Below are 56,581 nucleotides of genomic sequence, written 5' to 3' on the forward strand. Positions count from 1 at the left end.
ACGGCAAGTGCCGCTCCCACCAGCGCCGGTAACGCGATCATCGACCACAGCACGGTCAGCCCTTCAGGTCCGCGGCCGCGTCGACCATATCGACATCACGAGCCCGGAAGATCGCGGTGGTCACGGCGAATCCGGCCGCCATCTCCACCGCCATCGCGGTCACCGCCACCACCACGAGGACCTGTGCGTCCGCCGAGGGCCACACGAAATACCAGAACGCCACCGCCGCCACGATGACCGCGTTGATCATCAGCTCGAGCCCCATCATGACCATCACGATCGACTGCTGCGACAGCACACCGAACAGGCCGACACTGAACAACGCCGCGGCGAGAACGAGGTATTCGGGCAGATTCATCGGCCGACACCCCCCTCGACGGGGTCATCCGGTGTTCGTCGACTCAGGTCGTCGCCGTAACGGTCGTAGCGGCCACGGTGGGTCGCCAGCACGACTGTCGCGACGATGGTGGCGAACAGCACCAGCCCGACGATGATCATCACCAGCATCTTCGGCCCCATGAGGGCTTCACCGAGGGCCCGCGTGGGATCGGCCGACCGGGCGGCAGTGCGCTCGGGCCAATCCACGAAAAAGGCGATACCGGCCAGGGCGGCGAACACCGCCGCCGAGATGCCAAGAGCGGCTTTCTGGTTGTGCACCATCGTCATCGGCATCAGACCGGCCGGATTCATCATGTACATCACCATGAAGACCACCATGATGACCATCTCCATGATCATCATCAGCGCGACCAGCACTCCGAGATAGTCGAGGTCGACGAGGAATACGGTGCCCGCGACGAACAGGAACGACACCAGCAGCGCGAACGTCGCGCGGGCCATCGAATCGACCCGGAACACCGCGATCCCGGAGGCCACGGCGCCCGCCGCGCATATCCAGAACAGCACCTGCTGCCACATTGCCGCACCTCCCTTTCAGCGGATGACCACGATCGAAACCACCAGCGCCTGCAGCAATGTGAGCGGCAACAGGGCCACCCAGGCGACTTCCATGTAGCGCGACATCCGGACCGTCGGCCACCGGTGTCCCAGCCACATCAGCACACCCAGCACCGCCACGGTCTTGATCGACACCCACAGCCACGACGGAAGCAACGGACCCGACCCACCGCCGAGAAACAACGGCACCGCCATCGCCGCGGCAGCCACGAACAACACCCGGCGTCCGGCAACCAGCAGCAGCCGATCGATCCCGGACAACTCAGCCAGCACACCGCCGGAAATATCACGCCCGGTCGCAGCATCGAACGGCCTGCTGAACGACATCGCCGGAACCGACAGCAGATACACGATGAAAGCGACCGGCATGATGACGACGAACCAACGGTCCTGTTGTGCGGCAACAATATCGGTGACCCGCAGCGATCCGGCTCCGATCGCGGCGCACGTCAACGCGAACATATGCGGCAACTCATACGCCAGCCCCTGCGCCACGAAGCGATAGCCCCCGACGAGCGAGAACGCCGAGTTCGCGCCCCAGCCGGCCAGCCACACCGCGGCCCAGGCCACGACCTCCAGCGTGTTGAACCACACCAGCGACACCGAATTGTCCAGCACCACAACATCACCCAGCGGAACCAAGGCCGCCGCAGCCATCCCGGCGATCAGCAGGACGAGGCCGGAGCTGCGCCACAGCAGAGTGTCGGCGCCCACGATGCGCCGACGCTGCTGCACAATCAGCAGCGCGGTCGAGCGCAGCGGGCCCAGGGCTGCGTCGACAGGTGCTCCGGCGGCCCTCGCCCGCCACGCGGCATCCACCATCGCGAAGCCTGTCGCTACCACGGCGACGATCACCGGTAGCAACACCGCCAACCACGAAGGGGCCGACTCAACCATGCACTGCTCCCGTCGAATTCGACGACCAGGCCAGCAACTCCACATCCGGGGCGAGGCTTGCGACGATCAGGCGCGCTTCCGCCAGTTCCGCACCACGCAGCAGATCCGGCAAGCTGTCGACGATCCATCGCGCACACGCGACACGCTCCGCCACGTATTCGCCTGGCTTCAAAGCAGTTTCGCCGTCCGAATCGGCGTCCACGATGTCGTGAATCCACCGCAGCAGCCGAGAATGAGCGTCGCCGGCGATTTCGGTGGGAACCTCCGGCCCCTCGGCGATATGCCCGACCCGACGCAGCGACCACCGAAGCATCGACGATACCGTAACCTGCCGCGCCCAGCGATTCAGCCGGGCCGGAAAATCTTCTGGTGCATCCTCGATCAGCAGCTCGTCACGAAGTCGACAGGCGACAGTGGCTTTATCGTCCCAGCCGGCCACCGCCAGCAGCGCGGCCGCAGCATCCAAACGCCGTGCTGCCGAGTATCTTTCACCATCACCCACGGTCACTGGCTCACCTGCAGATGCGCGCAGCCACGGACGAACCCAAAACGGGTCGGCATGGGCGGGCGGATCGAGCAGCGACACGACCACCTCATCGATGACGTCGCCCTGCATCGTCGTGGTGAGCGCCAATCCGGCCGGCCAGAACACCGAAACCGGCCCCAGTGGCAGCGTCAGCACATCCAGCATCAGCCCGTCACGGTCGGGCGCACGATCGGCCATCACGAGCCCGCCGGGTAGTTCCATCCCCATGTCGTGTCCGTGATGTCCGTGCCCACCGTGACCCCCGTGCCCACCGTTATCCCCGTGCGCACTGTGGTGGTCGTGTCCGCCGTGATGCTCGTGCCCATCGCAGTGCTCGTTGTCACTTCCCCCGTGCTCCATTCCCATATGGCTTGCCGACTCACCACCATGACTCATGCGATCGGCATGGTCAGGGCCGTGGGCATTGTGATGAGGTGCACCGCTCGCGTCCGGATCCTCGTGGCCGGCATCTCCATGGGCAGCCGGGCGCGGCCCGTGATCAGCGCCGGAGTGGCCGTGCACGCGGCCTTCTCCTGCCTGGCCCATGTCGCGATCATGCGATCGGTTGTCGTGCGGGTTGCCGCCAGGATTTACCCAATCGTCATCGCTACTCGCGGCTGCTGAGTCATCCCGCGGCGCTTCAGCTTCGGCGTCCATGGACGACGGTGCAGTATGGTGGTGCTGCTCGGTATGCTGGGAGTGGGTCTCATCACCCAGGCCGGGCACATCAGGTGGCATTCCGTGTTCGTGTGCCATGTGCTCGTGATGGCCAGAGTCGCCGTCATGGCCGGAAGCAGAACTGGTGCCGTAGTAGTGCCCGCCCGCCTCATCCGAATCCTCATGGCCGGCAGGGTGGCGCGCGGACTCGTGATCGCCATGGGCTGGGCTCGCCCCACCGCCGGCGCCCCCGTGTCCGTGGTGGCTCGAAACGTGGAGTTCGGCATCGGCGTTCGCTTGTCCTGAGTCGGTCGACCGCATTCGGCGCACCGCAGCCGTCAGTTTCGCCTCGACGTCATCGCCTTCTGCGATGTCTACCCGCGCGTGCGGTTCGGGCACGGTGGCCATCAGTCGCAGGAGGTAAGCCTCGAAATCCGCTGCGGCCGTTCCCGCGACGATCACCAGGTTGGCCGCCGCGGGGTTTTGCGCTGCGCGCCAGCCGTTCTCGCGGACGACCCGCTCGACGGCGAGCCGAGCTCCGGTCCCGCCCGGCACCGTCACGATCAGCGGCACAATCGCCGCCCGCTTCCGCAGCCACGCACTCAGACCCATCGCAGCGCACCCTCTCGCCACGCGTAGAGGACTCCGATCATGAGCACGGCAAGGAATCCGAACATCTCGATCACCGCGGTGGCGCCGATGTCGGCGACGACGACAGCCCACGGATACATAAATGCCATCTCCATGTCGAAAGCCAGGAAGACCATCGTGATCGCATACCAGCGAACGTGATAGCGCGAGACCGCGTGCTCGACGGGGGCCGCTCCGGAGAGGAACGGCTTGATCTCGGTCGCGATCGGCACGGTCCGGCACACGCGTGCCGCGGCGTGGATAACCGCGATCGAAGCACCCATGACACCCAGCAACACCAGCAGATTCACCACGACGACCACCTCCTCCCTTGCCTCGCGGCGACGATGCTGTCTCGCCACGTCTTTCGGTGGCACAACGCACCATCGGACCATATACGGCTACCCGGTAGTGGTAAATACCAGAGAACCCGCCGCTTGATGACCAGCAAAGCTACCTCTCGGCAATCCAAATTCCGGTCCACTACCCGCCCCGTAAACTACTATGTTGGATAGTAAGAAAGGGTTGCGCCGCGCCGTCGCCCAGCAGCGAGAAGTCGAGGAGTGCCCATGTCCGGTCCGCGTTATCGGCTATTTGCCGCCGCAGCCCTCGCCCTGGTCTCCGCCCTCACTATTTCGGCATGTTCGTCCTCCTCCCAGTCGAGCGGCGGCGGATCGGCGGCCACACCCGCACCCGCAGCCATTTCGATCACCCCCGGCCAGGGCACCCGAGACGTCGATCCCTCGGCTCGGGTCCAGGTGAGCACGAGCGACGGGGTGCTGTCGTCGGTGACCATGACGAACGAGCAGGGCAAGGCCATCGACGGGATCATGACGCCGGACAAGACCGAATGGAAACCGGCCGTTCCGCTCGGCTACGGACGGACCTACACCGTGCGCGCGGAAGGGATCAGTGTCGCCGGACCCACGGGACCGGTCACATCGTCGTTCTCTACGCTCACCCCGCGCAATCAGACGACGGTGTACCTCACCACGACCGGCGGCCAGCCTCTGGCCGACGGCGGGACCTACGGCGTCGGCACCGTGATCGTCGCACACTTCGACGAGGACATTCCCGACCGCGCGGCCGCGGAGAAGCGGCTGACTGTCACCACAGATCCGGCCGTCGACGGCGCCTGGTACTGGGTCGACAACCGCAACGCGCACTGGCGTCCGCGCGAGTACTACCGGCCCGGCACCAAGGTGACCGTCTCGGCGAGGATCTACGGCGCGGAGCTGGGCCAGGGCCTGTTCGGGCAGGAAGACAGCTCCACGACGTTCACCATCGGCCCGTCGCACGTCTCCATCGCCGACGACAACACCAAGCAGGTGCAGGTGTTCGAGAACGGGCAACTGGTGCGCACCATGCCCACCTCCATGGGCATGGGGGGCAGTGAGGTCATCGCCGGCAAGACGATCACGTTCTGGACCCAGCCCGGGGTCTACACCGTGATGGGCAAGGCCAACCCCGTCATCATGGACTCCTCCACCTACGGACTGCCGGTGAATTCGCGACTAGGCTACAAGGAAGCCATCAACTGGGCCACTCAGATCAGCACCGATGGCATCTACCTGCACCAACTCGACTCCACCGTGTGGGCGCAAGGCAATACCGACACCTCACACGGCTGCCTGAATCTGAATCTCGACAACGCGCAGTGGTTCTACAACTTCTCCATACCCGGCGATGTCGTCGAAATCCGCAATACGGGCGGCGCACCCCTCGAGGTCTGGCAGAACGGCGACTGGAGCGTGCCGTGGGATCAGTGGCAACAGGGCAGCGCGCTGCGCTGAAGACTAAGCCCGGCGGCGTCTCACCGCGTCGCAGCCGCCGGAACTCCACACGATCGCTCCCCGCGCAGGCGCCGCACCAACGCCCAGCCGAGCAAGGCCAGCGACCCTACCGCGAGTATCGGCTGCACCGGCGCCCACAACGTCAACGCTCCACTGACGCCGATAATGGCGACCACGAGCTTGTTACATACCGGGCACCCCACGGCAAACGCGGACAACAGATTCGCCCACGCCCCTGCCGTGGGAGCCTTGGCCGACAGCGGACTGCGCACGTACGTCGCCATGATCAGGCCACTGAGGATCGCCGTCGCGAGCCACACCGGGTAGTTCCACCACAGCACCGGCGTCATCCGGGTATAGAACGGCGTCGATATCACCCCGGTCGGAACGCCCACGACCACGGCCGCGAGTACCGCAACCCCGAGCGCTACTACCCAGCGCCGCAACTTCCACTGAGAGATCGTCACAGATCAGCACCCCTTCTCGGACGCTTGCCGAATGTCCTCAGCAAATTACTAACTCGAATAGTAGTTCAGGGCTTGGCGGCCATCGACAAGCCATGTACCTTCTACGTACGTAGGTAGATAGTAGATAGACCGCCCCGCTCGTGGATCGTGTTACGCCACAACACTTGCGCGGCCCGCAACCTGCCGTTCCCGGCAGAAAGGATCGATCCGACCATGACGAAGCGTTCCGCCAACCGCCGCCGTCTCGCCACCGTGCTCGCACTCGCCACCGCGGCCCCGCTGGGCGCCGCCGTACTTTTCGCGGGCACCGCCTCGGCCGCCCCTGCTGCGGGTCCGGGTTCGGCACTGCAAGACATCAAGGGCCACCGCCACGGGCATGGGCATGGACACGGCCATGGCCACGGTCACGGCCGGAATGGACAGGGCTGGAACGGCTTCCGGCTGCCCGGTAGCGGCAGCGCTCTGTAGTTCGCGAAGCAGCCCGACGGTTCGGCCGCGTGGACACGGCCGAGCCGTCAGCCCAAAGCTCAGGCCGTAGTTCCGCAGCTACTCCACCCGCTGAAAGGCAGCGCAATGAATACCGGCGTCTCACAAGAACCTTCGAAGATCCGCCCGAAGCGATCGATCCTCAGACTCGGCGTAGCGGTAGCTGCATCGGCCCTCGCCGTGTCGGTCCCGATGGCGCCCGCACTCGCCGCCCCTGACGCCACACCGCAAGCCGAGCGTGCGAGCTATCCCCTGTCGATGCCGCCGACCCCGTACATCCCACCAGCCCCGCACGCACCGGCTCCGCCGCACCGCGCCATCCCGGGCCCTGGCCGACCGAGTTTTCCGAACTACGACCGGCACCCCAACACGCCCGCGCCCCATCGGAGTCTGCCTCCGACGGGTAGTGCGTGGTGACCCCGGCGTAGGGCCAGGACTGTGGCACATTCGAGCTGCGAACTCGCGCGCCATTCAAGAACACAGGTAGCGAATAGCTACTATGTTGGGCCGTAGATAGCTTGACTAGAGGCCGTAGTCGCACCGACCGACAGTGCACTGTCAGGGGCGCAATGCGACCATGCTCGGCGCACCCGCGCTCGGCAGGCACGGCGCTGCGCTTCAACGGCGTCGCCAGGTATCGCGAGAGATTGGAGCGCAAATCATGAGCGGGGGCTTGGTGGTCGTATCGCCACATTTCGATGATGCGGCGCTCTCGGTCGGCGCGCTCATCGCCCGGTCGGCCGCAGCAGGCGATCCTGTTCGGGTGCTGACGGTCTACACGGAACCACCGTCGCGCGCGGAATTGCCCGGCAGGAGCCGGCTCTTCGGCGACTACGCGACCCGGCAGGCCGAAGACGACCGTGCAATGATCCTCCTCGGCGCGGCGTCGCGTCGGCTTGGTTTGCGCGAGCGACTGTTTCGTCAGCCGCCGTTGAAACGAAGCACCGATCTTTTCCGGACCTCCGGTCGACTTTTGGAGTCGGCCGAACTTTTGACTATCGAGCGATGCATAGTCGAGTTGCTCGAGGACCCCGGTATTCGGATTCTGGCTCCGCTGGGCATCGGCAACCACTACGACCATGTAGAAGTTGCGACCGCGGCGATTCGCGTCGCGGCTGTGCACGCCCCAACGAACCGCATCGAGTTCTACGAAGATTTTCCGGCACTGTCGGAGTTGTGGCGGCGCCGCCATCCGGTCGCGCGCACGTTACCACAGCTGTTGAGGTCAGCCCCCTTATGGGCCAGCCCGGCAGCCGGGATCGTCATGGAAGCGATGTCGGTGCTGTCACGGGGACCCACGTCCCCGGATCTTGCGGGACAGAGCCCGCGCGATGGTGCGCACTGGTCGGCCCGGATCGCTCCAGTAGATGGCTACGAGAAGGTGAAGCTGCGTGCGATTGCCCAGTACCGCACCCAGTTACAAGCATCGGGCGCTGACGAGCATCCGATGGCCAAGCTGATCCGCCGCGCACACCACTGCCGCGGCGGAGAAATCCTGTGGCGGCTCGATCTCGCCCGGACTCCCCCGACGATGCTCCCCTGAAATTGAGCGGACGGTGATGGTCGTCTCGGCGCCTGACGGCTATCTGTCTGGGCGAGTGAATCTACCGTTGACGGGTATCACACGCACGAGCGAAGCGGTGACGCGCCGGAAGTATCGATACGGGCGAGACCGCACCAACATGAGATCCCCAAATCGAGCAAGGAGATCCGGATGCATGCACGATCGCTAGTGTTTCGATGGACGGTGGCCGGACTTGCCGCGGCGAGTGTGGTGGTAGTCGCCGGCTGTAGTGACCGCAGCGGCACCGGCTCCACCACAACAGCCACAACGATGCCGACTACCAGCATGAGCGGCATGGCCCAGTCTTCGTCTCGGCAGGCACCGACTCGTACCGATTTCAACGACGCCGACGTCACCTTCTTGCAGGAAATGTATCCCCATCACGCACAGGCTGTGCAGATGGCCGACCTGGCTCCGGCACGGACGCAGAACCAGCAGATACTCCAACTGGCGACCGAGATCAAGAACGCCCAGCAGCCCGAGATGACTCAGATCCGCTCGCTGCTGCAGCAATTCGGTAAACCGGGCCCGTCGGCCGATACCGGCGGCATGCAGGACATGCCGGGCATGCCGAACATGCCCGGGATGATGTCCACCCAGCAAATGCAGGACCTGCAATCGAAGTCCGGCAGCGACTTCGACCGCACGTTTCTGTCGATGATGATCGAGCATCACACCGGCGCCATCAATATGGCCAAGACTGAGCAGGCCCAGGGCGTCAATCCCGACGCACGCAAACTCGCCGATTCAGTCGTCACCAGCCAGCAGGCAGAAATCGACCGAATGAAGGCCATGTTGGGACAGCGCTGAGCAAGGGTTGGACCGACCGCCTCATGGACTCTTTCTCCTGATCAGCTGCCTGACCCCGGCAACGCCATTTCAGCGGAGATTCAACTCAGGTCTCGGGCCAGTTCCTCGATGGGCCGCATCCCTGTGCCGAACCGCATGATCGCCTCGCGGTGCGCACGAAGTTCGCCATAGGGCAGGTACCGCACTTTCAGGTCGGCAACGCGACTGAAGGCGGGGCGCCTGATCTGCGCTCGAACCTCCTGTTCGCGCGAATCCGGCGCGACGAGGAACAATCCCCGCGCGGCAGCGGGTTCCCCACTGAGCGCGAGATCGAGCATCCGGACGATCCCGGAGTAGATCGAGGTCGTGTGCTCCACCTCGAACGCGGCGGCGACGCTTCCGCGACTGTCGAACCACAGCACATCGATCAATCCGATCGCATCCGCTGCCGGACTCGACGCCAGGGCAACCGGCAGCGCGGCCAGACACCCGTCCCCCAGGCGACCGCCGTCATATTCGCGACCGCGGTCGTTGCTTGCCATCCAGACATCGAATCCGAGGGCACGGCCGAGATCGCGTAGCCAACCCTGAACCTCGGTATGCGACACATCGTCACGCATCGCCCGATCCCGGGCCTTGTCGACAGCGGCGTCCGACCGCACCAGTACCAGATCCGCCTCCCACGCAGCACGGGCATTCGCATCCACACCGGCGCGAGGCGGCGCCACATACCGCCCTTGCCCGAGGTCGAACAACAGTCCGGCGACCGCGCCGAGGTCGTTGGACAACAAATTCCGGTGGGTGGCATTGAGCGCCAACATCCCCTCCCGCATGGCCAGATACTGGTCCCATTTGCCGAGCTTGACCCGTGCGCCGACGAGGGCGTTGTAGCCGTTGACGATCGCGGTATTGAACGGCGCTGCCACTGTGGGATGCAGGAAGTACAGCAGATTCGCGGCGGCGGGCCCGAGCCCTTTGATGTTCTGTCCGGCCAACACCCGGATAGCGGCCAGCACCTGGGCCTCGGTGGTGCAACAGCGGCAGGTTTCCAGCATCCGGGCGAAAGCCAGCTGGTTGTCACGGTTTTCGTAGATATCGGGGATGCGGAGCTTCGGTTTCCACAGAAAGGCATGATCGGCGCCCTTGAACATCTGCCGCTGTTCGGCGATGGACCCGACGACCGTCTCGAGCGACGATCCCTTGTAGGCGACCCCGAACGTGTCGGCCTCGATCTCGCGAACCACCTCCTCGATACCGCGCCGGATGGAACGAAAATTCTTCAGCCTCTCTTCCCAGAGGAACCAGGTGCGATACGTCCCGCCAGGGTCGTCGCGCCACCGCCGAATCAGCGCGGCAACCGCATCGTGGTCGAGATCGAGAACTTTGGACGCCGAAGGCGCCGACGGAGTAAGAGCCACGACATCACATCGCCATCTGCCGGGCATTTGTTAGATGGATGTCGGACAGATCGGGAAGACCACTACCAACGCTGTCCCTCAACGGGTTTCAGCCACTGAGAAATCCCGTGGCTTCGTTCCCCAGATGCCGGCTCATCAAGCTCCCGTAGTGCCCGCGCCGACGCCGGACCAGCAACGTGACGTCCGGTACCAGTGCGGCTGTGCGAGCCGCAATGTCCGACGACAGGAATGGATCTCGTTCGCCTTCAATCAGTAGCAGAGGTGATCCGATGTCCTGCAACCGATTCCGGCAATCGAACGCGACCGGCGCCTCGGCCGTGACGATCCCGTCGGCCAGGCCCTCGCCACGATCGTCCAAGTCCCGTGCCCACATCACGGCGCGCGTGAGGGGAACCGGTGACCGCTGCGCGGTAATCAGCACAATCTACGTAGACAAATAGTAGTTTCGCGGCGCGATGGTTATAGTCGTGGTGTGATCGCCGCCGGGATTCGCGCATGGACTGTTCGAGCAGTCTTTGCCGTTCTCGTTACCCTCGGCTTGCTCGGCTTGGGATCGAGCCATTGCCAGCTGATCAATGCCGCCCGAACCGAATCGACACACACGGATTCGGTTTCTGCGGTCAATGTTCCGGGCAACCGGATTACGGCTTCGCCGGTCAAGATCGGCTACGCCCATGCTACGCATGAACATTCCGACGGCGATAACAAGTTTGCGCCCGGACACTCGACGGTCAAGTCGGTAGCGCCCCGCCCGGAAAGCGCGACCGCCGCGTTGCCCGTGTCGAGCATCACGCCCGCCGATATCGCGCCGCCTCGAACTGCCAGCATGCGCGCTCCACCACGCACCGAGTCGACCAGCTCCCAGGGCCGCGCAATTCTCACTCGATTCTGTATCTCCCGACGCTGACTGACGGGTCAGCGCCAGACCGAGAATCTCGGTCGGTGGCTGCTGCCCTCATCCGTCCCGCTGCCGTGCCCGGCTGCGGCTCACAGAATCGAACCCACATGAATAGGCCTTCCCTCGGCAACCCCCAGCACGTCACCTCCACCATCGGTCGCCCGCAACGCCAGTTTTCCCGAGACTCTCAGGAGTGCCCCACAGTGAGCCAAAATGGCCGTCCTGTTGTTCTGATCGCCGACAAGCTCGCCCAGTCGACCGTCGATGCGCTCGGTGACGGTGTCGAGGTTCGCTGGGTCGACGGCCCCAATCGACCCGAGCTGCTGGCCGCCGTGCCCGAGGCCGACGCGCTGCTGGTCCGTTCGGCCACCACCGTCGACGCCGAGGTGCTCGAGGCCGGTAAGAACCTCAAGATCGTCGCCCGCGCCGGCGTCGGCCTCGACAATGTCGACGTGCCCGCGGCCACCGAGCGCGGTGTCATGGTCGTCAACGCGCCGACCTCCAACATCCACACCGCGGCCGAGCATGCCGTCACCCTGCTGCTGGCCGCCGCCCGCCAGATCCCGGCCGCCGACGCCACCCTGCGCGAGCACACGTGGCAGCGCAGCAAGTTCAATGGTGTCGAGATCTTCGGCAAGACCGTCGGCGTCATCGGCCTGGGCCGTATCGGCCAGCTGTTCGCGCAGCGCCTCGCCGCCTTCGAGACCAAGGTCATCGCCTACGACCCGTACACCTCCCCGGCCCGCGCCGCCCAGCTGGGCATCGAGCTGCTGAGCCTGGACGAGGTGCTCGAGCGCGCCGACTTCATCTCCATTCACCTGCCCAAGACTCCCGAGACCAAGGGCATGCTGAACAAGGAGACCCTGGCCAAGACCAAGAAGGGCGTCATCATCGTCAACGCCGCCCGCGGCGGTCTGATCGACGAGCAGGCCCTGGCCGATGCCATCACCTCCGGCCACGTGCGCGCCGCCGGCATCGACGTGTTCGAGACCGAGCCGTCGACCGACAGCCCGCTGTTCGAGCTGCCGCAGGTCGTTGTGACCCCGCACCTGGGCGCATCCACCGCCGAGGCCCAGGACCGCGCCGGAACCGATGTCGCCAAGTCGGTGCAGCTCGCCCTCGCGGGTGAGTTCGTGCCCGGTGCGGTGAACGTCGCCGGTGGCGCGGTCAGCGAGATCGTCGCGCCCTGGCTGGACATCGTGCGCAAGCAGGGTGTGTTGCTGGGCGCCCTCGCCGACGAGCTGCCGGTCTCCCTCGAACTCCAGGTGCGCGGCGAGCTGTCCTCGGAAGAGGTTGCGGTGCTGGAACTCTCGGCGCTGCGTGGCGTGTTCTCCGCGCACGTCGAGGACGCGGTCACCTTCGTCAACGCCCCGTCGCTGGCCGAGGAGCGGGGTCTCGAGGCCTCCGTCACCACCCACAGCGAGAGCCCGACCCACCGCAGCCTGGTCGACCTGCGCGCCGTATTCGGCGACGGCCGCACCCTGAACGTCGCCGGCACCCTGACCGAGCCCGCTCAGGTCGAGAAGATCGTCAACATCAACGGCCGCAACTACGACATGCGCGCCGAGGGCCTCAACCTGGCGATCCTCAACTACGACGACCGCCCGGGTGCCCTGGGCAAGATCGGCACCAAGCTGGGCGAGGCGGCCATCGACATCAAGGCCGCGCAGCTGAGCCAGGACATCGACAAGGAAGGCGCGACCGTCATCCTGCGCGTCAACGAATCCGTCCCGGCCGATGTGCAGTCCGCGATCGCCGAGGCCGTCGGCGCCGCGAAGGTGGCCCAGGTCGACCTGAGCTGAGCGCGGGGTGGTATTCGGTCAAATATCCTCCGCGCCCGAAAACCCCTGTGCGAGTAGCGAAATCGATACAGCGGGAACGCAGGTATTCCCAGCGCGGACAATCGAATACTCTGTGCAGTACGCACGCAGCGCCCAGCTGATTCGGTCCCCGTCACGAGGGGCCCCGCTCATCACACTGAACATCCCAGTCGATTTCCAGGGAAAGGTGACCACGTGAGCAGTGCAGTTTGCCTGCTGCTCTACGGATTCGTCGTCGCGGTCCTCGCGCCTTCGGTACTGCGTCGCTACACGCGCGACGGCATCGCACCGCGGCTGGGTTTGACCGCCTGGCTGTGCGCGATCGTCTCGGTCGCAGTCTCGTGGGCTGCCGCGATTGTGGTGGTCGTCGTCGATATCGCGCACGACATGTCTCACCCCGGCGAGACCAGCATTCTGGACAGCTGCCTGCTCCAGCTGCACGACGCGGCGACCGGGCAATACGGGGCAGTTATCCAGGTAGCCCTGCTGTCGCTGGCCGCTATGGCCGCCGTCGCGGGCGGATTTCTGCTCGCCCGGTTGACAGCCGGCCTGCTGCGAGCGCGATCGGTGACACATGATCACGCCCGCATGGCGCGGGTCATCGGTCGGCACAATTCCCGGTTGGACGTTTTCGTCATCGATCTCGATGAACCGATGGCCTATTGCGTCGCCGGCAAACCCGACACCGTGGTGGTCACCCAGGGCGTGGTCGAAGCCTTGGACGATGCCCATCTGCAAGCCGTACTGGCGCACGAACGCGCACATCTCGCCGGTCGCCACCACGTGCTCCTGGCCCTGACTCGCGGACTGGCCGGCCTGTTTCCACGAGTCCAGCTTTTCCGGGCCGGGGCCGTCGAAGTGGCCCAGCTCGCGGAGATGTGTGCCGACGACGTGGCCGCCAGATCCCACGGAAACCGGACCGTCACCTCGGCTCTTCTCGTGCTGTCCGGTGCCGGAGAGCGAGCAGGTGCGCTCGGCGCCGCCGGGACCAGTGTCGCCGCCCGGGTGGAACGCCTCACCATCAACGTCCGCCCGCAACGACGGTGGGCAACGCGGCTGAAACTCAGCGCCGCCACCGCATTCGCCACGGTGGGCCCTTTGGTGGCGATGGTCATGTCGGCGGTGGGCCTGGCAGTGTGCACCGCAGACGACGATCAAGCCACGGCACTGGGTTCGCACATCATCGCGGTCGCGTTGCACCAACTCGGCTGCGACGACCACCATCCCCACGCGCAACCGCACACCTATTCGGCAATCGCGCGCACTGTTTCTCGACCCTCACATTGATCGCCCGGTCACCCACAACCTGCGCGCGGCGTCGCTTGGGCCCGACAAAGGAGCGGTCGGGGTCGACAAGCCTATGAGGGAACGACTTGTCGACCCCGATCGCAGACGCCGCTGCTGAATTCGGCGCCCTCGCGGTGCGGTAACGCACCGCAAGCCTTCCCACGAATACTATCTACGTACGTAAATAGTATCCACTCCGCGGTTGGATTGTGACTTAGGTAACATCCACGGGGCTGGAGGTAGGCGATCAGCACCCCATACGTCGGCGTAGCGCGGCCAGGAGTCCTTCAGACTCCTCGGCGCTCATGCCGTTGATGAAATGCGTCAGGACAACCTCGAATCGGCCACCCACCCCCAGCGCCTCTCGCATCAGACGCGCGCAGTACTCCTCCCGCGTCACCGTCGGCCAGTAATGAAAGGCCTTGCCCTCGCGCGCCCGGTCCAGCCACCCCTTGCGGCGTAAGTTGTCCATAGTCGACAACACCGTGGTGTAGGCGATCTCACGCTCCCCCGACATTTCGTCGTATATCTCCCGGACCGTGACCGAATCCGTGCGGCCCCACACCCGATCCATCACCACCGATTCCAAGTCTCCGAATCCTCGCGAGCTCACCCCTCGATCTCCTCACCTTGCGAACTCGGTCGCGCCGCCGACAGTCGAAGACGACGACTTTCCTACTATGCGAGACCGTAGGAAATGATCGTACGGCGGGGTATCACCAGGCTCAACCTGGTTAACGAAACGGAAACTCGAGGCCAGTCACCGGCCCGATCGGAAGTTCACTGCGAGAATTCGACCGAGCGGGCCGGCGTCGTCGGGCCTACATGGATCCCATCATGCGGCACATCATCGCGCAGATCGCCTGGAGCGGGTTCATCGATTCACCTCCCTTCGATCCTCCGGACCACGCCGACATCGCACCGGCCTGGACCAGTGCCGTACTATATACGTACGTAATTAGTATTAAGGGTGGGCCTCCACCCTCGCGACTCGCATACATCGGAGGCTCTGCAATGTCACCAACTCTGTCCACAGTCGCCCTGCTGGCCTGCCCGGTCGGGATGGGTTTGATGATGCTGCTCATGATGCGCGGCGGCGGCAAACACGCGCCCGACTCCGGGTCGGCAGGCGACGCCCACGAAATCGCCGCGCTGCGGTCCGAGATCGCCAAACTCAAAGGCGTCGGCGCCCCGGCGAACGCGGGGCGACCGGAATGACCGGGCCTGCCGGGCAGCTTGCGGACGACGCGGACCCGCAAGCCCCGGACCACCTGCGTTCTACGTACGTGGATAGTATGCGAGCAGCAGACGAGGGGTTCGGTACCCAGGGCGCTAGCCGCGGCGATCACGCGCACCGGATGCCCACGACGACGAGGAGACAACCGATGGCACATCGTTTCGGTGAGCTGGAAACGGTCATCATGGACCGGGTGTGGTCGGCGCAGAACACCATCACCGTCCGCGAGGTGTTCGAAGACCTCGCCCGCGATCGCGAGATCGCCTACACCACCGTGATGTCGACGATGGACAACCTCCACCGCAAAGGCTGGCTCGAACGCGACAAGCACGGCAAGGCCTACCACTACCGGCCCCGCCTGAGCCGCGAGGAATACAGCGCCCAGCTCATGCGCGCTGCCCTCGACAGCGCACCATCGGATCTGGTACTGGCCCATTTCGTCGAGCAGATCTCCGAGGACGAATCGGTGACCCTGCGAAAGATGTTGCGGCGCTTGACATCGAAGAAGGACCGCGGGTGAGCCTCGCGGTCTGTGTGCTGCTCTACACCGGCATGGTTTGCGCGGTGGCACCACGCGTGCTGGCTCGGCTGACCGAGCGAGGCAATGCTCCCGCTGTCGGCGTGGCGGTGTGGCTCGTGGTACTCGCCAGCGTGCTCGCGGGCTGGGTCGCCGCAGCGGTCGCGCTGACTGCACAGGCGGTGCACGTATGGAGTCAACCGGGCCGCTCGGCACTGGGCGACTGCTTCACCGCCCTGCATTCCGTCGCGGTCGGCGGCCACGGCCGGCCCGCACAGGTGGTGGCGTTGACCGCGGCCGCGGGCCTGACGGCATTCGTCGCACTGTTGGGTGCGCGCACGGCGCGAGCACTCACTCGTGCGCGCACGACCAGCCGCGATCACGCCGAGTCGGCGCTGATCATCGGCCGACGGGTCGATGGGGTGGACGGCGTGGTCATCGATGCCCCGCAGAAGGCGGCCTATTGCGTTGCCGGGCCGACCTCCACCGTGGTGATCACCAGTGCCGCGCTCGCGGCACTGGACAAAACACACCTGGACGCCGTCCTGGCGCACGAGCGCGCACACCTCTCCGGGAAACACCATCTCCTTCTCGCGACCACACGATCGCTGGCGAAGTCGTTGTCGCGCATCAGGTTGTTCACCGTCGCCGAGATCCAGATCGCACGCCTGCTCGAGATGTGCGCCGACGACACAGCGGCCCATCACCACGGCCGCGACGCCGTCCTCGGCGCACTGTTGTCGCTGTCCAGCAATGCGGCGGTCCCCGCCAATGCGATGGGCGCCAGCAGCGTCGGGGTCGCGGCGCGGGTGGCGCGGCTCGCCCTACCCGAGAGCGCATCCGATCGGAACCGCAACCGCACCGGACTGATCTTGTTCGCCGCCGCAGTACTCATCGCGCCGGTGTTCGCCCAAGTTCTCACCGGCTACGGAGTCATCAACTGTATGCCCTTCATACTTTGACCGTTCCGCAATTACTCATCTCAGCATCGTCAAGGCTCACGCGACGCAGCACGACCACACCCACATTAGGGAGATGCCATGTCGAGCAGGAACTTCCCGCAGCCGCCCATGACGCGGCGCGGATTCCTCGCCCTGGGAACCGGTATCGCCACGGCCGCCGCCCTGGCCGCCTGTTCGAACAACTCCTCCAGCAGCCCAACCCTCGTCCAGCCCGACTCCGAGGCGGTCGAAGCAGCCGAAAACGCACGCCGCGCCGCCGACGCCCAAGTCCATCAGGTCGCCTTGCGGGCGGCGCCGACGACGATCGACCTCGGCGGAGTGCAGGTCCAAACCTGGTCCTACGACGGGAATCTTCCTGGGCGCGAGATCCGGCTCACGCGCGGGCAGGTCCTGCGCGCCGACCTGACGAACACGCTGCCCGCGCCGACGACGATCCACTGGCACGGGATCGCGTTGCGCAACAACATGGACGGAATGGTCGACCTCACTCAGGCGCCCATCGCACCCAACGGGGGAACATTCCGCTATGAATTCACCGTGCCCGACGCCGGCACCTACTTCTTCCACCCCCACGTCGGCGTGCAACTCGACCGCGGCCTGTACGCCCCGCTGATCATCGAAGATCCTTCCGACGGCAAGGATTACGACCTCGAGGCCGTTGTCGTTCTCGACGATTGGCTCGACGGCGTGAACGGTCGCAACCCCGATCAGGAGCTGAAGCAACTGCAGGACAAGGGGATGGCGGGCATGGGGGGCATGAGTTCCAGCGGCATGGATCACGGCACTATGCCGGGGATGAGCCTGGGCAACTCCACGCCCACCGACCCGAACGCGCCGCTGGGCTCCGACACCGGCGATGTCAAGGACTATCCGTACTACTTGATCAACGGCCGCATCGGTGCCGACCCGGTGACCTTCAGCGGAAAACCGCGCCAGCGGATGCGGTTGCGCATCATCAACGCTGGCGGGGACACCGCATTCCGCCTCGCGGTCGGTGGGCATCAGATGCGCGTCACACACAGCGACGGCTACCCGGTGCAGCCGGTGACGACGTCGAGCCTGCTGCTGGGAATGGGCGAACGCTACGACGTCGTTGTCGACCTGGCCGATGGCGTCTTTCCCCTGGTGGCGTCTGCGGAAGGTAAAGCGGGACAAGGATTTGCGCTGATCCGCACCGGCGGCGGCAATCCCCCTCCGGCAGATGTGCGGCCGGCGGAGCTGTCCGCGCCGCCGTTGACCGCCGACCGGCTCGTCGCGGTCGATGCCGTGCGGCTACCGAAGCGCGCACCGGACAAGACCCTGGACGTGTTTCTCGGCCAAGATATGAACAAGTATGTGTGGACGATCAACGGCAAGGCCTACCCCGACCACACACCGCTGGATATCACTCAGGGACAACGTGTTCGGCTGCGATTCGTGAACCAGACGATGATGTGGCACCCGATGCATTTGCACGGCCACACCTTTCAGGTCGTCAACGCCACAGGTACCGGCCCGCGCAAGGACACCTCGATCGTGCTGCCGATGCAGACTGTCGAAGTCGACGTTCAGGCCGACAATCCCGGTCAGTGGATGTTGCACTGCCACAACGTTTATCACGGCGAGGCCGGAATGATGACGGTGCTGTCCTACGTGCAATGAGCTGAACGGGCACCGGCGGCACGGGTGCGCCGTCCGGCAAGGCGCAGCTAGCGGAGGGTGTGCGTTACCTCATCGCGCCATCTCTACTCCGCCGGCCCACGGCAGAGGAAGTTCGAACTCAGTCGAGAGCCGAGATCAGCCCGAGGCAGGCGACGGCGAGACGGCGACATGCCTCGCCACACCTGGGGCCGACAATGCAGATATCACCGAGCTCGTCGCACTCGTCGCCGCATTCCACCGAGACGTTCACCGCCGAATCCAGCATCGGGCCGATATCTTCGATCAACCGGTCGCTGTTCGACAATGCGCAGGCGAGATCATCACAGACACCGGCACACAGGCGAGACGAACCAATGACGGATCGGTATTCCGCCGACCCCTGAGCGCGGCAGCACTCATCGGCCAGCTGCCTGCACAGCTGCGCGCATTCGCGACATCGCTGGAGGCATCGACACATCGCGTGACGACGCCGTCCAGCGGCGATATCGAGACGATCCGAGCGATCCATCCACGCCTGCTGCGCACCGAGCACCGCAGTCGACCAGAGCGCAGCACTGGGCGGGGATGAAACCCGGCCCTGAACTCCGCTCAACATACTATGCAGCTTAGTAGTTTGTGCGGGAAACTGAAGCCCTCAGCCCACCTGGCAGGCTCATCCGCTCCACGGTCCGGTGAGCAGGTTCGCATGCATCTGCTGGTTTACCTCCAATGCCAGCAGTGACACGATCACTGCAACCGCGACGATCCGCCGCGACGCCGAGAAGGAGAACCAGCGCCCTCTCACCAGGCCGACGAGGGCCCGCAGGACAACTGCCCCTACCACCGCCACAACTATCGGGACCGCGGGGTTGAATTCGACCGACCGCGCCAACTCGCCATGCAGGAGGAGATACACCGATCGCGTGCCGCCCCAGGCCGGGTCCATGATCCCCCACCTATGCAACGGGCCGTGCAAGTCCGCGGCGGGGACTCCGGCCACGGCGAGCACGGCAGCCGAGAGCGCGAACACGCAGGCACCCACGGTCAGCCACGGAGCAGTATCTCGATCGACCCACCGGATCCGATCGCGTAGTGGCCGGTGCCGCACAGGTACTTCTCGCTCGCGCATGCGATATTCCTCGATCACCCGACGCAGGCGTGTCAGTTCAATCCAGCATAGGAGTGCAGGCCCGAGACCACGATGTTGATGACGAACAGGTTGAACAGCATCGCGACCAGACCGGCGACGTTGATCCACGCGGCCCGGTCACTGCGCCACCCACTGGTGGCGCGTGCATGCAGGTAAGCCGCGTACAGCACCCAGGCGATGAACGAGGTCGTCTCCTTGGGGTCCCAGCCCCAGAATCGTCCCCATGCGGCCTCGGCCCAGATCGCGCCGAGTATAACCCCGGCACTGAACAGCGGGAACGCGAAAACGGTGGTCCGGTACGCGACCCGGTCGAGGATTGCCATATCGGGTAGCCGTTGGGCGAATCGCCCCAGGAGCCCGGTCGACTCGCCGAAGCGGCGACGCACCAGGAACAGCGCGCTGGCCATTCCCGAGATCAGGAAGACCCCGCTGCCGGTCGAGACGATCGATACGTGGATCGCGAGCCAATACGACTGCAGCGCCGGCACTACCGGAGCGGCCGTCGCGTAGAGCAGGTCCCCGGCGATGAACATCAGGATCAGCACCGCGAAGAGGGCGAAAACCCACAGTCGTCGCAGCATCGGACCGCGCAGAGCCACCACACCGGCCAAAACACCTGCGGCGCAAGCAATCGAGATGAACTCGTACATATTGCCCCACGGCGCACGATGAGTGGCCACGCCGCGCAACACGATCGAGGTCACGTGCAGCCCGAACCCGACCAGGACGACAGCGAAACCCATCCTCCCGAGTCGATCGTCGAACGACCGAGCGCCGGGTTGGGCAATCCGTCCAGGAAGTCCGGAGGCGCCCGACGATGCAGCCGGCCCACCACCTACAGGTACCGGAGCCCGCGCCGGTGACACCTCGGCCGGCACGCGCGAGCGCGCGAGTTCGGCCGCAAACAGCACAGCGGCAATCAAATACACGACGAATGCCGATCGGAACGCCAGATCGCTGTAGTAGGACAGGCTGGGGTCAATCGGCATCTCACACACCCAATCACTCGTGAATCAAGGCGCTGGACCGACGACGGTGGGGTCGCGGCGCAGCGGCAACGCGGAGTTGTTCGCGCCTCGGCGGTGCTCGACTTCGCACCCTCAGGATGCGAACGCCTACCGCAATATACTATGCCATCTAGTACGAGATGAAGTAGTAGATAGGCATCGAATATGTGCCTGTCATGCGACAACGCCCGGGAAAGACTATGTCCAGACGACTGCGAATCCTCGCTTCGGCCGCCCTCACCGCAGCGGCGCTGATCGTTGCGGGCTGCGGAACGACCGGCAAGATCGCCGCGACCAAGACCACCGAGGTGCCCCACGGCACCTTCGACTTCGTCTCGAGTAGCGGCAACCCCGCGCACTACTACGACCCACCGAGCGCCCGCGGCACCATCGGCGATCTCACCGGCCCGGACGTCGTCCGCGACACCACGATTCACGTATCGGACTTCCCCGGCAAGGTCGTCGTGGTGAACATGTGGGGCTCGTGGTGCGCCCCGTGCCGCGCGGAAATCCCCGGCCTACAGCAGGCCTTCGCGCAGACCCAGACGGCCGGCGTGCAGTTCCTCGGTGTCGACGTGCGCGACCTCCGCAGCACCGCAACAGCTTTCATATCGGACCGGGCGGTGACCTACCCGTCGATCTTCGATCCGGATATGACGACCCTCGGCGCGCTGGGCGCACACTATCCCACCAGCGTGGTCCCGACGACGGTGGTTCTGGATCGCCGCCATCGCGTCGCCGCGGTATTCATCGAACCTTTGCGGCCGGATGTACTGGTACCGACTGTGCAACGCCTCGCCGCGGAACCGTGATCGACCACGGTTGGTCCGACCGCGCAAACCCGAACACCCGAACGAAAGGCCCAGCCATGCCGAAACCCGTCCGCCTGCCTGAATCCATTGCGGGATCATTGTGATACTCGCGGGGCTGGGTTCGGGTTTCCAGACCGCAGCCGCTACCGGCCCGCTGCTGATGGGCCTCGGCGCGGCGGCCCTCGCAGGCATGGTGTCGTTCGCCTCGCCGTGCTGCATCCCCCTGGTACCCGGGTATCTGTCCTACCTCGCCGGGATTTCCGGCGCCGATATGCCCGCGGTCACCGCATCGGAGGTGAACTCACCGCCGCGCGGACGCTGGCGGGCCACCGGTGCGGCACTGTTGTTCGTCGCGGGATTCACCGTCGTATTCGTTCTGGCCTCCGCCTCCGTCTTCGGCATGCTCGGATTGCTGCAGGTCAATACCGATCTGCTGCAGCGCATCGGCGGCATCGTCACCATCCTCATGGGCATGACTTTCCTCGGCTGGATACCAGCGCTGCAGCGCGACACCAGATTTCAGCCCCGCCGCATCGCATCCTGGGCAGGAGCGCCGCTGCTGGGAGCAGTTTTCGGACTCGGCTGGACCCCGTGCCTGGGCCCGACCCTGGCCGGAGTCATGTCGGTTGCCGCAGGCACTCAGGGCACGACCGCAGCACGCGGCGTGGCACTGATCGTCGCGTACTGCCTCGGACTGGGCCTGCCGTTCATCGCCCTCGCCTTCGGCTCGTCCCACGCGGTACGCACCGTCACGTGGCTGCGTCGCCATACCCGCACGATCCAGATCCTCGGCGGACTCATGCTGCTCGCCGTCGGTGCCGCCCTGGTCACCGGCACGTGGGCAGTGTTCGTCGGCTGGATTCGCGACGCGTTCGTCAGTAACACCGTGCTGCCGATCTGATCCGAGAGCCGGACCGGGTTTCGCGCTGCGTTGCGGACGCGGTCGATCGGTAGAAGGTGTACAACATACTAACCTGGATAGTAGTTACCGGCAGTGGCAACTGCCCCGCATCCGAGGAATGGGGACCATGGACATCCGTGAATGGCGAGCCGCACGGGCCCGCGACCGGTCAATGTACACCGACGCCTACCGCCGCGAACGGCGGCGACGCACCCTCGGATGGCTGCTCGCGGTGATCGGTCTGGTCGTCGGCCTCACCCACATGCTCACCCACCTCGGCGACTGGCATTTCTTGTGGAGTTCTGGATGGCAAGACTTGCTGGTCGGCTATCCCACTGCCGCGGTTATCGCCTTCGCCGGTCTGCTACTGATCACCGCCCCGACCCGGCAACGGCCCAACCACTGAGGCCAAGGCCCATCCTCCGAGGAAGCCCCGCCGCGGGCGCCAACCGTTCACGGCCGCCTACTCCGACGGCCGACCCTGAGGATCCCTCGTCGGGACCCCGCGTTCACGAAGCCGATTCAAAACGGCCATACCATCAACACCCAGACGTTGGCCGACTCTCGAAAGAGCCCATACAGATGGGCGGCCTCATCAACCTGCTCAGACGTCAGACCACGCCGACGCATCCGCACCTGGTGCCGATGAAGAATCGCGCTGACCGTCCGCCGCTCGACACCGAACCGAACCCCCAACTGATACACCGTCGCCCCACCCTCATAGCCAGCAATCAACTCCCGAACCTGAACAGCGTCGAGTTGACGGGCCCGTCCAGGTTTCGTCCGTTCGGCAGTCTGCAGCATCGACACGCCCGGATCCGGAAGCTTCCGAACCTTAATCACTGCCGACATGCCGTGTATCCGACGTTCTCCTCCTCCACCCTGATCTGGACCCATCACCGAACTGACCGGAATCGCTGCCGGCAACCTCGGCTACGCGCCCAGCCGGATCCAGCTCGCGACTGTGCCAAGACGATGGAATTGTCAATCCTGCACCGATGTCCGATGCGCCCCGACACAAGCACCGTATCCGTATAACCATTTCCGAACGCACGAGCCTGTTAACAGCGGTCCGCGATTCGCGCGGTAACCCGCCAAGTGGCGTCCACCAATCGCCGAGCGTCGGCCACCACCAAGTCTCATGCTCTTCGTGCACGGGTTGGCCTCAGGCGGTTCCGAGCTAACTCGCTTCCACCACATGTGCACCCGAGATCTGCTACTGTCCACCTAGTTGAGTCGTCCTCCATAGATGTGCTCAACCACGTGTTTGGGTCGCCCGTGACACATTTCCGGGTTCAAGTCCCCCCTCGCGCACAGATTCCTGCACGGTCAGCGAGGTACTCAGCTGAGCGTCAAACTGTGAGCCGATCAACCGGCCCAGTTGTTCGCCGATCACGGGTGCGAGTTCGCCAGATGGCCCAAGCGCGGGTTGGATTGCGGCACCGAACATCTCCCCCAGGCGGCTGCCCGCGGCGGTCGCTGCACCGGTGATTCCGGAGCCCAGCGCCGCGGCGAGGGAACCCAGCTCACCGGCCGCGCCTGTCGGCGAATTCGGTTGTGCGGTACCGAGCAACCCAAGCGTGGCGGAGGGGGGCCTGAATCGAGGCCGTCATCGGAACGGCCGAGCCTGTGCCGGTCAGACCCGCATCGTTGCGAACCGACGCCGATGCCGCAGATCCAGGACGGGCCGCGAACAGCCGCCCGGGCCGAACATGGGCGCCAGGGCGGAGCCCAATGCGGCACCGGCCCAGGAAGCCGCGTCCACTGCCGCATTTCCAAAGCCGCCTAACGTGTCCGCGATTATGCCGTCCTCGAACACATAACCCAGCGCCTTGAACGCGGGATCGTTAATCCCGGCCGCACCGGTCGGCAGCGCGGTAGCCAGCGGAGCCACCAGAGCACCGCCGGGAACAGCGATGTTCGGGGTGCCGGCGCCAATGTACTTGCTGGAAGGCAGGGCCATTTTAGTTATCTCCCTTGGGATTTGCGCAGGCCCTAGAGATTGGATATTCAGTTGTAACTGCCACGAACACGCAGTCAGGCGAGAACAGTGCCCCGCACAATCAAATCGGTGACGATCGTGTACCGCGGAGCGGCAGTCACCGGATCGGTATCGTTCTCTTCGCCGGCATCCTCGACGTGGTCGCACCAGACGGTGCCGATGTCGCCAGGCGCCGCAGCATTCACGATGTCGTGCACCTTGGCCGCTAGTTCCGCGGCACCACCGGCATCATCGGTACATTCGAACACCACCCGAGGCCGATCCAGAATCAGGTAAGCACCACGGCGCCCCTCCCGATCCTCCATACCCAACCGCGCCTTACGATCATTGCGGGCAACCCGCACCATCCGCGCGGGCCGCGGATCAGGGACTCTGACCATCACCTGGGCGGCATCAGAAACCGCCTGTAGTCTCAGTTTCAGAAAAACCGGTCAGAGCCGTCTCGATATCAGCAAAGGCTACCCGTTCAGGCATCAGTAAAACACCTTTCTCCTAGTCCTATCACTCCGGCGCTCGATCCTCCCTGAACAGAACTCCAGTAATCGAACTCGCATATTCTTCTCGACAAGTCCTCGGCAGAGGAACCTCTGTGAGTTTTCCGTCGTAAATCATCCAGACACCGAAGCAGTCATCGCCCTCATCATGAATGAGCACCTGAACCGTTTCTGGACGCGGCCACGGCAACGATTCAAGATACGCCAGCAGCCCGCCCCAATTATTTCTATAGAACTGATTTATCCACATGTAGCATTCATCAGATCCGAACTCAAATCCCGCACCTGAGAATATCGCATCGTCGATCTCGATAAAAGGTTGCGGCCATCCACGGGAAGGATCGGAGGTCGTAAGCGGAGCCATCACATCCTCAGCTCGCCGTGCCAGTACGATAACTTCAGCAAACCTACTCATCACCAATTCCAATCAGTCGTCTCCGCACCGCGCTCGGCATACAGCCGACGGCTCGACTTCGGCGGGGTCCAGTGTCCGCAGTTCGGCGGAGTAGGCCCGATCCGGCTCGGAAATCCTTCGAGGAGAGTCGACGACAACCATTACGGCAGCTACCTTTCGTTCATTTCCCCGGCATGAGCTTCTCGAACCTTCCGAGGTTCTTCGTGTCCGGAGCTATATTCGTCCCACAAGAGACGCCTCACCATGCACTAACCACGATCCCCCCAGGATTCCAGAGCGACACCAGCAGACACCTCCGCAGCAGCAATCATTCTTCCCACCTCAGGCGAGTTTTCTTCAGGATTGGTATTTGGTACTGGAGACGCAGCAGTCGTCGCACCAGAAACAGTAGAGTGTGCCGTCAAACGCCAGGTTGCCGAAGGGCGTGAGGTTGCCCCCGATCGAGGCGAGAAAAGGCATGTAGTTGCCGCATTCGGGGCAGCGTGGATGCCGGTCGACAGTGATCCAGTTGGGGAGCCCGCCGACTTGATGTTGATTGCTTTCGTCGGTCGACTCGTCGCTGATACCGGTCTGGTTGGGGTGGTGTTCCAACACGAGTGAGCGTTCCCCGCCGGGCACCATGGCGGTGCTGTCAGTGGCGGGCGTGGACGGACCGTAATAGACGTGCGTGCCTTCAGGTGTGATGCGCAGGGTTGTCGATTCCAATGAGTAGCAGCCGCAGGTGTACCAAAAGAAGGAGGGGTCGTTTTTCAATGCGAAAGGGAGTGAGTCTGCGGCGAGTTTGAGTACCTGCTCGGCCGGTGTCCCACATGCGAGACACACCGGTACCTCGCCGTGGAACAGGCCGCCGACGGTGTGCGGGCTTTGCTGTCGGGCGGCGATGAAACCCATGCAGACGGGCCAGAATCCGGAAGGCTGACCGGTGTCCGGCAGTGTGCCGGCCAGCTGCATCAATAGGGTCCAGTCACTGGGGTCGTCGACGGTGTCGCGGGCGCTTCGCACGAGTTCGCGAGCGTAGTCCGTGCGGATCAATGCGAGAGCTTCCAACTTCGGGAGGGCATGGGTCTGTTCCCAGAGTGCGAGGAAGGCATCGGCCAATTCATCCGGCCCGCCGGACAACAGGGCACGGACCATCAGTGGCTCGAGTCGATTCCCATAGGGACGCAGGAGCTGTGGATGGAACAGCCCGATGCAGTAGACGACACTGCGAGCTGGTGATTCGCTGGGTTCGGAGGCCGTCAGATAGTCGGTGATGAAGGCGTCGAGGAGGTCATCCGGGAGCCAGGGAACGAGCCACGACGCGGCCCCAGTCAGGGCCTGCGAACGTCGCAGGCGCTCAGCGGCGCGGGTCTTCTCGGCCGTCATTCCGGGGATCAGGGCGAGGTACTGGGCCACATAGTCGGCTCCGGCCTCGTTCTCGGTTTCGGCGAGGTAGCGTGCCGCGACCTCCGCCCCGAGGTGCGGCCGTACATTCAGCAGGTCGAAGATACGTTGACGCTTGACACGGCCGGGTAGAGAATCCTCCTCGAGTACGGATTCAATGGCACTCATCTCACTCATTCCGGTTCCCAACCTGCTCTATTCCACGCATTGAAAAACATGGGTCTCGCCCCCGTAGAGATGGCGCAGCACATGGCCACCCAGGTTCTTGTCTATCGGCTGCTGCTCATCGAGTGGAACGGGAGATCTGCTCACCAGACTCAGCCTTCCTCATCACAATGCATGCACTCGATCTGGGTTCTTAGTCAAAGCAATGCTCGCCGCCATCGGCCGAGGTGGGTTCTGTATCGAACAGCCTCGGAAAGGTCAGACGTACAGCGCATCCGTCGCCGGTTCAGCGGCCCGAACCCGCTGGGCGAAGCCGTCATAGAAGAACGGGATGTTGTCCCCCGGATCGCCCTCGATCCGCCCGCGGACCCGGCCCCACGTGATCATGGCGATGCGGAAATCCGGCCCTTCGACGACCAAGATCGGCTCCTCGCGCTGGTCGAACCATTGGTATCGCCCGCCGTGAGCCCGTCGGCCGACCTCGAGGACGTAACACCCGAAGCACTCGACGAGGGTCTGCACCTCCGTATCGGTCATATCCGCTGCATACGAAGAAATTTCGGCAAGCAGATCCTCCACGATCGCGAGGCTGGCTTCCGAGTAGTCGAGTACCTGCCCATCACGAGCCTTACTCAGGGCCACCGCCCGCTCAGCAGCGCTCACGATATCCGTGTTCACATCAACCATCCCACCCGCCTCCGAACGCGCCCGACAGACAGCGCAACCGGCTAACACTAGTACCTTGCTGGTTCGCAGGTGGCGGGAGCGGAGCTCCACATCCGCCGCACGATCGTCGGATACACAGTGGGCGAACCGAGATAGACCTGGTACATGCCCTGCATCCGGCATGGGCGGACGTTCGAAAGAGCCTCGGCGTCAGGCGCACACCACATCAGCCTCGTTGACGCCATCTGAGGATGCGACAACACCGCCATCTACCGCTGCGAGTCACAGGAAAGCCTGGTCGTATGGCGCTTCGTTGGCCATGACCCGATCATGAACGGCATCGGGTCAAGCAGGTTCATGACGCCCCATGCCCCGATCGACTAGCGCGCCTAGCGGCAGATTAGTGCGTTTTCAGGACGCTCGTGGTGAGATCGGGTCGCGAGAAAGGCAAGCATGTCAACTGATCCGTCGTCGTCGAATGTCTCTGTCAGGCAACAGGAGTTGGTGCACCAGATCGTCGAGAACGTCCGCAGCAAGATGGTCGTGAACACTGTTCCGCTGGAGTGGACTCTGATCGACCTGACTTGGACCTTGATAGGCGACGATGGCGACCTGGAGATCGGTGTCGAGACCGCCGATGGCCCGTTCCCCGGATGGCTGGATCAGCGGATCGGCTTCCCGCCCGAGTTGATACAGCTGCGCGATCTCACGCACGCCCACGAAGAAGGGACATGGTTCACGCTGCACCTGACCATCCCTTCCGAAGGCGAGGTCACAACGCATTTCGGTTACGTTCGGCCACAGGAAGATTCGGATGTCGAACCCGCGGCGCTGTCGCGAAACCGGCAGCCAGAACCCAGCGAAGCCGATCACCGGAGTGCTGTTGCGAAATATCAACAGGAGCGCATCCAGAGGATCGCTGATGCGGTGGTCTACGTCCTCGACGCGAATCGCGAGCGTCTGGACTGGACGCAGATCGAGCTGACCTGGACCGTGCAGGATGGCCGGGCACTCGAGGTCGAGATCGGCATCACCACCACCGACGGTCCGTTTCTGAGCTGGCTGGACCTGGCGGTCGGTGTCCCGCACGCGCTTCGGGACCTCTGGCATGACGCATCGGTATCCGATCGCGGGGCTTGGTCTACTCTGCGCCTGGTGATCCAGGCCGGGGGCGAGGTCACCACGCACTTCGGGTACGAACCGGTGGAGTCGAGCCGATATCTCTACACTGCCGCGGACCCGAAACCACACACGTACCCCCGCGAGACCCGTACGAAGCGGATACAAGACCTGCTACCGGAAAACGCGGAACGCTATCGCCCCCTCGACTGGGGCCCGTTCGCTTCCGGGTGGAGTAGCGCAGCAGAAGATTTCACTCCGGACGAACCCGGCATGCGGTACTTCAAGGTCACCAACCCGGGCGCTGCGGGCGACGAAGGGTATGAGATCTTCAGTGAGGTAGACGACGAAGGTTTCGAGTGTCGGAAAGTCCAGAAGTTCAGAGACGGCCGCACAGAATGTGTCGGTGGGTTCGTTCAGACCGATCGCACGTGGCTCGATGATGACCTCGTCGATCTCGCAACGCTGTCGGCGAATCCGAATGTCAGTGCAGCCCAGATCACTGCGTCGCAGTTCCAGAGAGAGTGGCTGGCCGGCGGCGGCTGATAATCAGCTACTCGGCTCATTCGTGAGTCTGAATCCGACATTCGGCAGGACGGCGCGTTGGGTCGACGCGGGCGGCCCCGTCGTGACGGGCGCCAAGGATTCTCTCTATTCCGCCTCCTGAACGCACTCATCTGCCGCGAGCCGCGCGGTTCGAAGCAGCCAATCGGTCGGCCCTGAAGATCGCTGGGGCCGACCGGTTTTGATCTCGAGCACACCGCCCTCAGAATGTCGGTGGCTTTTGCTGTGGTGCACAGTCCTAATTGACGCTTACACGCACCCAGTCGATTACAGGTCCATCGGCATCGCCAGTGGGCGACAAGATGATTGTCCGTACCCCTGCCGTTCGAGGAGTCCAGGAGACCTTCGTGCCCATGGCGTTGTCGACCAGGTGGACCAGCTTGTCGACCGTGTCGTGGGGGTTGGCTTCCTTTTCCACGACACCCACCGACTGATACCCGCGGAGGTCCCCCAGGTAGATGGTGTAGGTGGAACCCACCCGCAGATCCTCACCGCACACCGTCATCAGTCCATATTTGGACGTGACATCGGCCGCAGCTGTTGGCGCAGCCATACCCGCAGCGCACAGACAGGCGAGAGTCGCACCGAGGATAGCGATCGTCTTCATGTATTGCCTTCTCAGTTGTAATGCGTTCGCAGAGAACAGGTCCAAGGGATACCACAGAGCAGGAACGGGTCGTCCGACAGCCGCTCGCTTCGCGCGACTACACCTCAAAGCTCAATGCCTTTCATGCGCTGGTGCCAGATAGTCACGGGGAGGTACGGCCGACTCGAAGACTGCCGACATTTTGCAGGCGCAGACCCATTAAATCGTCGAGATGCGCTCGCTCTCTGGGCCTTCGAAGAACCCCTCCCGCCGTGCCTTTGGTGGCGATGCCAGATGTGTTCTGGGATGGGCGCTCACGCCAAAGGATCTACACGGCGGCTCGGGTGACGATTTGAAGGTGCGCGTGCTGGGCTGGCCGGTCTGCACGCTGCGACGAGCAAGCTGCCCGCGCCCAGCAGCAGCTGCTCTTGCGGGTCGGGACAGCAGCCCCCGGCGCTGTAGTGTTCGCTACTGAGAGAACCAGCGCGTAGAGCGGCTGGGACGGGAAAGATGGGGAGTCCCAGTGGACTTGAGCAAGAACCACGACGCGAGCAACAGCGCTGGCTACGAGGCGTATCCCACCGAGTCCGACAGCTCGCCGGCAGCGCTCCCGGCCGACGTAACGCCGTCACACGACCATCAGCCGGACGGTGGGGTCCTGGCGCATCCCACCAGGATGCCCGGACCGGTGAGAGGGGCGCAGATCATCTCCTGGCTGTTCGGCGGTCTCGGCGTCGCGCTGTCGGTGCTCGCAGGCACCATGGATAAACCCGAGTTGTGCGGCGCGCTGATCGCGGGCTACCTTCCTGCCTTCTTCCTGGCCATCTTCGCCTTCGGCTTCACCGTGAACGGGAACGGCCTGCGCGTGGCGGCGATTGTTGTCGCGAGCTTCGGAATCCTGTGGGGCCTCGGCAGCACGCCACAGGGACATCCGCCGGGCCCCCTCGGCTTCGGTGCGAGCCTGGCAATCGTCATCCTCTTGTCTCGGCCCAGTGCCGAAGCCTGGTTCAAACGGCCGCATTAAGCCGCACACCCGTGCCACTCGACATCCGAAAATCGGCAATACAGCGTGTTTGGCAATCACGCCGAACGAGTGGGACATGCCAGTTGGCGGCGTTCAGTTCCGTCGATGGACCCGGATCCACTGCGCCGCATGATGTCCAGGGTTGGTACGTCGATGGTTGACTGCGGATTTGACCAGCACGGCCACGACGAACCTGTCCTGTCGCGCACCTCGGCGCGCGGCAGGACAGCGCAATTCAAGACCGTCTGTTCATGTTGGCGAACAGTTCCCGGTTCGCGGCGCGGGGCCGCGTCGAGTTCTTGTTCGCGTTCGGTGAGTTGGCGAGGCCGGTCGTGACCGCCGCCGCGCCGCCCTCGGCGGCGGGGGCCGCGATTGGGTCGACTTGGGCGATGTGGATTTTGGCGAGCAGGTCGTAATAGCGATAGACGAACGAGCGGTCGACGCCCGCAGCGCAGGCGATTATCGGTTCGGCAACCAAGCCGGACAAACTTACCCGCAAGTTTCTTCAAAGGATATTAGAAAAGCAATGAAGGGGCGTTGAGTGAACAACCCAAGATTCGATACTGATGCAGCCTCGGATGCGCTGTCGGCCATGGCCGAAGCGATCGTTCAAGGCTGTGTCGATGAAGAGCTGGAATGGGATGCACTGACCGTCGTAGTCAATCTCCATCGCCAGCAGTCGATGTTCGGATACCGTTATGCTGATGACGGAAACTGGAGTCCTGATGTGCGTCTCAGTATGCAGGTGCTCGATCGCGCGATTGATCTGCGAACGACCATGACAACTCCGGACGGCAAGGGTTGGAAAGTGTGCCTGATTCAAATCAGGCGATCGGACATGAGTGTTCAAGTCGAATTTGAGTACAAAAACGCTAAACGTTGGCGTGTAACTCCGGTCAACTTAGAGTCGATGGTAGAGGAATTGCGACCTTGCTAGTGTTCTGCGCCTGAAATCCGTTGTAGATATCGTGCGAGGGAGTCGAGGATCTCGTCGGCCGTTTTGCGCCAGACGAACGGGCGTGGATTGGTGTTCCATTGGTCGACCCAGTAGCGGACGTCTTTCTCCAGTGCCGCAACGCTTTTGTGGACGCCGCGCCGCAGGAGTTGCTGGGTGAGGAAGGCGAACCAGCGCTCGACCTGATTGAGCCACGACGATCCGGTCGGGGTGAAGTGCACGTGGAACCGTGGATGCGCGGCGAGCCATTGCTGGACCAGCGGGGTCTTGTGGGTGGCGTAGTTGTCGCAGACCACGTGCACGTCCAATTCCGCGGGCACGGCCTTGTCGATGCTGGTCAGGAACTTGCGGAACTCTGTCGCGCGGTGGCGGCGGTGCAGTTCACCGATCACGGTACCGTCGGCGATGTTGAACGCGGCGAACAGGCTGGTCGTGCCGTGGCGGGCGTAGTCGTGGGTGCGGCGCTCGGGCATACCCGGCATCATCGGCAGCACCGGCTGCGACCGGTCCAGGGCCTGGATCTGTGACTTCTCGTCCACACACAGCACGACCGCCCGTTCGGGCGGATTATGGTACAGGCCAACAACATCCACGACCTTCTCCACGAACAATGGATCGGTGGAGATCTTGAAGCCGTCACTGAGATGTGGTTTCAGTTCGAACCGCCGCCAGATGCGCCCGACCGTCGATTTCGACAGCCCGGTCCGTTCGGCCATCGACGACCGCGACCAGTGCGTGGCATCCGACGGCACTTGTTCGAGAGTCAACTCGACCACCTGCTGAACCCGATCCAGCAGGATCGACGGCGGCCGGCCCGGCCGCGGCTCATCGGCCAAGCCTGCCAGCCCGTACTCGATGAAACGGCCTCGCCACTTACGCACCGTCATCGCCGACACACCCACCTGCGCCGCAACATGGGTGTTGAACGCACCCGGCTCGACGCAAGCCAGCACGATCCGGCACCGCAACGCATACGCCTGCGTCGACGTCGCCGCCCGCGCACCCCGCACCAACTCCCGACGCTGAGCAGCGGTCACAACCAAATCCGGCCCCGACCTCGGCCGCCCCGTCCTTGCCACCGACGAATCCTACAATTACACAACGGATTTCAGGCGCAGAACACTAGGGAGTGTTTCGAAGTGGTGAGGGCGGGCTGGTTGGGCCGCCCTCACTGGTGTTTGAGCCATTGATTGATCGCAGCGATCCGGACCGTGGCCCGGTAGCGGGCGGCGAATTTGTCGTAGCGAGTGGCTGCTGGCCTATGCACTCGGTCATCGAAACGAACATCCTGCCGGGTTCGAGTAACTGGGTTCCATCGGTCAGTGTCGTCGGTTTCGAAGTACATACTCATTGCGGCTCCGATCTGCCCCCCGACGTGGATCACTCCGCTGATCATTCTGCTGGCCGGTTCTCACTTGCGGCCAACAGGCTCACGGCAAGCGCGTTCGATCATCATCCAGGCAAGGCGCTGCAATCGGCATGATGGTGCGTTCGGCCGACTGCCGCCTGTCGGTCCGAACAGCCTTGTAAGCGGCAGCAGCGTGCCTTCACCAGGGCGCCAGCATCAGCAGACGCTCCAGAGTCGACGGCAATCTTCTTCCCGCTAGCCGTGGCAGTACACCCGCACGAGCACCGAGTCGTCGGGAACCGTCAGCAAATAGCGTCCGATCCCACATGAGTCGACAGGGCATAGAGCGTCATGTTCACATGGCTCCTCGTGGTCACAACCCGCATACCTGGCAATGCCATCAGGTTCGACCCACCACCCATCGAGGGTCAAGACATCGGCCCAACCGGCAGGATTAACAGCCATATTCAGCAAAGACTTTGGACCGCCAGCACATTCGCCACGCCTGCTGGGATGTACAAAGCCGTCGTAGCGAGGCGAATCGTGAATCAACCGCGGATCGTTCTCATGGCCTGGCAGCACATGGAACCCTCTGCCCTCACCGCCACCCCGGATTCGCCACGAGTCCCACATCTCGCGGTACCCGTAACCGCGGTACATCTCGAACGGAGCCAGCGCCCTCCCAAGCGACCCGAAAACGTCGTCTGTGGCTTCGGGCGGCAGGCAAACCGTGACCCATATGTGCGCCAAGAAACTCCTCTCCGCGACGCAAGGGTATCGGCCAGGAATGACGATGCAACAACATTTTTCGTGTCGGCTCGCCGAACCACGCTGGCCCGACAGGGCTACCGAGCCGTCCCTGCATGTGCGTGCAGACGCCGGCCGAGCCCGCTGCCTGGCTCCGAACGCCCGGGTCGCGGCAGTAGCGGACACTCGGCGGACTACCAGCCTCCGACGCTCAGCCACTCCGTTTGGAACTCGACAGGTGTGATCTCCTCCGTCGACAAGTGCGGCAGGTCGGAGATCTCCCTCGCCGAAGGCATACGGCCGGACAACCGAGTGAACTCAGTGTGACCACCAGAGACCGCCGCCAGGCCGGAACCGCCGTCGCGGAACAGCTCGACCCGACGCCACTCGTGGCCCGTGCTCAGGATCTCGCTGAACGACACGGCGATATGGTCGAACTCGGAGTGTCGATCGCCTGGGCCCGATCGATACAGTCACAGTCGTCGTTGCTGTTGCAGCAAGCCGACCGCACCGGCTCGGCCGCGATTCCAGCGATCGGCAGTCGATCGCCGAGTTCTGCGCGCATCCACTCGGATATCGAATCCCGTGGATACCGAGCAACCTGATCGAAGCGCACAATCCACACGACTCATCGAACCGTCCTCCACCCCCATCGCCTGCACAACGATCCTCATCACCGTAATGGACCGATACGGCGATGGTCGCCGCTGATAATCCTGTAATCGGCGTGAGCGGACGTTCTGCACCGCACCAGGTTCCGGCCGCCGGCGCCCCGCGCTGGCCGGCTCGGTATGCGGCATAGAGTGAATCCTCGCGAGGCTCCGCGCCGGACCGGGTGCCACAATCGGGCAGGTGGAAGAGATCGAAAGGATCGCCGAGTCGATCGCCGCCAGTCCTGGCCAGGTGGTCGCGGTGGAAGTCGGTGATCGCGATCAGGTGGCGGACCTGGTTGCTCGTCTCCAACCGATCTACGACGACGGGTACGACGCCGATGACGGCGCCGACGTTCGGTTGGCGCTCGGGTCTGCCTGCTCGACGCTGGAGCGTGCGCTCGAGCACTTCGCCGCCGCACTGCAGCTTCCCTACGGTGCCGCGCGAACCCTGTGGGAGTTCTTCGAAGCGGTGAGCGAACGCCCTTCCGCGTACCGGAGCTGCCTTGTCGTCGCGGATGCGGCCGAACTGCTCGCCGACGAGGACGAGCTCATCTGGCGCGCACTGGCCGACGAGCTGGTCGGCGGTCCCCGCTGCATGGGAGGTGGTTGGGACACACTCGTTCTGGTCGATGACCATACTGCTTGGGCACGTTCACGATTCGGATCGGCAGCCGATGCAGAGCTGGCTGCGAAGGCCCGGCTTTCCCCTGACGAGTACGCAGCGTTGCAGCGCGGACTGGAATTGCGATACCGAGCCGACTGAGTCGTCAGGAACAGGCGCACACCGACCTCCCATCCGGTAATCGGCAATAGCGGATGCTCTGCGCCGCAAGGGGTCCCGGCCACCGGCCGCTCCGCGCTGGCCGGTTCGGTCAGCGCGGGCTGCGGCAAAATAGCGCGGTGGTATTGCGGTTTGGGGAGGCCGACGTGGTGCTTATGCTCGCAGGATGTCCGCGACGGCTACTGCTCAGGTGATCCACGGTCTTACTGGACTGGCAGCAGAGGACATACTTTTCGAACGCTGTTGGCCGTTGATCGCGCAAGTCTTACTGCATCAGGGCTTCTCGTGGTCTGCCCTGAACGACCTCGCGGCGATGGAATCCCGCGACGACAGCGTGATCGAGACCAAGCTCGGCAAGCTGCACGGCCAGATCGACCGCCATCTCGGAGGTGCGCCACGCCTCGATCCCTGGGATGTGGTCGCCGGGACCTACGGTCGTGCCCGGCGGATGGACCTGATCGACCCGATCTCCGCCATGTGGAGGATCGATAACCTTTGGTGGCGGATCCGCAAGCTGGACAGGAAGGACCGCGGCGGACTTCTTGTCATTTGGGCGGGAATGGGAGTCAAGGAACAAGACGACGGAACTTCTCCGTGGCACGCTATTGACGACCTCGCAGTTGACGTGCTCAGCGAGGCAGACTTGCTGCTCCGGCCTGGCGCGGTGGACTACGAGCTCTGCAAAGCCGTGCGGGAAGCCTTGGATGCCAACGGGTACTGACCGCTGCAAGCACGCCCTCGATGGCACGGTCATCGGCATGAGGGTGTTCGCCGACGGAGCCCGCGGCGGCTCCAGGACGCCCGGGTCGCAGCAGAAGAGTGCATTGGTGAGGTCTCTGATCGACCCCACACTTCCGAAATGGCAACGACGGCCGTTTCACTGCGATGCCGAACGTCCCTTGAAAGCCGTGCCCGCCTAGCCTGGTACTCGTGTACGAGATTGCAAGCACTGCGGGCTTCTTTGGGGCGCACGGGATTTGGAGCGTGTCCGACTCGGGAGGATTGACTCCTCTGCTCGGATATATCGAGGCGAACGGCGACCAGGGTCACGAGCGGTTCATCTCCGATGACGCCGCCCAGGACGCAGGCGTCGGGGCCGAGAGGCTGCTGGCGGGTCGGCCGAACTGGGTGCGCGCGGCGCTGGTCGTCGACGCCTTCCTCCACCTGTCCACCGGACGGATCGACGCTTTGATCATCCACGCTGTCCAGTACAGGCCGGATCGACGATCGATACAGATGGCCGTCCCTTACCGACCACACACATCGGAACAAGGCTTCGGCGTCTACCGGCCCAAATTCCTTGAGACCAACGGCTTCACCGACCCCGACTACGGCGTAATGGGCGAAGCCTTCTTCGCCGGTGTCGATGCTCATGAGCAGGCGGTTGCCGTGTGGAACGCTCATCTCATCGACGAGTCTGTCTGAACCGGAAGCGACTCAAAGGCTGCGGAGCGCCACTGAGCGCACGCTCATCGGCATTACCGTGCGTGTGGTTACCGAAGCCTTGGGGTGATCTTCCGACGCACCGCCTCGAGCGCGGCTGCGAGCCCCGATTGTCGGGGCTCCCACTGCCCTCCGAGTCCGATCCAGGCCTTTCGGAACTGCTCGAGGGTGAGGAGGATCTCTGCAGAATCGGGCGCATCCAAGAGCTGGTCCAGGGCTGGGATGCGTGTCTGGCTGACGCTGATAGACGAGTCGATCAACACGATTCGGCCATCAACGTAGATCTCCGCGCGCCGACGCTCGTATCCGTTCGTGAGGCCTTGGTAGTAATCGGTGAGGGCTTGGCAGTACACGGTACGGAGGCCGTCGTGTCGGCGGGGATCGAGCTCAACCTTGAAGCACCACCAGTCATCGTCACGAGGTTCGGATGTGGCGCCCGCGACCGCGCTGGCAAGAGCGGCCTTGGCCTTGGTTCGGCCGAGCAGCTCCTTATCCGATCGTGCCGCCGCTGGCGATGGCAGCAACAGAAACTGGCCCGATCCGGTCGAGTTTGATTCGGGATCCTGTATCGAGCGCTCAGTAATCCACTGCGGCACGCTCTCGCGCGGATAAAGTCGCAGATCATCCTCGAGGTCGGCACGACTGAACGGAAAGCACTCGGGCTCTTCGTATCCGTACTCCGTGAACGAGTCACCGTTACTGTTGATGACCAGGTGCTGGGTGAACCACGTGCCCTGGCCGGGCTTGTACATCAACGCTCTTTGTTGTTGCGGGATGTCTGCGAAGCCCAGCGGTCGGTCGAGCACTTCTTCCTTACCCTGCAGATGGACCTCCGTCCTCATCTTCACCGACGAACCTGCGGCGACATAGGTGACGTTCATGTCGTACCAGTATTCGGTGGGCGCGTTCGAGCACACCTCGTCTACCAGTCGTTCGAACAGCCACTGCTGACGGACATCGGCCGACATCTCTGACGCCCTCGATCTACCCATATTTGAATTGCCGCCATCAGCTCAATCACCAAGTTCCGCACGGGCAATCAAGCCCGCCACAGAGGACCAGCGTAGACAGAGCGGTGCAACACAGGCCGCCTAACCCGGCCACCCAGATCACACAGAACTCGGCATGTCAGTCCGTTCGGCCGGCGTCGGATGGCCGCGGCCCGTTGGTCGTCGGTTGCTCCGCACCGGCCGGTCCGGTCAGCGCGGTATGCGGCACGACAGTATGTTGCTGCACTGTATGACGCTCGGCTTGCCAGAAGGTAACCGGGCAGCCATAGTCGTTTTCGTCGGTCTCTACGCCCTGCGTTCGCTCTGCCCGGTCCGCTTCGTCGGCCGCGCCTGGATCCACCAGACGCGCCGACGACCTCCCGACAGGCGGACTCTTCGGTGCGCACCGTGCGCCCCGGTGACCCGCTGTCGTAGCGGCGTGTAGATCAGCGGTGTGACGAGTTCGCAGCAGAGCATGATGATGCAGAACCGGTGCGGCCTACCGCCGTAAGCCACACTCATACACAGGAGAGGGACAGGACCATTGAGAATCGCCGGTCGATCACCCGAGATACCTTGCAGACCAACATATCCCGGGATGTCGAATATCGATTGAGCAATAAATATCCGGCTCGATAGAGTGACGATCATGGAACGTCCGGACCCGAATTCTCCGACCTTCGACGAAGCGCTGCGAATTGCGCGGGATCTGGCGCAGGATGCCGGCACGCTCGTCCACTATCCCCACCTGAGACTCGAGAATGCCCGATACGGGCGAGGTTTCGCCTTCTTGGAGACGATCAGGACCGACAGCGGCGATACGGATGCCTATGTCCTGGTGACCACGACCCGACGCGGCGGCGGGGTGCTGTCGAAGGCCGGACGCACTATCGACCAGGTGATCGCCGAATATCTGGCCCAGACAGAACATGAGAACCGGGATATCCCGGACAGCGAACTCTCGGTGGCGCACCGGGTGGCACTGGAGGCATACGATGCTGGGCTCACGCGCATCGAGGAGGTGCCCAGCCATCGGGCGCTCGGCGCGCAGCGGGCCGACTACGCCACGTTCATTCTGCTGGTTCTGCGGCGCAACCACAACCAGGGGAACTCCGGGCGTAAGATCCTCGCCCACAACGATTTCCTGCTGGAAGGTCCGACACCCGGACGCCGATACACCCAGCCATGCCCCCACTGTGGACAGCCGACGTTCTACGAGGAACGCTACCCTCGCGCGGTCTGCGATCAGTGTGGCGGCCGCACTACCGACCGATCCGGGCGCCGCGTTGCCGGGTTCAACATCGATATGAGCGGCGGAATGATCGCCTACTACGCCGACACGGTCGAGGTATCGGACGGCTCCGGATACGAAGAATGCGTCGAGGTCAGTCGGACCGGTGCGTGCTTCATCGACGGGCGCCCAGCGACCATGCAGGAGGCTCGTTTCGGCGGGATCGTCGTCCAATTGGACTCCGCCGATCAGCCGGGTCAGGGCTCACCTCGGCAGGCTGGACAGCACGGTGACGGCTGCCTACGTCGCGCTTTCCGCCGGATGCGACGCCATTAGAACATCACGGGCCGGCCGCCTCGGTACTGTGACTTCGTTTGGCCGAAACCGAGATCACCGCGGACCTGGTCCGCGACCTGCTTCAAGAGCAACATTCAGACCTTGCAGGGCTGAGGATCCGCGAGGTTGGCCACTATGAAGAGCCTGTTCCTGATACTCATGGGGCACAACGGAGATCGAGGCCTTCCCGGCGGCAAGCCGCACTGGGGGCCTGTTGGTCGGGCGGCGCTCGATCGTGTTCTGAACGGTGTTTGATGCGCACGCATATCGGCACAGACTTGCGGCCGGTGTGTTGGCCCGGCGCTGCTCATCGCCCTGGGGAGGAGTGGGTTTCGTAGGCACGAATCGGGCGGCCGATAGTTGCACAGTGACCTACGGCGTGGAACACAACCGCCCCGTACCTCGGGAAGGGGGATGGGCGCTTCGGACCGCGCGGGTCACGGGTCGCGGCATGAGCGGATGTCACTCGGTCGGTTGCTGCCCCTGACGAAAGAAGGTCGTCGACACAACGGGCAGATCAAGCTCACGACGCATTGCGGCGAGGAACTGCTCGAACGCCTGACGAGCGGGACCTCGCATCTGCTTCCATTCCTGCTCGGATACGGTTCGCTCCTGAGCCTGTTCAAACAATCTCGACATAGTGTGTTCGACGGTAGTGGCAGCCTCGACGACTGCTGCCGAACCGTGAATCCAGACGGCGATGAACGCGCTGTCCGAGGCTTTGAAGCCATCGGTCCGCGCCCGACGTACGAGTTCCGTGAAGGCGTCGTCCGCGTGGTCTGCGAGTGCAATGGTGCGAACCAGCTCGAAGCCGACCTGAAACTCTTCCGCGTAGCGCTGATAGCTGGCGGTCTTCTGGTCCCTGCGCCACTTCGACGACTCGGCCCGAACGTCCCAGAACCGACCGAGCACGATGCCTATTATCGCTGACGCGGCGGCCAATATTGCTGGAGTCACGGAATTTTCGCCCCTCCCAACCGGCGTCGAGCAGCCGACAGCATGACTCTAGCTTGTGATCTATCGCGTTGCGCCTGTGTGGAGATGCTGGGCGTCATCGAACGACACGGCTCGGGCAGCTGCAGCACTCGACTTACTCGCACATGGCAAGGCGGGAATGTTCTGCACCGCAACCGTTCTCGCTGTGCGGAGCGGCCGCGCAGCGGCATGTCAGTGGATTCCACACTTCAGACGGATGAGGTGTCCGACTCGTAGGAGAAACGGCCCACCATGTTCCACCTTCCGTCCGGGTTCTTGACGAATCGATAATTCGCCCCGCACAGGCCGGACCCGAAGCGTTCGTGCAAGTCGACCAGATCGCAGATTGCCTGAACGAGATCGTCGTCGGGGATGTTCGCTGACTGAAGCTCGGAGACGAGGGAGTACTGAATCATTCTGTCTTGCACCGTGATCGACAGTTCTGCGTGGGTCTCGCCTCCGTAGAGATGGCGCAGCACGTGGCCACCCAGGTTCTTGTCGATCGGCTGCTGCTCATCGAGTGGAACGGGAGATCTGCTCACCAGGCTCAGCCTTCCTCATCACAATGCATGCAACAACTCCAGGAGCATGCTCATGCTCTGCATTCGGCATGAGGGCGCACTTGAGCCCGCTAGAGCCAGTCGCCAGGAGCGGGCGCCTTCGGAATGCAGCTTGGTGGCGATGTGTCGGGCCGACCACTTGCGCCGGCGCCGCAACTGCTCGATGCGGGCGACAACTTCGGCCGCTGTCGCTGTCGGCGACCGGTGCGGCACCGAGGAACGGTCGAGCAGGCCCAGCTCACCGAACCGGCGAAATCTGTTGAACCACTTGCTCGCACACTGCCCTGTCCGGCCCATCTCGGCGGCAATGTGCGCGCTCGGCCGCACCTGGCAGCGTTGCACGAGCCGGTAGCAGCCTAGGCCGATCGTGATTTCACCGGTGATCCCGCCCCAAGGCGCGCGACAAGAACAAGTCCTCATAGTCCCGAGCTTCACGGACCGTCGCTCCGCGCTCGGCCCGGGGAAGCCGAGCTCGTTCCGCTGCGAGATAACGTGAGTAGTCGTAAAGAGCTCTGTCACAACATGTTCGGGGTGTTAGACCGGTGATACGAAGGCGGTTCGGTTCTACCCCTCAGCTAGGTGGGTCGGTGGGGGGCTGGGGGGTGGTGAGCAGCAGGTGGTCGAATGCGGTCAGGTGTCGTGCGGGCAACTCGGGCAGGGTGTGCAGGCCCTCGACCAGCATGGCGGCCAGGTCGCGGAGCTTGGTGTTGGTTTCTTGTGATCGCCATGCGAGCACCTTGAATGCCTGCTCGGCGGTGATGCTGTAGACGAGCATGAGCACGCCCTTGGCTTGTTCGATCACGGCGCGGTGCTCGATCAGCTCCGGCAGGGTTTCGTCGAGGAGCCGGCGGGCTTGCTGGTCGCTGTCGGGGGTGAGGTCGATGTAGTAACCGCGGGTGCCGACCACATTCTGCTGGGGGTCGAGGATCGGTTCGGAGACAACGATGACCTCGCGGGTGGTGCCATGGGTGTCGATGATGCGGTGCCTGCTGGAGAAAGGGGCGTGGTCGTGCACGGACGTGACGATCGCAGCCTCGACCTGGTCTCGATCGTCGGGATGCTTGTGCGACAACAGCAGTTCGGTGGTGGGCTCGACTTCATCGGGACCGTATCCGTGCAAGCGCGCGACCTCGTCGGACCACTCCCAGCGCTGATCGTCGAACCAGAAACGGAACCAGCCGATGCCCTGCGTATGCCCGGCAGCGAGTACCTGCTCGATCTCGCCGATGCCATTGTCGCCGCCCATGGCCCCGGACCCTACGCCTCAGGTGAACGGCCGTCAGGTGATCGCGGCACGGAATCCGACGGCCGCGGGCGAGTGAGAGCCGCGGCCGGTGCGCGATTCCGAGAGGATGATCAGTCCCGTACCGGGCGGCGGTCGGGCCCAGGAACGCACCACTGGTGATCGGACCTCCGAAAGTCCTGACCACCCCAACTTCGGTCTATCGAAGTATTCGCAGCACATGTTTATCAGGAAACTGGTGGCGGCCGCCATATTCACCATCGCCGCTACGGCGATTGCCACTGTCACAGCGAACGGGCAGGCAGGTTACAGATGTCAACCTGCATGGGGTCGACGGCGCCGTCGCCTACACTACGAACCTCGCTGCCGACCACTCACGCGCTACGGTCGATCTGGCCTCTGGGAAGTTCAGCCTGGCGCCGGATGCCATCACCGTGACCGCGCCCAACGGTTCGGTGGTCGGCACGATACCGACGACACTGCGCATGCAGACCGGTGAAACGTTCACCGTCGCACCCAGCCTGAACAGCACGGGCACAGTAGATGCATACAATCGTGCCGGGTGGTTCATCGAACCACCCGGCACGACAGTGCTCCCACACTTCAGACCTTTTGCACTCGGCTGAGAATTCCTGACGCCCTGGGGAAAGCGGCAAGCGGCTACTGCGGTCCGGCCAAACTCGCCGCTACCGCCTTCGCCGCGCCTTCACCCGACGCGGCGGCGTCGGCGAGCGACGGCAGATCGAGTTGATAGTCGCCGGCGAGGTAGATGTTGCCGAGCGGCTCGCGCAATGTCGGGAGGGTGGTGCGGCGGCCGGGCGCCCAGAACGGCACGACCCGGCGGTGGCGGCGCAGAATGCCCTGTCCCAGTTTGCCTTTCAGCTCGGGCAACACGGTGAGCAGGTCGTCGGTGAATCGCGAGACGATCTCCTCGTCGGGCAGGTCGAGCAATGCGTCGGCCTTGCCGCCGCCCGCGAAACATGCCAGCGCGCCGCCCGGCTTGCGATCGCCGCCGGTGCGCAGCGCCGCGGCATGGTTGAACACCGCCTGGAACGACAGCTGTGGCGTGGAGATGCCGAAGTACTTGTCCCAGCGCTGCGGTCCGGCCTCGTCGGTGAAGAAGCCGACGACGACGTATCGGCCGTAGGTGATGTCGTCGAAGGCGTTTCGGTACCGCTGCGGCAGTTGCGGGATGATTCGCTCGGCGATGTCGGCGGGCGCGGTCACGATCGCACGCCGGGCTCGCAACCGGGCCGGGCGATCGCCGTCGAGATAGTCGACGACGACGCCGTCACCGTCGTTGCGCACGGATCGCACCACCGAGTTCAGCCTGATCCGGGCACCGAGATCTTCGGTCAGCACATCGGTCAGTGTCTGGTTGCCACCGGCGGGCAGCGAGAAGTTCGGAATCTTCTCGGGATCGGCCAGTGCCATGCCGACCGAGGTGACGAATTGAGTGGCGGCGGTCTCGTGCAGGTCGCATCCCATCCACTGCGCCGACCACGACCGGACGATGGTGTGCGCCAGCTCCGAGCGCACACCTTTCAGCAGATACGACGCGAGCTTGGTATCGAGCCGCGCCCGGACACGTTGCGCGACAGTGCTTTCCGATTCGAGGAACGGGGTGACCGCCAGGATGCGCGAACCGACGACGGCCAGGCCCAACCGGTCCAGCATGGTCATCTTGGTGCGGAACATCAGCGCGAAGGGATTCGAGGTGTCGACCGTCCCGCCGTTGAGGTGCAGCGCGATGCTCTTACCCGCGAGCGAGCCCATCTCGATACCGTGCCGGTCGAGGGCATCGATCAATGTGCCTGTGCCCTCGGTGAATTGGGTGCCGACGTTGATCCAGTAGTCGCCCTGCCGGACGGTGTCGACTCGCCCGCCGGTGCGGTCGGTCGACTCGAGGACAATCAGGTCGGTGTGCCGTCCGAGCGTGGTCGCCGCCGTCAATCCCGCCATCCCGGCGCCGATGACGACGACGTCCGTGGTCTCTTCCACGACATTGTGGGTCTTCATGATGACTCCTTGTTCCGAGCTTTCGAGGGGAAGATCCGATGAACCACCGACGGCTGGGCATAGACGTGTGGCGATTCGAATTCGGTCACGATCGAGCGGTGACCGAAGCGCCGACGGCCGGGGCGTCGATACGCTTGTTGTGGGCGTCGAAGGCTCGGTAGGCGCGGTAGTAGGTGAACATCTGCAGGCCCCATGTGGACAGCGCGAAGATGTAGAAGATGGTGTGTTCGGAGTCGTCGCCGGGGATGTGGACGAAGTCGTAGATCGCGGCGATGACGAAGGCGAAGGCGGTGGCGAGGGCGGCCCACGCGGCGTGCCCGCGTTCGCCGATGTTCCACAGGCGCGTGACGAAGTAGATCAGGAACATCGTGGTGAGCACGTTGACCACGATGTAGAAGACCTTGCCCGGCGTGCCGATCTGCTCGGCGAAGGTGCTGAGGACGAAGCCCACCACGGCCGCGAGCGCGAAGGCGCCGATGTCCACCGCCACGGCCGGCTTGTACCGGTGGGTGACCTTCATCAATCCGAGGACCAGGATCAGCGTGATGCCGACGGACCGGGAGAAGGCGTCGAGGAAGTAGGCGAAGTGGTACATCGGGCTGTCGTGACCGGCCTTGATGAGACCGTAGATCAGGAAGTTCGTCCCCGATGTGGCGACGATGATCCACTCGATACCGAGCAGATAGTTCTTGTAATTCCGGATGAACTTGATCCCGTAGGTGTATCCGACAGCGATCATCCAGATGTCCGCCACCGCGAAGAGCAGTTCTTTGATGGACATGATTTTCTCCTAGCAAGCTGGCATCAACCGACCGGCGGCGATGGCCGTTTCATTTCGATTCGTCCACCGGGATGACCGCGGTGCCGCGAGCGCGCACCGCGACCAGGGGTGGGTCGAGCACCTCGGCGCGGCCGGTGTCATCGCAGCCACGGCAGATCACTCGCAGCTCGAAATCGACTGTGCGGCTGCGGTTTCCCTTTCTCACCAAGGTTGCCTCGGCCTCGACGACGTCGCCGCCCCGGACCGGGGCGAGGAACTCGACGGACGAGTAGCCGGCGAACAAGCCTTCGTGGCCGTCCAGCTCGATCGACAGATTCGTGCCGACGTCGCCGAACAACTTCAAGGCGTAGGCGCCGTCCACGAGGTTGCCGGCGTAGTGCGCGTCGGAGAAGGCGACGTAGCGCCGGTGGATCGCGCTGCTCATGCGATCTTCTGGTGGATCGGGCCGATGGTGCGGGAGGGCGTTTCACCGTCGATCTCGACGCCGGGGTAACCGCGCTTGGCGATCTCGGTACACATCCGGCGGTACTTGCCCACCCCGCCCACGTAGCCCATGAAGGTGTTGGGCTTGCCCTCGATGTTGGATCCGCGATACCAGGAGTCCGTGGTGGCGTACAGCGTCTGGGCGACGGTCCACTCGGTGATCTCCACCCATTCGCGCTCGGCCTCGACGGTGGCTTCGATCGTCGTGGCCTTGGTGTCGCGGGCGTGCTCGAGGAGGTCGGCGATCCAGTCGACGGCTTGCTCGATGCTCACCACCACGTTGCTCGCGAGGGCGGGGCTCAGCGGGCCGGCGACCATGAAGAAATTCGGGAAATCGGCGGCCATGATCCCGAGATAGGAACGAATACCGTCGCGCCAGACCTCTTGCAGCTTCCGGCCGGAGGCTCCGGTGAGGTTGAGCCCGTACAGCGGTCCGGTGAAGGCGTCGAATCCGATGGCCAGCACGATGGCGTCCACGTCGTAGCTGCCGGCCGAGGTGACGATCGCGTTCTCGGTCATCGTCTCGATCGGCTCGTCGCGCAGTGACACCAACGACACGTTCGGCCGGTTGTAGGTCTCGTAGTAGTCGGTACCGAAAACGCTGCGCTTGGCGCCCAGCGGGTGATATTTCGGTACCAGCAGCTCGGCCGTGGCCGGATCCTTCACGATCTCGCGGATCTTGTCGTGGATGAACTCGGACGCGGTCCGGTTGGCCTCGGCGTCGGTGAGCAGGTCGACGAATTCGGCGCCGACGCCCAGGAAGCCACTGCGCTCATAAGCCTGCTCGTAGCGTCGTCGGCGTTCCTCGTCCGAGACATCGAAGGCCCGGTCGGTGACGGGGCGATCGGGGATGCCGCCCGGCGAATGCCGGCACTCCTCACGGATCGCGGCGTAGTCCTGCTTGACGGCGGCGACCTGCTCGGGGGTCAGCTCGGCGTTGCGGGCGGGCATCACATAGTTCGGGGTGCGCTGGAACACCGTGAGGTGCTCGGCGACCTCCGCGATCAGTGGAATCGCCTGCACACCGGACGATCCGGTGCCGATCACCGCGACGCGCTTGCCGGCGAGGTCGTCGAGCGAGATATTCCATCGGCTGGTCGACACCCGCAGGCCGGTGAAGTTCTCCAGCCCCGGCACATCGAACTCCTTCGGAGTGGACAGGCCGCCCGCACCCGAGATCAGGTATCGGCAGCGCCGTGTCTCACCGTTGTCCAGCCGCACCTCCCACAGCCGGTCGCCCTCGTTCCACGTCGCGCCGAGCACGCGCGTGTTGAAGGTGAAGTGCTTGCGCAGGTCGAAACGGTCGGCGACATGCTCCAGGTAGCCGAGGATCTCCGCCTGCGGCGCGAACCGCTGGCTCCACGTCCATTCCTGCTGGAGCGCCTCGTCGAACGAGTACGAGTAGTAGATGCTCTCGACGTCGCAGCGAGCACCGGGATAGGTGTTCCAGAACCAGGTGCCGCCGACGCTGGGACCGGCCTCGAAGCCCGCGAAGGTCCACCCGGCGCTGGCGAGCCGGTACGAGAGGTAGAGGCCGGTGAAGCCGGCACCGACGCCGATGACGTCGACGACCCCGGCATCCGAGGTGGTGGAGTTCATGGAAATTGCCGCTTTCGTCCGTAATAGTCGAATGACTCGATCAGATGACTCAGTAGCTGTCAGTAGACCAGTGGCCCCAGTCACAGTCAAGAGGCGGGCCGAAAGTAACCGCATTCGCCGCACCGGCAGTTCCGCTGGTCGAGCCACCGATCGCCGCTGTTGACCTGCGATACTCCGTTCTCTACCCTGAAATCACTCGACCCAGTCATATGACTGAGATGTGGCCGGTTCGAGGCGAGCGCCGGCCGACCGACGCAAGCTTCCGAGGTATCCGAACGCCGGCCGCCACGATCACCCGAACAGGGCAGAGGTGTGCCGCCCGAGACAAGGTGAACGCTCATGCATTCTGCGGCCCCTCCGCAGCGCGACGGCGACGTGCAGCTTCGAATCTGGTTGGGCGGTATGGCTTTCGACTTTCGCGCCGCCCCCGCAGCAGCTGTCGCCTTCTTCACGGAATGGCACCGGAAGCGTTGCGAGGCAATCGAGATGGTCACCACGGCACGCTGTGATGTCAGTCTTCTGCCACGCCTTCCCTGCGAGCAGTTGTTCCACGATCCCGCGGCATGAGAGGTTTCGCGATGGACAATCACCGTCGGTTGGAACAACGGTCAGCACACTCGGTTCTTGCGGACTTCCGTGTGGATGGTCAGGTCCCGCCGAAGTAATGAAGATGACCGGACACTGCCGCTAGCGGAATTCCTCCCGATCCCTTGACACCGAATGTTACGGCCGTCACACTTCATTCACCTTAACGAATGATCGTTAAGGTTCCGCAGGATTCATCGCATTCGTCAGCCCCTTCCTGCGGCTCCTCCTTCGACAGGCATCCCGTCATCGCGGGACATCGATCCGTCGTCGAAGCCATTCTCGGAGAAAGCGAAATCGCATGAAGTACACACGAATTGCCGCGTCGATCGCGAGCGGGACGGCAGTTGTCGGACTCGCGTGCGGAACAGCCCACGCCAGTTCCGAGCAGCCCGGCACCGTGCAGCCGGCCGAGCCCGGCACGTCGCTGCACACCAGCCTCGCACCGGGTGTCGACTACAGCGGGAACGCCGGCGACAGTTCGGTTTTCGTCTCTACGCCCTTCGGATCACTGACCACCAGGGGCACCGAATTTCAGGTACTCGACCAGCAGGGCGACGTCGTCGCCGGTCAGCCACTGACCCAGGGGACAGATCCGGCGCAGTGGCCGACGGCGGCCCGGCCGCAACAGAGCGAGACGGCGAGTTACCCTGCGCCGCAACACAACACCGACACCGATCCGGGTATCGCGCCCGCGACGGTGACCTCCGCGCCGAATCGGCAGATCGACGCGGGCGCCGACTTCAACGCGGCGTTGGGTCAGGCCGCGGTCCAATTCGGTCTCGCCACCGGTGTCGGAACGCTGGCAGGCGGTGTGGTCGGCATGGGCCTCGGATGCGTGGGCGGCGCGCTGACCGGCGGCTTCCTCGCCATTCCGACGGGGCCGATCGCTGCCCCGGCAGCGGCGCTCGGCTGCGTGATGGGCGCCTCCCTGGGCGCCGGCATCGGCGGGGTGACGGGCGCCGCGCTGCTGGGAATTCCGGTCGGCGTCGCCAGCGCGGTCCAGATGTACAACTCGCTGCACGCAGCCGGTGATATCTGACGCGGACGTCGGCCACGAGCCCAGGGATACAGGGGCACTGTCCCAGGGCTCGTCTCCTATCGTCAGCCGATTCGCAGCATCCCGCGGACCAGATGCCAGTAGTGCTCGGCGACGTCGTGCACGGTCAGCGCGCCGTCGGGCCGGTACCAGTTCAGCACGCCGTCACAGAGCGTTGTCACCGCGAAAGTGGTTGTGGTCAGGGCGGTTTCGCTGTCGATTCCGCTCACCGCGGCGATGCGGCCTCGCACCAGCTCGTAGTACGCCCGCCGGGCATCGTGCAGCAGCCGACGCTCTGCTTCGGGGAGGAATCGTTCGGTTGCCCGCGAGTTCAGCAACAGGTCGTGGGCACGCGCCAGTTGAGCATGTTCGAGCTGGTAGGCGACGTGACGGCCGATGGTCTCGCCGAGGCGGGCTTCGGCGTCGCCCGCCTGCCCGGCAGCCGACATCCGAGCGAGGAAGCCGTGCAGTGCGCGCAGCATCGCCTCGGAGAGAATGGCCTCTTTCGACCGGAAATGGCTGTAGATTCCCGGCGGTTTGATCCCGACCGCGTCCGCGAGATCGCGCACCGTGCAGGCCTCGAAGCCGCGCTGCGCGAACAGCTCCATCGCCACCTCGAGGATGCGTTCGCGGGTGTCGGATCGGCCGAGCGATGGGGTCGCGTCCGCGATACGGCGATCCATCTGTTCGACCAACGCCCCGATGCGGGCCAGGGCAGCGGCGTCCTCCGCCTCGATGGCGGCCACTGTGCTTGCTGCCGTGGCCAATCCGGGACCCCTTCGAGCGAACGATCATTCGTTCGCTCGACTCTACCGTGCTCGGATCAGAGCGGAAGATCCGGTGAATCGACGCCGACCACCCGGTCACCGCAGAAGACCCGCACCGACTCCGCGGGGCCGTGACCACCGATGCCCGCCGACTCCCAGAAGCTCTGTGCGGAGTCGTCGCCGAGGTCGGCGACCTTGGCGCCGTTGACCCGCACCTCGCCGGACAGAATGCGCGCGCCGACGTCGATGGCCCGATCGGTGTCGGCACCGAAGACGTAGGCGTCCAGTCCGGACGGATTCGCGTTCGCCACGCGCAACGCCTCGTCGTCGGAATCGACGGCGTGTACCGACACCACGGGGCCGAACAGTTCCGCGGTGGCCTCCGATCCGTCGATACCGGTGGCGACGGTCGGAGAAAGGAAGAACCCGCCGAGTTCGGGCAGCCGAGCCGGCTGGTGAATATGTGCGCCCTTGGTCCGGAGTTCTTCGATCCGCTGCTGCAGGGTCGCCAAGTGCGGCGCATTCGAGATCGGGCCCAGTTCGACGCCGTCGTCCAGCGAATGACCGACCGCGATCTTCGCGATCCGCTCGGTCAATGCTTCGACGAGGGGTCGAACCAGGCTGCGATGCGCCAGCACCTTGCCCGGTCCTTCACACCACTGCCCGTTCAGCTTGGTCATCCCCTCGAAGATGCCGTCGGCCGCGACGTCGATATCGGCGTCGTCGAGGACCAGCGCCGGGTTGTTGCCGCCGAGCTCCAACTGGAGAACTTTGAAATCCTCGGCAGCAGCGCGCGCGATCGCCCGGCCGGCGACCGGACCGCCGGTGAAGGAGACGATCTTGACCCGCCGATCGCCGGTGATCGCGGCACCGACATCGCCCCGGCCGTGCACGAGTTGCACTGCCCCGCTGGGTAGTCCGGCTTCGACGAAGCACTCGACGATGAGCTGCGCACTGCTCGGCGCGTGTTCCGACGGCTTCAGGATCACGGGGCATCCGGCCGCCACCGCACTCACCACCTTGGCCGCGGGGATGAAACTGGGGCCGTTCCACGGCGTGAGGATCGCCGCGGGTCCCCACGGGATCTTGTACAGGCGGACGTCGCGGCCGCCCGCAGCGAGGGCCCGCACCCGCGGGATGGTCCGCAGATCCGAAGCTGTCGCCCTGATCCGGGCGGGCAGGAAAGCCGCCGACTTCCGGGTGTCGCGGATCGGGACTCCGCTGGTCACGGCATCGGTGCGCGCGATGTCCTCGACCCGCCCCTCGATGAGATCGGCTACGCGCTCCAGGATTTCCGCGCGCTCCTGCCAGGCGGCATCGTCCCAGCGTCCGATGCTGTAGGAACGCTCGGCATGTGCGAGGGCCCGTTCGACATCACGGTCGCCGGTCGTGACGGCCCGGTGCAGCCGCTCACGCGTGTTGGGGTCGACGTTCCATTCGCCCGCGATCGGGTCGCATTCGACCCAGCTGTCGGCGATGTAGTTGACCGGCTCGGGGATCGCGATGGTCGGATTCGTCATTCGATAACACCTCTATATTCGGAATTCGGCCTGGCGCAACGGCATCCAGGTCGTCACTGCTCCAGATCGATCACGACGCGAGTCACGTCGCCGGACCGCATCGCCTCGAAACCCTTGTTGATCTCCGCGAAAGGGATCACCTGCGTCACCATCTCGTCGAGGAGCAATCGCCCCTGCAGATACAGCTGCGCGAGCTGCGTGATGTCGTGACGCACCTGTCCGGAGCCCATATACGACCCGATCAGACGCTTCTCGCCGAAGAAGAAGTCCGAGGCGGGCAGGCTCAGCTCGGTGCCGTCCGGTGCGATGCCCACCAGGCATGCGGTACCGGTCGGCCGGAGCACCGCCAGCGCCGTAGCGGCGGTGCGGGCCGACCCGACGGCCTCGAAGGAGTAGTCGACACCGTCGCCCAGCACCTTCCGGATCTCGGCCGCCACATCGTCGACGCCGCCGTTGACCACATGCGTCGCGCCGTAACCGCGCGCTGCCGCGAGCCGCGCCTCGTCGAGATCGATGGCGACGACGGCGGACGCGCCGGCGAGCCGGGCGCCCTGGATGATGGCCGATCCGACTCCGCCGCATCCGATCACCCCGACCGTGCTGCCCGGCCGCACCTGCGCCCCGCGGAACACCGCCCCGACACCGGTGATGACGCAGCACGACAGCAGGCATCCCACCTGCAGCGACACCTCGTCGGGCAGCTTCACCAGCGCGTTCTCCCGCATCAGAATGTGCCGCGAGAATGCGCCGATATCCCCGAGCCGCGCGACCGGCTGTCCGTCGGACAGCCGGTAGGCGGGCCGGGGCCGGCGACGGATCTCGTCGACCCGCTGACACTGTGTCGACCGGCCGGCTTCGCAATTGACGCAGCGACCGCACGACGGCGTGAGGGCGCCCACGACCCGGTCCCCCGGCCCCAGTCCGGTCACCGCGGAACCGACGGCCTCGACCACGCCCGCCACCTCATGGCCCACGACCACGGGGAGATCGGTGGGCACCGTTCCGGTCATGTAATGCAGATCGCTATGACACAAACCGACATTCGAGACCGCGACCCGGACCTCGTTCGGCTCCGGATCGTCCACCTGAATCGTGGTGATCTCGAGCGGTTCCTCGATCGCGGTGAGCACCGCGGCTTCCGTGTTGATCATGGTCTGTCCAATCCGTTGTGCATGGGTGAAGCAGGGTGTGCGTCGGCGCCGGATCGATTCCCCCGCGCCGCCCAGAAGTCGGCGACACCCGAGCTGAAAACGCCGTTCTCCCAAGCGTTGTGCGCAGCCGCATCCTCGCGCGCGAAGGCCGCCTCGAGATCCTCGAGCGCCGGTCGCAGTAGGGCGAGATGCAGTGCGGTCGTGTTGTTCTCCGGGGTCCATTCCACGACCAGATCGATCGCCCGCTCGAGCAGCAGGTCGGGCGCGACGATCTCGTCGAGAAGCCCGATCCGCAGCGCCTCGTCGGCGCCGATCCGCGGCGATCCGAGAACCATGCGCATCGCGTGGTTGCGCACCAGGCGGGTGAGCAGCAGGCTCGAGGCGTTCGAAATGGTGATCCCCCGACCGTTCTCCGGCTGGAAGTACTCGGTCGCGGGGGTCCCGATCCGGGCATCGCAGCACAGGGTGATCTCGGAAGCGCCGCCGACCGCGATTCCGTTCACCGCCGCGATCACGGGAACTCGGGTTTCCACGATCGCGCGGGTGATGTCGTGGAACGTCTCGAAGGCCGCTCGGAACTCCGCGTACGACGCGGGGGGTGTCCCCAGATCTTCCCCGGCGGAGAACGCACGCCCCTGTCCCGTCAGGACGATTCCGCGCACGCGGTCGCCGGTCCCGAATTCCCGGATCGCGCTCGCCAGCCGCAGCCGGGTGGCGACGTTCATCGCGTTCAGCTTCTCCGGGCGGCGCAGGGTCAGGACCGCGACATTCCGTTCGATCCGGGTGTCGAGGTGCTGGCTCGCGGAGGCGCTCATCCGTGCTGCCCGTTCTCGCGCAGGTCGTAGGTGATGCCGGGGTGGTCGGCGGCGCGGGCGGCCAGCGCCGGCTTCGACACTCGCTCGGACGGCGTTCGCGGAAAGTCGTCGACGAATTCGACGTAGCGCGGAACTTTGAAGCGCGCCAGCTCATTACGCGCTCGCGCGATGATCCGCTCGGCGGTCGCACGCTCGGCCGGGACACCGGCGGTGAGCCGAATGTAAGCCTTGACCTCTTCACCGAATGTCTCGTCGGGTACGCCGAGGACCGCCGCGGACACCACCGAGGCGTCCTTTTCCAGGACGGCCTCGACTTCGGCGCTCGCGATGTTCTCCCCGCCCCGCCGAACCATGTCCTTGATCCGCCCGACGAGGTGACAGCGGCCATCGGGCCGACGCACGACCACATCGCCGGTGTGCAACCAGCCGTCGCGCAGCGTGCGTCCGGCGGCCTCGGCGCGGTTCCAGTAGCCCAGCATCATCGGCTTGCCCGACAGGATCAGCTCGCCGGGTTCGCCGTCCGGAACGTCGATGCCGTCCGCGTTCACCACCCGGGCCCGCTTCGTCGGTACCGGCCGTCCGAGGCTTCCGCTCCCCACATCGCCGAGGTCTTCCGGATAGCTCACCAGGTCGGCGCCGGACTCGGTCATCCCGTAGATCTCCCGCCACGGTGCGCCCCAACGCTTTTCCAGCTGCCGATGCAGTCCCGCCGGAATTCCCGAGCACATGATCAGCCGCAGGTCGTTGTCGAGGTCGTCGGGGCCGGGCGGCTGTTTGAACAGCAGGGTGGGCATGGCGCCGAGGACATAGGTGAAGGTGGCCCGATGCCGCCGCACGTCGGCGAAGAACCCCGATGCGGAAAAGCGCGGCAACACGACCAGCGGCGCACCGATCGTCAACGCCACAGCGGTGTTCCACTGCGGATCGATGTAGGAGAACGGCTGCGCGGTGAGCAGCACGTCGTCGGCGTGCAGTCCGGCGGCCGCCGCGCAGATCCAGCCCAGCCGGACCCAGTAGTCGTGGGTCAGCATGCACGCCTTGGGAAAGCCGGTGGTTCCGGAGGTGTATTGCAGGTTCGCGAGGGTGTCGCCGGCAAGCCGGACATCGGGCGCACGGTCGGGAAAATCCTCGGAGCCGTCCGCGGCGATATCGACGATGCGGACACCGGACAGATCGTCCTCGTCCTGCGTCACTTCGCCGAGCAGGCCCAGCTTCGCCCCTTCCGAGAACACGACGCGGGCACCCGAATCACGGAGAACGAAGGCCAGATCCGCCCTGCGATACGAGGAGTTCACCGGGACCGCCACCGCGCCCGCCTTCAGTGTCGCCAGCCAGACCACCGGCCAGTGCACGACATTGGGCAGCATGATCGCGACTCGATCACCGGGCGCGATGCCGTCGACCTCGATGAGCCGATGCGCCAGACGTGACGTCCACGCGTCGATCCGGCCGAACGTCCACGACTCGTCCCCGAAGCGGAGGAATTCTCGATCCGGCGATGTCCGAGCGCACGTCGACAAGAGGTCGATCAACGTCGCCGACGCCGGATCGTCCCCTATGTGGTCGCGTGCGACCGCCGGCCGACGGACCACATCCCGGGTCGATTCGATTGCGTTCACGGTTTCTCCTTGCGATGTGATGCCGGCCATAACGTTAACGCCGTCATAGTCATTTGATCAAGCCAATTGACTAACTTCCTCATCCGCCGCTCCCGCGCGGGGACCGAAAGGCGATCATGAACGGTGATATCGTCGAGTTAGACTTGATCAACCGCCCAACTAATCCAGGAGGCATGCAGTGGCACGGATCCCGGCGGCTGAACGACGCAACGACCTGGTCAACGCGGCCATCCAGGTGATCGCGACCCACGGCGTCGACGGCGCGACGACCCGCCGCATCGCCGAACAGGCCGATGCTCCGCTGGCGACACTGCACTACTGCTTCGCCTCGAAAGAGCTCCTGTTCGCAGCGGTTTTCGAACGGGTGGCCGCCCAGTACCAAGAGGTGATCATCCGCAGTGACGTGCACGGCGACGTGGCGACCACGGCCAGAGAACTCCTGCGCGGGGTCATGCTCTGGTACCTGGAATCGAAGGCATTCGGTGCCGCGACCATCGAACTCGTCAGCTGGGCCCAACGCCAGGAGGGAAACCCGGCGGCGATCGTCTACAACCAGGCGTTCGCCGTCCTGCGCTCCATCCTCGGGAAGGCGAACGGGGACGGCGCGCTGCCCCCGGAAACGATCGAGGAAATCAGCTACATCGTCGCATCACTGGCCGACGGCTTCGCGCTGAACTGGCTCACCTTCGGCGATCGGGCGGAGGCCGCCAGACAGGTTGACCTGAGCATCTCCGTGCTCGATGCGTGGCTGGCCACGAAACTCGGCTCCCGGGCCCCGGCTGTGCAGTGGACGCCCACCCCGGCCGTCCAGCCGAGGACCGGAATGAGCTCGCTCGTCTCCTGGGTGGATGTCGACTGAACGGACCGAGGTCCTTCGCGCTGCCACCGCCGCACCTGCCTCGAGTCCGGCAGGTACCGGGCCGGCACCCAGGCCGGCCCGGAAACATCCTGCGGCAGAACGGCTCTCGCTCACCCCAGTGGTCCCTCGGCGGATGGTTTCCCTATCGGGCCCGACCGACGCACAGCCGCTCGGCCGCTTCGTCGACGACCCAACTCAGTGCCCGGTCGTCGCGCTCCATCCACTCCGGGTGCCACTGGACACCCAGGACAGCGGCACCCGGAAGCTCGATGACCTCGACGACGCCATCCGCGGTCCGGCCCGTGACGACCAGGCCGTCGCCGCACACGTCGACGGCCTGGTGGTGCCACGAGTTGGTGACCGCGCGGTCCCCGAACAGCGTCTGCGCGATCGATCCGGGCGCGAACGACACGACATGATCGGGTGCGCCGTCGGTGAGCGCCGCCCGCTCCGACAGATGCCGCACCGGGCCCGCCGGGAGGTCCGCGATCAGCGTGCCGCCCCGCGCGACGTTCAGAACCTGCAGACCGCGGCACACTCCGAGCACCGGGGTATCGCTGTCGATCGCCGCGCGCACGAGCGCGATCTCGTACGCGTCCCGCTTCGGATCGTGCACCATCGGATCCGATCGCGCACCGACCGCACGGACCACCGCCGGATCACCACCCCAGCACGCCGGATGAACATCCTGACCGCCGGTGACGACCACCCCGCTCAGCCATTGGCAGACCGCGGCCGGATCGGCATCGTAGGGCAGCATGACCGGAACCCCACCGGCCCGCGCGATACGATCCGAGAAGTCGGACATGAAGGCGTCGGTGAACCGGTCCGCGTATCGGGGGTCCAGCCCGTTCACCAGCCCCAGCCGGAACCGTCTGCCGGTGATGCCGATGAGGGGCCGCACGGCATTCACGGTCTCGCGCACCGCGGTCACGGGAACTCGAAGTAGCGCGCGGACTCCCATTCCGAGAGTTCGGCGAACGGGTCACCGCCGCCGGTGTGGAACTGCATCCACTCCCACCGGCGAGTGCCGATCCAATAGTCGACGAACTCGTCGCCCAGCAGCTCGCGCAGCAGGGGGTCCGCATCGAGCGCTTCGGCCGCCTTGGTGATGGTGTCCGGCAGTCGCTTGATACCGGGCGGCATACACCAGGCCATATCCGACACCGGATCCGGCGGCTCGATGTCGCGCTCGATACCGGCGATCACACCGGCCAGCACGCCCGCGGTAGCGAGATAGAGGTTCGCGTCCGCACCCGGGAGGCGGTAC

Annotated in this window: 60 protein-coding genes and 1 pseudogene (1 of these 61 running past the window's edge); 24 read left to right on the forward strand and 37 right to left on the reverse strand. The window is 64.6% G+C overall.

Translation table 11 applies throughout. The features are described 5' to 3' along the window. Positions 1-55 precede the first annotated feature (55 nt). From nuoK to NA3_RS23335, 5 genes are read right to left on the reverse strand one after another with little or no spacing between them, the layout of a single operon-like run. Positions 56-358: an NADH-quinone oxidoreductase subunit NuoK gene (gene nuoK, locus NA3_RS23305; RefSeq protein ID WP_062965792.1), complete on the reverse strand. Its 303-nt coding sequence runs from the start codon at positions 356-358 to the stop codon at positions 56-58. Next, the gene (locus NA3_RS23310) at positions 355-918 is read right to left on the reverse strand and encodes an NADH-quinone oxidoreductase subunit J (RefSeq protein ID WP_062965793.1); all 564 of its coding nucleotides are present in this window, start codon (positions 916-918) and stop codon (positions 355-357) included. Before NA3_RS23310 ends, nuoK begins: the two co-directional genes overlap by 4 nt. A gap of 15 nt (positions 919-933) precedes the next feature. Beyond that, positions 934-1,854, reverse strand: coding sequence for an NADH-quinone oxidoreductase subunit H (locus NA3_RS23315; RefSeq protein WP_062965794.1), 921 nt, complete (start codon positions 1,852-1,854; stop codon positions 934-936). Further along, entirely contained in the window at positions 1,847-3,649 is a 1,803-nt protein-coding gene (locus NA3_RS37105) for a hypothetical protein (RefSeq protein ID WP_156769646.1), read from the reverse strand. Before NA3_RS37105 ends, NA3_RS23315 begins: the two co-directional genes overlap by 8 nt. Next, positions 3,640-4,044, reverse strand: a complete 405-nt coding sequence (locus tag NA3_RS23335) for an NADH-quinone oxidoreductase subunit A (RefSeq protein ID WP_227995531.1) — start codon at positions 4,042-4,044, stop codon at positions 3,640-3,642. The genes NA3_RS37105 and NA3_RS23335 overlap by 10 nt, the downstream gene beginning before the upstream one ends. A gap of 192 nt (positions 4,045-4,236) precedes the next feature. Here NA3_RS23335 and NA3_RS23340 point away from each other — a divergent pair, with 192 nt between their 5' ends. Further along, positions 4,237-5,460 (forward strand): L,D-transpeptidase, encoded by a 1,224-nt coding sequence (locus tag NA3_RS23340; protein ID WP_062965798.1) that lies wholly within the window; start codon positions 4,237-4,239, stop codon positions 5,458-5,460. A 20-nt stretch (positions 5,461-5,480) separates the two neighbouring features. Here NA3_RS23340 and NA3_RS23345 read toward each other — a convergent pair whose 3' ends face one another. Further along, a complete protein-coding gene (locus NA3_RS23345; RefSeq protein ID WP_062965799.1) occupies positions 5,481-5,927 on the reverse strand; it encodes a hypothetical protein in 447 nt (148 codons plus the stop codon). Between the two features lie 213 nt (positions 5,928-6,140). Here NA3_RS23345 and NA3_RS23350 point away from each other — a divergent pair, with 213 nt between their 5' ends. The 3 genes from NA3_RS23350 to NA3_RS23360 all read left to right on the forward strand — a co-directional run bounded on the left by NA3_RS23350 (position 6,141) and on the right by NA3_RS23360 (position 8,787). Beyond that, the gene (locus NA3_RS23350; protein ID WP_062965800.1) at positions 6,141-6,395 is read left to right on the forward strand and encodes a hypothetical protein; all 255 of its coding nucleotides are present in this window, start codon (positions 6,141-6,143) and stop codon (positions 6,393-6,395) included. Between the two features lie 679 nt (positions 6,396-7,074). Beyond that, complete coding sequence (locus tag NA3_RS23355; protein WP_167355035.1) at positions 7,075-7,956, forward strand: PIG-L deacetylase family protein; 882 nt, start codon at positions 7,075-7,077, stop codon at positions 7,954-7,956. Positions 7,957-8,127: 171 nt separating this feature from the next. Next, complete coding sequence (locus tag NA3_RS23360; protein ID WP_082976691.1) at positions 8,128-8,787, forward strand: DUF305 domain-containing protein; 660 nt, start codon at positions 8,128-8,130, stop codon at positions 8,785-8,787. An 80-nt stretch (positions 8,788-8,867) separates the two neighbouring features. On the opposite strand, the gene NA3_RS23365 is transcribed toward NA3_RS23360, so the two are convergent. Beyond that, positions 8,868-10,184 (reverse strand): type II restriction enzyme NmeDI-related protein, encoded by a 1,317-nt coding sequence (locus NA3_RS23365; RefSeq protein ID WP_062966024.1) that lies wholly within the window; start codon positions 10,182-10,184, stop codon positions 8,868-8,870. A 472-nt stretch (positions 10,185-10,656) separates the two neighbouring features. Between NA3_RS23365 and lpqS the strand changes: the two genes are divergently transcribed. The 3 genes from lpqS (at position 10,657) to NA3_RS23380 (ending at position 14,189) form a co-directional block, all read left to right on the forward strand. Next, complete coding sequence (gene lpqS, locus NA3_RS37110; protein ID WP_156769647.1) at positions 10,657-11,091, forward strand: putative copper homeostasis (lipo)protein LpqS; 435 nt, start codon at positions 10,657-10,659, stop codon at positions 11,089-11,091. Positions 11,092-11,285: 194 nt separating this feature from the next. Continuing rightward, the gene (gene serA, locus NA3_RS23375) at positions 11,286-12,884 is read left to right on the forward strand and encodes a phosphoglycerate dehydrogenase (protein WP_062965804.1); all 1,599 of its coding nucleotides are present in this window, start codon (positions 11,286-11,288) and stop codon (positions 12,882-12,884) included. A 213-nt stretch (positions 12,885-13,097) separates the two neighbouring features. Continuing rightward, complete coding sequence (locus NA3_RS23380) at positions 13,098-14,189, forward strand: M56 family metallopeptidase (RefSeq protein WP_062965805.1); 1,092 nt, start codon at positions 13,098-13,100, stop codon at positions 14,187-14,189. Between the two features lie 247 nt (positions 14,190-14,436). On the opposite strand, the gene NA3_RS23385 is transcribed toward NA3_RS23380, so the two are convergent. Continuing rightward, positions 14,437-14,802 (reverse strand): BlaI/MecI/CopY family transcriptional regulator, encoded by a 366-nt coding sequence (locus tag NA3_RS23385; RefSeq protein ID WP_062965806.1) that lies wholly within the window; start codon positions 14,800-14,802, stop codon positions 14,437-14,439. Between the two features lie 401 nt (positions 14,803-15,203). On the opposite strand from NA3_RS23385, the gene NA3_RS23390 reads away from it, so the two are divergent. From NA3_RS23390 to NA3_RS23405, 4 genes are all read left to right on the forward strand, one after another. Then, positions 15,204-15,407, forward strand: a complete 204-nt coding sequence (locus NA3_RS23390; RefSeq protein ID WP_062965807.1) for a hypothetical protein — start codon at positions 15,204-15,206, stop codon at positions 15,405-15,407. A gap of 167 nt (positions 15,408-15,574) precedes the next feature. After that, positions 15,575-15,946, forward strand: a complete 372-nt coding sequence (locus NA3_RS23395; RefSeq protein WP_062965808.1) for a BlaI/MecI/CopY family transcriptional regulator — start codon at positions 15,575-15,577, stop codon at positions 15,944-15,946. After that, complete coding sequence (locus NA3_RS23400; RefSeq protein ID WP_062965809.1) at positions 15,943-16,905, forward strand: M56 family metallopeptidase; 963 nt, start codon at positions 15,943-15,945, stop codon at positions 16,903-16,905. Before NA3_RS23395 ends, NA3_RS23400 begins: the two co-directional genes overlap by 4 nt. Before the next feature lie 78 nt (positions 16,906-16,983). Next, a complete protein-coding gene (locus NA3_RS23405; RefSeq protein WP_062965810.1) occupies positions 16,984-18,546 on the forward strand; it encodes a multicopper oxidase family protein in 1,563 nt (520 codons plus the stop codon). Positions 18,547-18,664: 118 nt separating this feature from the next. On the opposite strand, the gene NA3_RS37115 is transcribed toward NA3_RS23405, so the two are convergent. The 3 genes from NA3_RS37115 to ccsB form a co-directional block, all read right to left on the reverse strand. Then, positions 18,665-19,054 carry a four-helix bundle copper-binding protein gene (locus tag NA3_RS37115; RefSeq protein WP_156769567.1) on the reverse strand — a complete coding sequence of 130 codons (390 nt, stop codon included), beginning with the start codon at positions 19,052-19,054 and terminating at the stop codon, positions 18,665-18,667. A 144-nt stretch (positions 19,055-19,198) separates the two neighbouring features. Continuing rightward, positions 19,199-19,471, reverse strand: a complete 273-nt coding sequence (locus tag NA3_RS37775; protein ID WP_167355036.1) for a DUF2752 domain-containing protein — start codon at positions 19,469-19,471, stop codon at positions 19,199-19,201. A gap of 215 nt (positions 19,472-19,686) precedes the next feature. Next, positions 19,687-20,664, reverse strand: coding sequence for a c-type cytochrome biogenesis protein CcsB (gene ccsB, locus NA3_RS23420; RefSeq protein ID WP_062965813.1), 978 nt, complete (start codon positions 20,662-20,664; stop codon positions 19,687-19,689). A 218-nt stretch (positions 20,665-20,882) separates the two neighbouring features. Between ccsB and NA3_RS23425 the strand changes: the two genes are divergently transcribed. The 3 genes from NA3_RS23425 (at position 20,883) to NA3_RS23435 (ending at position 22,801) form a co-directional block, all read left to right on the forward strand. Then, positions 20,883-21,494: a TlpA family protein disulfide reductase gene (locus NA3_RS23425; protein WP_062966025.1), complete on the forward strand. Its 612-nt coding sequence runs from the start codon at positions 20,883-20,885 to the stop codon at positions 21,492-21,494. Between the two features lie 160 nt (positions 21,495-21,654). Next, positions 21,655-22,395 (forward strand): cytochrome c biogenesis CcdA family protein, encoded by a 741-nt coding sequence (locus tag NA3_RS23430; protein ID WP_082976581.1) that lies wholly within the window; start codon positions 21,655-21,657, stop codon positions 22,393-22,395. Between the two features lie 127 nt (positions 22,396-22,522). After that, positions 22,523-22,801: a hypothetical protein gene (locus tag NA3_RS23435; protein ID WP_063917719.1), complete on the forward strand. Its 279-nt coding sequence runs from the start codon at positions 22,523-22,525 to the stop codon at positions 22,799-22,801. Between the two features lie 116 nt (positions 22,802-22,917). Here NA3_RS23435 and NA3_RS38240 read toward each other — a convergent pair whose 3' ends face one another. The 6 genes from NA3_RS38240 to NA3_RS23465 form a co-directional block, all read right to left on the reverse strand. Continuing rightward, the gene (locus NA3_RS38240) at positions 22,918-23,247 is read right to left on the reverse strand and encodes a hypothetical protein (protein ID WP_197521804.1); all 330 of its coding nucleotides are present in this window, start codon (positions 23,245-23,247) and stop codon (positions 22,918-22,920) included. A 784-nt stretch (positions 23,248-24,031) separates the two neighbouring features. Beyond that, on the reverse strand, positions 24,032-24,358 hold the full coding sequence (locus tag NA3_RS23450) for a hypothetical protein (RefSeq protein WP_062965817.1): 327 nt from the start codon (positions 24,356-24,358) through the stop codon (positions 24,032-24,034). A gap of 74 nt (positions 24,359-24,432) precedes the next feature. After that, complete coding sequence (locus tag NA3_RS23455) at positions 24,433-24,702, reverse strand: hypothetical protein (protein ID WP_062965818.1); 270 nt, start codon at positions 24,700-24,702, stop codon at positions 24,433-24,435. 196 nt (positions 24,703-24,898) lie between these two features. Continuing rightward, complete coding sequence (locus tag NA3_RS36230; protein ID WP_084491812.1) at positions 24,899-25,306, reverse strand: hypothetical protein; 408 nt, start codon at positions 25,304-25,306, stop codon at positions 24,899-24,901. 336 nt (positions 25,307-25,642) lie between these two features. Continuing rightward, a complete protein-coding gene (locus NA3_RS23460; protein ID WP_128145539.1) occupies positions 25,643-26,857 on the reverse strand; it encodes a hypothetical protein in 1,215 nt (404 codons plus the stop codon). A 255-nt stretch (positions 26,858-27,112) separates the two neighbouring features. Next, positions 27,113-27,541 (reverse strand): hypothetical protein, encoded by a 429-nt coding sequence (locus NA3_RS23465; protein ID WP_062965820.1) that lies wholly within the window; start codon positions 27,539-27,541, stop codon positions 27,113-27,115. 432 nt (positions 27,542-27,973) lie between these two features. On the opposite strand from NA3_RS23465, the gene NA3_RS23470 reads away from it, so the two are divergent. Then, on the forward strand, positions 27,974-29,185 hold the full coding sequence (locus NA3_RS23470) for a DUF6881 domain-containing protein (RefSeq protein ID WP_128145540.1): 1,212 nt from the start codon (positions 27,974-27,976) through the stop codon (positions 29,183-29,185). Between the two features lie 256 nt (positions 29,186-29,441). Here NA3_RS23470 and NA3_RS23475 read toward each other — a convergent pair whose 3' ends face one another. Then, entirely contained in the window at positions 29,442-29,810 is a 369-nt protein-coding gene (locus NA3_RS23475) for a hypothetical protein (protein WP_128145541.1), read from the reverse strand. A 502-nt stretch (positions 29,811-30,312) separates the two neighbouring features. On the opposite strand from NA3_RS23475, the gene NA3_RS23480 reads away from it, so the two are divergent. Beyond that, positions 30,313-30,813, forward strand: coding sequence for a hypothetical protein (locus NA3_RS23480; protein WP_062965823.1), 501 nt, complete (start codon positions 30,313-30,315; stop codon positions 30,811-30,813). A 235-nt stretch (positions 30,814-31,048) separates the two neighbouring features. Here NA3_RS23480 and NA3_RS23485 read toward each other — a convergent pair whose 3' ends face one another. Then, positions 31,049-31,291, reverse strand: coding sequence for a hypothetical protein (locus tag NA3_RS23485; protein ID WP_128145543.1), 243 nt, complete (start codon positions 31,289-31,291; stop codon positions 31,049-31,051). Positions 31,292-31,354: 63 nt separating this feature from the next. Between NA3_RS23485 and NA3_RS37120 the strand changes: the two genes are divergently transcribed. Next, positions 31,355-31,750 carry a hypothetical protein gene (locus NA3_RS37120; protein WP_128145544.1) on the forward strand — a complete coding sequence of 132 codons (396 nt, stop codon included), beginning with the start codon at positions 31,355-31,357 and terminating at the stop codon, positions 31,748-31,750. Here the strand turns inward: NA3_RS37120 and NA3_RS23490 are convergent. Then, entirely contained in the window at positions 31,747-32,847 is a 1,101-nt protein-coding gene (locus tag NA3_RS23490; protein WP_062965825.1) for an IS630 family transposase, read from the reverse strand. The two genes, NA3_RS37120 and NA3_RS23490, sit on opposite strands and share 4 nt — an antisense overlap. A 1,210-nt stretch (positions 32,848-34,057) precedes the next feature. Further along, the gene (locus NA3_RS23495) at positions 34,058-34,336 is read right to left on the reverse strand and encodes a DUF6881 domain-containing protein (RefSeq protein ID WP_369689787.1); all 279 of its coding nucleotides are present in this window, start codon (positions 34,334-34,336) and stop codon (positions 34,058-34,060) included. Between the two features lie 379 nt (positions 34,337-34,715). Here NA3_RS23495 and NA3_RS23500 point away from each other — a divergent pair, with 379 nt between their 5' ends. From NA3_RS23500 to NA3_RS23510, 3 genes are all read left to right on the forward strand, one after another. Beyond that, positions 34,716-35,279: a hypothetical protein gene (locus NA3_RS23500; RefSeq protein WP_062965827.1), complete on the forward strand. Its 564-nt coding sequence runs from the start codon at positions 34,716-34,718 to the stop codon at positions 35,277-35,279. A 184-nt stretch (positions 35,280-35,463) separates the two neighbouring features. Continuing rightward, on the forward strand, positions 35,464-36,018 hold the full coding sequence (locus NA3_RS23505; RefSeq protein ID WP_128145546.1) for a hypothetical protein: 555 nt from the start codon (positions 35,464-35,466) through the stop codon (positions 36,016-36,018). Positions 36,019-36,227: 209 nt separating this feature from the next. Continuing rightward, complete coding sequence (locus tag NA3_RS23510; RefSeq protein ID WP_062965829.1) at positions 36,228-36,722, forward strand: hypothetical protein; 495 nt, start codon at positions 36,228-36,230, stop codon at positions 36,720-36,722. A 68-nt stretch (positions 36,723-36,790) separates the two neighbouring features. On the opposite strand, the gene NA3_RS23515 is transcribed toward NA3_RS23510, so the two are convergent. Further along, entirely contained in the window at positions 36,791-37,708 is a 918-nt protein-coding gene (locus NA3_RS23515; RefSeq protein ID WP_062965830.1) for a hypothetical protein, read from the reverse strand. Between the two features lie 670 nt (positions 37,709-38,378). Here NA3_RS23515 and NA3_RS23520 point away from each other — a divergent pair. Beyond that, positions 38,379-39,296: a zinc ribbon domain-containing protein gene (locus tag NA3_RS23520; RefSeq protein ID WP_128145547.1), complete on the forward strand. Its 918-nt coding sequence runs from the start codon at positions 38,379-38,381 to the stop codon at positions 39,294-39,296. 462 nt (positions 39,297-39,758) lie between these two features. On the opposite strand, the gene NA3_RS23525 is transcribed toward NA3_RS23520, so the two are convergent. The 4 genes and pseudogenes from NA3_RS23525 to NA3_RS23540 all read right to left on the reverse strand — a co-directional run bounded on the left by NA3_RS23525 (position 39,759) and on the right by NA3_RS23540 (position 42,077). Beyond that, positions 39,759-40,208, reverse strand: coding sequence for a hypothetical protein (locus tag NA3_RS23525; protein WP_062965832.1), 450 nt, complete (start codon positions 40,206-40,208; stop codon positions 39,759-39,761). Between the two features lie 272 nt (positions 40,209-40,480). Continuing rightward, positions 40,481-40,813 (reverse strand): hypothetical protein, encoded by a 333-nt coding sequence (locus NA3_RS23530; RefSeq protein WP_128145548.1) that lies wholly within the window; start codon positions 40,811-40,813, stop codon positions 40,481-40,483. A 114-nt stretch (positions 40,814-40,927) separates the two neighbouring features. Further along, positions 40,928-41,215: pseudogene (locus NA3_RS36235) on the reverse strand (leucine zipper domain-containing protein); the annotation flags it as partial. A 187-nt stretch (positions 41,216-41,402) separates the two neighbouring features. Next, entirely contained in the window at positions 41,403-42,077 is a 675-nt protein-coding gene (locus NA3_RS23540) for a PAS and ANTAR domain-containing protein (protein WP_062965835.1), read from the reverse strand. Between the two features lie 155 nt (positions 42,078-42,232). Between NA3_RS23540 and NA3_RS39585 the strand changes: the two genes are divergently transcribed. After that, the gene (locus NA3_RS39585; protein ID WP_501193621.1) at positions 42,233-42,700 is read left to right on the forward strand and encodes a DUF8020 domain-containing protein; all 468 of its coding nucleotides are present in this window, start codon (positions 42,233-42,235) and stop codon (positions 42,698-42,700) included. A gap of 34 nt (positions 42,701-42,734) precedes the next feature. On the opposite strand, the gene NA3_RS23550 is transcribed toward NA3_RS39585, so the two are convergent. The 4 genes from NA3_RS23550 to NA3_RS23565 form a co-directional block, all read right to left on the reverse strand. After that, positions 42,735-44,093 (reverse strand): flavin monoamine oxidase family protein, encoded by a 1,359-nt coding sequence (locus NA3_RS23550; protein WP_062965837.1) that lies wholly within the window; start codon positions 44,091-44,093, stop codon positions 42,735-42,737. 85 nt (positions 44,094-44,178) lie between these two features. Continuing rightward, on the reverse strand, positions 44,179-44,874 hold the full coding sequence (locus NA3_RS23555; RefSeq protein ID WP_062965838.1) for a hypothetical protein: 696 nt from the start codon (positions 44,872-44,874) through the stop codon (positions 44,179-44,181). A 49-nt stretch (positions 44,875-44,923) separates the two neighbouring features. Further along, on the reverse strand, positions 44,924-45,298 hold the full coding sequence (locus tag NA3_RS23560) for a hotdog domain-containing protein (RefSeq protein ID WP_062965839.1): 375 nt from the start codon (positions 45,296-45,298) through the stop codon (positions 44,924-44,926). Beyond that, complete coding sequence (locus tag NA3_RS23565; protein WP_062965840.1) at positions 45,295-46,956, reverse strand: flavin-containing monooxygenase; 1,662 nt, start codon at positions 46,954-46,956, stop codon at positions 45,295-45,297. Before NA3_RS23565 ends, NA3_RS23560 begins: the two co-directional genes overlap by 4 nt. Before the next feature lie 886 nt (positions 46,957-47,842). On the opposite strand from NA3_RS23565, the gene NA3_RS23570 reads away from it, so the two are divergent. Continuing rightward, positions 47,843-48,583: a DUF8020 domain-containing protein gene (locus tag NA3_RS23570; RefSeq protein WP_062965841.1), complete on the forward strand. Its 741-nt coding sequence runs from the start codon at positions 47,843-47,845 to the stop codon at positions 48,581-48,583. A gap of 62 nt (positions 48,584-48,645) precedes the next feature. Here the strand turns inward: NA3_RS23570 and NA3_RS23575 are convergent, their stop codons facing one another. The 5 genes from NA3_RS23575 to NA3_RS23595 are packed head-to-tail and all read right to left on the reverse strand — an operon-like array spanning position 48,646 to position 54,452. Beyond that, the gene (locus tag NA3_RS23575; RefSeq protein ID WP_128145549.1) at positions 48,646-49,347 is read right to left on the reverse strand and encodes a TetR/AcrR family transcriptional regulator; all 702 of its coding nucleotides are present in this window, start codon (positions 49,345-49,347) and stop codon (positions 48,646-48,648) included. Between the two features lie 56 nt (positions 49,348-49,403). Further along, positions 49,404-50,867 (reverse strand): aldehyde dehydrogenase family protein, encoded by a 1,464-nt coding sequence (locus NA3_RS23580; RefSeq protein ID WP_062965843.1) that lies wholly within the window; start codon positions 50,865-50,867, stop codon positions 49,404-49,406. A 53-nt stretch (positions 50,868-50,920) separates the two neighbouring features. Further along, positions 50,921-52,018: a Zn-dependent alcohol dehydrogenase gene (locus NA3_RS23585; protein ID WP_062965844.1), complete on the reverse strand. Its 1,098-nt coding sequence runs from the start codon at positions 52,016-52,018 to the stop codon at positions 50,921-50,923. Continuing rightward, positions 52,015-52,833: an enoyl-CoA hydratase/isomerase family protein gene (locus NA3_RS23590; protein WP_084491813.1), complete on the reverse strand. Its 819-nt coding sequence runs from the start codon at positions 52,831-52,833 to the stop codon at positions 52,015-52,017. Before NA3_RS23590 ends, NA3_RS23585 begins: the two co-directional genes overlap by 4 nt. Next, positions 52,830-54,452, reverse strand: a complete 1,623-nt coding sequence (locus tag NA3_RS23595) for a class I adenylate-forming enzyme family protein (protein ID WP_227995537.1) — start codon at positions 54,450-54,452, stop codon at positions 52,830-52,832. The genes NA3_RS23590 and NA3_RS23595 overlap by 4 nt, the downstream gene beginning before the upstream one ends. Before the next feature lie 178 nt (positions 54,453-54,630). Here NA3_RS23595 and NA3_RS23600 point away from each other — a divergent pair, with 178 nt between their 5' ends. Beyond that, positions 54,631-55,311 carry a TetR/AcrR family transcriptional regulator gene (locus tag NA3_RS23600; protein WP_062965846.1) on the forward strand — a complete coding sequence of 227 codons (681 nt, stop codon included), beginning with the start codon at positions 54,631-54,633 and terminating at the stop codon, positions 55,309-55,311. A 142-nt stretch (positions 55,312-55,453) separates the two neighbouring features. Here the strand turns inward: NA3_RS23600 and NA3_RS23605 are convergent, their stop codons facing one another. Both NA3_RS23605 and NA3_RS23610 read right to left on the reverse strand, forming a co-directional pair. After that, a complete protein-coding gene (locus NA3_RS23605; RefSeq protein ID WP_227995538.1) occupies positions 55,454-56,236 on the reverse strand; it encodes a gamma-glutamyl-gamma-aminobutyrate hydrolase family protein in 783 nt (260 codons plus the stop codon). A 5-nt stretch (positions 56,237-56,241) separates the two neighbouring features. Further along, on the reverse strand, positions 56,242-56,581 hold the end of the coding sequence (locus NA3_RS23610) for a glutamine synthetase family protein (protein WP_062965848.1). It continues 1,028 nt past the right edge of the window; the window shows 340 of its 1,368 coding nt (coding positions 1,029-1,368); its start codon lies beyond the right edge, outside the window; the stop codon is at positions 56,242-56,244.

Source organism: Nocardia africana NBRC 100379, assembly GCF_001612635.1.
Taxonomy (GTDB): domain Bacteria; phylum Actinomycetota; class Actinomycetes; order Mycobacteriales; family Mycobacteriaceae; genus Nocardia; species Nocardia africana.

Bases quoted from the DNA above. Each gene is read 5' to 3' on its own strand.
- nuoK (WP_062965792.1), bottom strand. From the start codon at position 358: ATGAATCTGCCCGAATACCTCGTTCTCGCCGCGGCGTTGTTCAGTGTC.
- NA3_RS23310 (WP_062965793.1), bottom strand. From the start codon at position 918: ATGTGGCAGCAGGTGCTGTTCTGGATATGCGCGGCGGGCGCCGTGGCC.
- NA3_RS23315 (WP_062965794.1), bottom strand. From the start codon at position 1,854: ATGGTTGAGTCGGCCCCTTCGTGGTTGGCGGTGTTGCTACCGGTGATC.
- NA3_RS37105 (WP_156769646.1), bottom strand. From the start codon at position 3,649: ATGGGTCTGAGTGCGTGGCTGCGGAAGCGGGCGGCGATTGTGCCGCTG.
- NA3_RS23340 (WP_062965798.1), top strand. From the start codon at position 4,237: ATGTCCGGTCCGCGTTATCGGCTATTTGCCGCCGCAGCCCTCGCCCTG.
- NA3_RS23350 (WP_062965800.1), top strand. From the start codon at position 6,141: ATGACGAAGCGTTCCGCCAACCGCCGCCGTCTCGCCACCGTGCTCGCA.
- NA3_RS23355 (WP_167355035.1), top strand. From the start codon at position 7,075: ATGAGCGGGGGCTTGGTGGTCGTATCGCCACATTTCGATGATGCGGCG.
- NA3_RS23360 (WP_082976691.1), top strand. From the start codon at position 8,128: ATGCATGCACGATCGCTAGTGTTTCGATGGACGGTGGCCGGACTTGCC.
- NA3_RS23390 (WP_062965807.1), top strand. From the start codon at position 15,204: ATGTCACCAACTCTGTCCACAGTCGCCCTGCTGGCCTGCCCGGTCGGG.
- NA3_RS23395 (WP_062965808.1), top strand. From the start codon at position 15,575: ATGGCACATCGTTTCGGTGAGCTGGAAACGGTCATCATGGACCGGGTG.
- NA3_RS23405 (WP_062965810.1), top strand. From the start codon at position 16,984: ATGTCGAGCAGGAACTTCCCGCAGCCGCCCATGACGCGGCGCGGATTC.
- NA3_RS37115 (WP_156769567.1), bottom strand. From the start codon at position 19,054: ATGGATCGCTCGGATCGTCTCGATATCGCCGCTGGACGGCGTCGTCAC.
- NA3_RS37775 (WP_167355036.1), bottom strand. From the start codon at position 19,471: ATGGACCCGGCCTGGGGCGGCACGCGATCGGTGTATCTCCTCCTGCAT.
- ccsB (WP_062965813.1), bottom strand. From the start codon at position 20,664: ATGCCGATTGACCCCAGCCTGTCCTACTACAGCGATCTGGCGTTCCGA.
- NA3_RS23425 (WP_062966025.1), top strand. From the start codon at position 20,883: ATGTCCAGACGACTGCGAATCCTCGCTTCGGCCGCCCTCACCGCAGCG.
- NA3_RS23430 (WP_082976581.1), top strand. From the start codon at position 21,655: ATGGGCCTCGGCGCGGCGGCCCTCGCAGGCATGGTGTCGTTCGCCTCG.
- NA3_RS23435 (WP_063917719.1), top strand. From the start codon at position 22,523: ATGGACATCCGTGAATGGCGAGCCGCACGGGCCCGCGACCGGTCAATG.
- NA3_RS38240 (WP_197521804.1), bottom strand. From the start codon at position 23,247: ATGTCGGCAGTGATTAAGGTTCGGAAGCTTCCGGATCCGGGCGTGTCG.
- NA3_RS23450 (WP_062965817.1), bottom strand. From the start codon at position 24,358: ATGGCCCTGCCTTCCAGCAAGTACATTGGCGCCGGCACCCCGAACATC.
- NA3_RS23455 (WP_062965818.1), bottom strand. From the start codon at position 24,702: ATGGAGGATCGGGAGGGGCGCCGTGGTGCTTACCTGATTCTGGATCGG.
- NA3_RS36230 (WP_084491812.1), bottom strand. From the start codon at position 25,306: ATGAGTAGGTTTGCTGAAGTTATCGTACTGGCACGGCGAGCTGAGGAT.
- NA3_RS23460 (WP_128145539.1), bottom strand. From the start codon at position 26,857: ATGAGTGCCATTGAATCCGTACTCGAGGAGGATTCTCTACCCGGCCGT.
- NA3_RS23465 (WP_062965820.1), bottom strand. From the start codon at position 27,541: ATGGTTGATGTGAACACGGATATCGTGAGCGCTGCTGAGCGGGCGGTG.
- NA3_RS23470 (WP_128145540.1), top strand. From the start codon at position 27,974: ATGTCAACTGATCCGTCGTCGTCGAATGTCTCTGTCAGGCAACAGGAG.
- NA3_RS23475 (WP_128145541.1), bottom strand. From the start codon at position 29,810: ATGAAGACGATCGCTATCCTCGGTGCGACTCTCGCCTGTCTGTGCGCT.
- NA3_RS23505 (WP_128145546.1), top strand. From the start codon at position 35,464: ATGTCCGCGACGGCTACTGCTCAGGTGATCCACGGTCTTACTGGACTG.
- NA3_RS23515 (WP_062965830.1), bottom strand. From the start codon at position 37,708: ATGTCGGCCGATGTCCGTCAGCAGTGGCTGTTCGAACGACTGGTAGAC.
- NA3_RS23520 (WP_128145547.1), top strand. From the start codon at position 38,379: ATGGAACGTCCGGACCCGAATTCTCCGACCTTCGACGAAGCGCTGCGA.
- NA3_RS23540 (WP_062965835.1), bottom strand. From the start codon at position 42,077: ATGGGCGGCGACAATGGCATCGGCGAGATCGAGCAGGTACTCGCTGCC.
- NA3_RS23550 (WP_062965837.1), bottom strand. From the start codon at position 44,093: ATGAAGACCCACAATGTCGTGGAAGAGACCACGGACGTCGTCGTCATC.
- NA3_RS23555 (WP_062965838.1), bottom strand. From the start codon at position 44,874: ATGTCCATCAAAGAACTGCTCTTCGCGGTGGCGGACATCTGGATGATC.
- NA3_RS23560 (WP_062965839.1), bottom strand. From the start codon at position 45,298: ATGAGCAGCGCGATCCACCGGCGCTACGTCGCCTTCTCCGACGCGCAC.
- NA3_RS23565 (WP_062965840.1), bottom strand. From the start codon at position 46,956: ATGAACTCCACCACCTCGGATGCCGGGGTCGTCGACGTCATCGGCGTC.
- NA3_RS23570 (WP_062965841.1), top strand. From the start codon at position 47,843: ATGAAGTACACACGAATTGCCGCGTCGATCGCGAGCGGGACGGCAGTT.
- NA3_RS23580 (WP_062965843.1), bottom strand. From the start codon at position 50,867: ATGACGAATCCGACCATCGCGATCCCCGAGCCGGTCAACTACATCGCC.
- NA3_RS23585 (WP_062965844.1), bottom strand. From the start codon at position 52,018: ATGATCAACACGGAAGCCGCGGTGCTCACCGCGATCGAGGAACCGCTC.
- NA3_RS23590 (WP_084491813.1), bottom strand. From the start codon at position 52,833: ATGAGCGCCTCCGCGAGCCAGCACCTCGACACCCGGATCGAACGGAAT.